Source organism: Pseudomonas sp. 8209 (assembly GCF_028682105.1).
GTDB classification, from domain to species: domain Bacteria; phylum Pseudomonadota; class Gammaproteobacteria; order Pseudomonadales; family Pseudomonadaceae; genus Aquipseudomonas; species Aquipseudomonas palmensis.
Map to the genome: position 1 here is coordinate 57,672 of NZ_JANIAH010000012.1, position 55,179 is coordinate 112,850.

Consider the following 55,179-nt stretch of genomic DNA (forward strand, 5'->3'; position numbering starts at 1 on the left):
TGATCAGGTAGTTCACGGCCAGGCGCGGGGCCAGCGAGCTGCCCGCCAGCCGGGTATCCTCGAACATCGCGCCGCCCTGCACGATCCAGTGCTCGTCGGCACGCCACTCGAGCTGGCCGAACAGGCGCCAGGTGGTGTCGTCGAGGCTGCCATCGTAGTAGGTCTGCGAGTCGGCCCGGTCGTAGCGGTAGGCGATTCCGCTGACCAGGCGCAGGCTGTCGCTCAGGCTCAGGGTGTCCTGCAGCTCCAGGTCCAGGCGGCTTTCGCGGGTGCTCTGGTCGATGTCGCCGCACACCGGGTTGGCACCGCCGTTGTGCCACTGCTGGCGGACCTCGCGGGCCAGTGCCTGCTCCTGGTCGCTGCCGGGAGGAATCGGCGCGTCGATGTTGCGGGCCAGGCGTTCGGTATAGCCCGGGTTGAGCCGCCACAGCTGCGCCAGTTGCGGGCTGAAGGCGATGGCCGCATCGCACGCGCGCCACACCTGCTGGCGATCCCAGTGCAGCGCCGAACCCTGCAGGTACAGGCTGTGCCGCGGGTCCAGGTCGATGTTCCAGCGTACCGAGGCGGCGTAGTCCTTGGCATTCACGTCGGCGTTCGCCCCTGCGCCGCTAACGCCGGGGAACACCGGGGTGTAGGCATAGGGGCGCTGCTCGCTGCCTTCCTTGGCGGAAAACTGCCAGTCCAGGCTCTGCTCGGCGTTCAGCGCATGGCTGGCGCTCAGGCTCAGGCGGGTCAGGCGGCGGCCATCGCGGTAGTGCTGGCCCTGCGCGTTGTGGTCAAAGCCGTCGTCCTGCTGGCCCGACAGCGACAGGCGCAGGTCGCCGCCTTCCCAGCCCAGGCCCTGGCTGGCGTACCAGTCGTCGATGCCGCGCTGGCCGCGGATCACCTTGAGCCGCGTGCCATGGCTGTCGGCCGGGCTGCGGGTGAGGATGTTGACCACCGCCATCAGTGCATTGGCGCCATAGCTGACGGTGTTGGGCCCGCGGAACACCTCGATGCGCTCGATATCCTCCAGTGCCAGCGGGATATCGCCCCAGTCCACCGTCGCCAGCCCCGCGCGGTACACCGAACGGCCATCGACCAGCACCTGCATGCGCCGCGCATCGTTGACGCTGCTGCCGTGGTAGTTGGCCGCCGGCTGGTTGCCCGCGCCGTAGCCGACCATCATGCCGGGCACCAGGCGCAGCAGTTCGGGTACGTTGCGCGCGCCGCTGGCGCGGATCAGCTCACTGTCGAGCACGCTCATGCTGCCGGGCACCGCCGCCGGCGACTGCCTGAGGCGGGTGGCGGTCAGGATCTGCGGCAGCGCCTGGCTGTCGACGAACAGGTCGTCCGCCACCGCCGGACCGCCCAGCAGGGCAGTCAGCAGAACCAGCGGGCGCGAGGGGGGAGGGCCAAGATGCACGGCGCGGCCTTGATGGCGGGTATCGAGCGGGCATGTTAACCGAGTAGCCGGCTTTTTCCAGCGATCAAACCCGCATTGCTGCGGTCCAATCGCACATCTGGCGCTGGCCGTGGCCTTAACGCTCCGTATAATGCGGGGGTCGCCACTTTATTGGTTTTAACGGATTGGATATGACTGAACAGCAGCCTGTTGCAGTTCTTGGAGGCGGGAGCTTTGGTACCGCCGTGGCGAACCTGCTGGCCGAGAATGGTGTCGAGGTACGGCAGTGGATGCGCGACCCCGAGCAAGCCGAGGCCATGCGCAACAACCGCGAAAACCCGCGCTACCTCAAGGGCGTGAAGATCCACCCGGGCGTCGAGCCGGTCAACGACCTGCTGGCCACCCTGCAGGCCTGCGAGCTGATCTTCGTCGCCTTGCCGTCCAGCGCCCTGCGCAGCGTGCTGGCGCCCCATGCCGAGCTGCTGAGCAACAAGCTGCTGGTGAGCCTGACCAAGGGCATCGAGGCGCACACCTTCAAGCTGATGAGCCAGATTCTCGAAGAGATCGCCCCACAGGCGCGCATCGGCGTGCTCTCCGGGCCCAACCTGGCCCGCGAGGTGGCCGAGCACGCGCTGACCGCCACCGTGGTCGCCAGCGAGGACGAGCAGCTGTGCCAGCGGGTCCAGGCCGTGCTGCACGGGCGTACCTTCCGTGTCTATGCCAGCAACGACCGCTTTGGCGTCGAGCTGGGCGGCGCCCTGAAGAACGTCTATGCCATCATCGCCGGCATGGCGGTGGCGCTGGGCATGGGCGAGAACACCAAGAGCATGCTGATCACCCGCGCGCTGGCCGAGATGACTCGCTTCGCCGTCAGCCAGGGCGCCAACCCGATGACGTTCCTGGGCCTGGCCGGTGTCGGCGACCTGATCGTCACCTGCTCTTCGCCCAAGAGCCGCAACTACCAGGTCGGCCATGCCCTGGGCCAGGGGCTGAGCCTGGACGAGGCGGTCAACCGCCTGGGCGAGGTGGCCGAAGGGGTCAACACCCTCAAGGTGCTCAAGGCCAAGGCCGAGCAAGTGCAGGTGTACATGCCGCTGGTAGCCGGCCTGCATGCCATCCTGTTCGAAGGCCGGACCCTGAGCCAGGTGATCGAGCTGCTGATGCGCGGCGAGCCGAAAACCGACGTCGACTTCATTTCCACCAGCGGTTTCAACTGAATTACAGGAGCAGGGCATGAACGAGTCCCCAAAACAGGCGCAGCGCGAATCGATCATCTTGCGTGTGCTGTGGATGCTGGTGTTCCTACTGGTATGGCAACTGGCCGAGCTGCTGCTCGGTGGCCTGGTGGTGGTGCAACTGGTGTACCGGCTGATCTACGGCGCACCCAGTGCCAGCCTGATGAACTTCGGCGACAGCCTGAGCCAGTTTCTGGCCCAGATCGGTCGCTTCGGCAGTTTCCACACCGACCAGAAGCCCTGGCCGTTCGCCGACTGGCCCACCCCGCGCGCACCGGAAGGCGAAGCCGCCCACAGCGTGCCGCCTGCGCCACACCCGGCGCGTGACGAAGAGCCCAAGCTGTGAAGCTGTGGGTACTGCGCCACGGTGAAGCCGAGCCCCGCGCCAACAGCGACGCCGAACGCCGGCTGACCGCCCACGGTCGCGAGCAGGTGCTGCGCAGTGCCGCCCAGTTGCTCGGCTGCGCGCCGCAGGTGATCCTGGCCAGCCCCTATGTACGCGCGCAGCAGACCGCTGCGCTGGTCCACGAGGCGCTGGGTTTGGACAAGCCGGTGCAGACCGTGCCCTGGCTCACCCCCGAAAGCGACCCGCAGCAGGTCATCGCCGAGCTGGACAGGCTGGGGGTGGAGCAGGTGCTGCTGGTCAGCCATCAACCGCTGGTGGGCACGCTGGTGTGCCTGCTCGAGCATGGCCACCGCAAGGACCCCGCACCCATGGGCACCGCCAGCCTGGCCGAACTCGACGGCGACCACCCCCTGGCCGGGCTGATGACACTGCGCAGTCTCACTCCCCCCTGATCGCCAACCACGACAAGGAATGCTGCATGAGCCTCTGGAAAACCCAACCCGATATCGACCAGCTCAACGCCCGCCAGAAAGGCACCATCGGCGAAGTGCTGGATATTCGCTTCGAAGGCTTCACCGACGACTCCCTGAGCGCCAGCATGGTCGTCGACCAGCGCACCCACCAGCCGTTCGGCCTGCTGCACGGCGGCGCCTCGGTGGTGCTGGCCGAGAGCGTCGGCTCCATGGCCAGCTACCTGTGCATCGACACCACGCGCTTCTATTGCGTGGGCCTGGAGATCAACGCCAACCACCTGCGCGGTGTGCGCAGCGGGCGCGTCACGGCCACTGCCCGGCCCGTGCACATTGGCCGAAGCACCCATGTGTGGGACATCCGCCTGAGCACCGAAGACGGCAAGCTCAACTGCATCTCGCGCCTGACCATCGCCGTCATCGCGCTGGGCGACAACCCACCGGCGACCTGATATTTCTACCAGTTGTTGCCCATGCGCTGCCTTGCTAGCGTGCCCCCAGGACCCATCGGGGGCGCGAACAGGAGTTTGGCGATGAACACACCGGATCCGGAAATGGCAGGCTCGGCCTACTTCTACGACATCGTGCGCCAGGTCGAGCGTGCTCAGGCGCTGGATTTTGCCGAGTACAACGTGCTCAAGGACAGCGCCGAGGCCAAGCTCGACGAGTTGATGCGACGCCTGGAGGGGCTGCGCGAGCTCAGGCAATTGCGCGAGACGGGCCGCCTGATGGGGCATCAGTTGCAGGCCACCTGCCTGGCACTGCGCCGGGCCGAACTGAGCCGCGAGCACAAGCGCAAGGCACGTGATGCGCTCGAGTACCAGTTGCTGTACCTGCAGGCCTGCCTGCGCCGTTCGATCGCCAGCTTCGACGCGAATTGACCTGATCGTCGTGCTCCCTGGCCTGTACGGATGTTGCCGGGTGTTGCCGCGGCGGGGAAAATGGCCCGATTCCCCTTCGCGGACAGGCGACCATGACGCAGCAGATCTTCTTCGCCCATGCCAACGGCTTCCCCTCGGCCACCTACGGCAAGCTGTTCGCTGCGCTGGCCCCCGATTATCACGTCACCCACCTGCCGCAGCACGCGCACGACCCGCGCTTTCCGGTCAACGACAACTGGCAGAACCTGGTCGATGAACTGATCCATCACCTGGAGCAGCAGCCCGAGCCGGTGTGGGGGGTAGGGCACTCGCTGGGTGGGGTGCTGCACCTGCACGCGGCGATGCGCTGCCCGCAGTACTACCGTGGGGTGGTGATGCTCGATTCGCCGGTGCTGACCCGAGCCGACGAGTGGCTGATCCAGCTGGCCAAGCGCTTTGGCTTCATTGACCGCATCACCCCGGCCGGCCGCACCCTGGGACGCCGCGAGGCGTTCGCCGACCGCGAGAGCGCCCGGGCCTACTTCACCGGCAAGGCGCTGTTTCGACAGTTCGACCCCGACTGCTTCGAGGCTTATCTGGAACATGGCCTGCAGGACGAGGGCGAGCAGTTGCGCCTGCGCTTCGACCCGGCCACCGAGATCAGCATCTATCGCAGCCTGCCCCACGTAAGCCCCGGCCCGGCCCGCCAGCTGACGCTGCCGCTGGCGATGGTGCGTGGCAGCCAGAGCCGCGTGGTACGCCGCCACCACGCGTATGCCGTGCGCAGCATGCCCAGGGGCGAGTTCCACAGCCTGCCGGGTGGGCACATGTTTCCGCTGGAGCGCCCGCATGACACCGCGAGCCTGATCAAGGGCCTGTTCGATCGCTGGCAGGAAGCGGTGCAATGAGTGGCGTGGAGGAAGTGCGCCTGAACCTGGGGCACATCGAACTGGCAGCGCACCTGTTCGGCCCGCAGCAGGGCATCCCGGTTATCGCCCTGCATGGCTGGCTCGACAACGCCAACACCTTCGCGCGCCTGGCGCCCCGGCTGCATGGGCTGCGCATCGTGGCGCTGGACCTGGCCGGGCATGGCTATTCAGACCATCGGCCGGTGGGCGCCGGCTACGCGCTGTGGGACTACGCCCACGACGTGCTGCGGGTAGCCGAGCAACTGGGCTGGCAACGGTTTGCCCTGCTCGGGCACTCGCTGGGGGCGATCATCTCGGTGATCCTGGCCGGTGCCTTGCCCGAGCGGATCACCCGCCTGGCGCTGATCGACGGGGTGATCCCGCCCGGCGCCGGCCCCCAGGACACGGCCGAGCGCATGGGCATGGCCTTGCAGGCGCAGTTGCGCCAGGGCGGCAAGGGCAAGACCGTCTACCCGACCCTGGAGCTGGCGGTGCAGGCGCGCATGCAGGGCATGGTCGCGGTCACCCGCGAGGCCGCCGAGCTGCTGGCCCAGCGCGGCCTGATGCCGGTGCCGGGTGGCTACACCTGGCGCAGCGACAGCCGCCTGACCCTGCCGTCGCCGCTGCGCATGAGCGAAGAACAGGCGCTGACCTTCGTGCGCCGCATCGCCTGTCCGACCCAATTGGTGGTGGCCGCCGACGGCATGCTGGCGCGCAACACCCCCCTGCTCGAGCAGCTACCCTTCAAGCTGGAACAGCTGCCGGGCGGGCACCACCTGCACCTGAACGACGAGTCGGGCGCCAGCCTTGTTGCAGACTGTTTCAATCGCTTCTTTGCCATTTCTTGACTTGCGGCGGGCAACTGTCGAGGCTTGGCGGGTTGAACAGGGAGACAACCATGACCAAGCGCGACACCGTTGCACCTTTTTTCGCCATCGAGGCCCTTAGCGCCATGGCCCGCCAATGAGTATTTCGCGTCTGATTCGAACAGGCCTTGCCGGCCTGGCCGTGCTTGCCAGCACGCCATTGATGGCCGATCAACTGCCGATTCCGGTGGATGCCAAGGTAGTGGGCCAGACCAGTGCGCAGGAACTGGAGCAGGAACAGGAGCGGGTGTACCCCCTCGGTTCGCTGCGCAAGATCAGCAATGTGGTACGCATGGAGGGCAAGGTCGAGGGCCGCGGCAAGGTCAGCTATGCCACCTACCAGCTGCCGGCCGAGCGCAGTGCCAACGAAGCCTTTACCGCCGCTCGCGAAGCCTTGCAGACCGCAGGTGGCTATCCGCTGTTCTGGTGCCAGGGGCAGGACTGCGGTGAAAGCAGCCTGTGGTCGGCGCAGCTGGCCGGGCGATTCAACCTGACCGGTGCCGACAATCAGCAGGCGTTCATTCTGTTGCGCCGCTCCGGCGCCTCCAGCGACACCCTGGTTGCGCTGTACAGCATCACCAAGGGCAATCGGCGCGCGTACCTGCATGTCGAGGAGTTTGTGGCCAACGCACCGCTGGGCGAGGTGTTGCCCACGCCGGCCACCGTGCAGCGCGAACTGCTGAGCACCGGCAAGCTCGACTATGCCGACCTCAAGGGCGAACCGCAGCCGGCCTGGGTCAACCTGCTGTCGCGCAGCCTCAACCTGAACAGTACCTTGCGTGTGACCCTGACCGGCGCCCAGGCCGAGGCCTGGCGCGAGCAACTGGTCAAGGCCGGGGTGCGCGCAGCACGGCTTGAAGTGGGTACGCAGCCGGCTGCCGGGCTGCATGTCGAACTGATCCGCTGACCGGGGCCGCTATGCTCAACAACGATCGCCTGCTGGTGCAGATCATCCTTATCGGCCTGCTGGGGGCCGGTCTGTGGGTCATGGCCCCGTTCATTTCCGCGCTGCTGTGGGGGGCGATCCTGGCCTATGCCAGCTGGCCGCTGATGCGCCTGCTCACGCGCGTGCTCGGCGGGCGCGAAACCCTCGCGGCGAGCGTACTGACGGGCGTATGGATGCTGCTGGTGGCATTGCCGCTGGTGTGGCTGGGCTTCAACCTGGCCGACCATATTCGTGATGCCACCGCGTTCGTGCGCGACGTGCAGGTCGACGGCCTGCCCGATGCGCCTGCCTGGCTGGGCGGCATACCCTTCGTGGGGGAGCGCCTGGTCGGCTTCTGGGACACCCTCGACCAGCAGGGCGCGGCCATGCTGGCGGCGATCAAGCCACACCTGGGGCAGGTGGGCAACTGGTTGCTGGCCCGCAGTGCGCAGATCGGCGGCGGGATTCTCGAACTGACCCTGAGCCTGGTGTTCGTGTTCTTCTTCTACCGTGACGGGCCGCGGCTGTCGGCCTTCGTGCTGCGCCTGCTGAACCGCCTGATCGGCGAGCGCGCCGAATACTACCTGGACCTGGTGGCTGGCACCGTGCAACGGGTGGTCAACGGCGTGATCGGCACTGCAGCGGCGCAAGCCCTGCTGGCGCTGATCGGCTTCCTGATCGCCGGGGTGCCGGGCGCGCTGGTGCTGGGCCTGGTGACCTTCCTGCTCAGCCTGATCCCCATGGGGCCGCCGCTGGCCTGGGTGCCGGCCACCGCATGGCTGGCGTGGCAGGGCCAGTACGGCATGGCGGTGTTCCTGGGGATCTGGGGCACGTTCATCATCAGTGGCGTGGACAACGTGCTCAAGCCCTACCTGATCAGCCGGGGCGGCAACCTGCCGCTGGTGATCGTGCTGCTGGGGGTGTTTGGCGGGTTGCTGGCGTTCGGCTTCATCGGCCTGTTCATCGGCCCCACGCTGCTGGCAGTGGCCTACAGCCTGCTGCTGGACTGGACCCGCAGCGAGCCGCAGCACCCGCCGCGGGCCTGATCGCACCGGCCTGGCTGGCCGGGCCGCCCTTGCCAGGCGCCGGCCCTGCCGGCCAACGGGGCGTCCCAGCCATGCCGATTCGCTCTCTTTACGCATTCTTTATACCCAACCCTCGCTAGCCCTCTCGCCCCTTTACGCCCCCCCTCCCGACAATCACCGTCAGCGGCACCGTGCCGCGGGACGGAGATTCTTCATGAGCATTCTGGACGGGGTGTCACTGCTGCTGGCAGTGGCGTTGTTTGTGTACCTGATGGCCGCGCTGCTGCGCGCCGATCGCGGTTAGGAGCAGCCATGCACAGTTACGATTACGCATTGCTGCTGGCCTTTTTCGCCCTGGTGCTGCTGCCGGCGCCCTGGCTGGGCCGCTTCTACTACAAGGTGATGGAAGGCCAGCACACCTGGCTGAGCCCGCTGCTGGGGCCGGTGGAGCGAGGCTGCTACCGGCTGGCCGGGGTCGACCCTGCCACCGAGCAGAGCTGGAAGACGTACGCCCTGGCGCTGCTTGCCTTCAACCTTGCAGGCTTCGGGCTGCTGTTTGCCGTATTGCTGCTGCAAGGGCACCTGCCGCTGAACCCGCAGCACCTGCCCGGCCAGGAGTGGTCGCTGGCGTTCAACACCGCCGTCAGCTTCATGACCAACACCAACTGGCAGTCCTACAGCGGCGAAGCCTCGCTCAGCTACCTGAGCCAGATGCTCGGCCTCACCGTGCAGAACTTCGTCAGCGCCGCCACCGGCCTTGCCGTGCTGGTCGCGCTGTGTCGTGGCATTGCTCGACGCTCGGCCAGCACCCTGGGCAACTTCTGGGTCGACATGACCCGCGCCACCCTCTACGGGCTGCTGCCGCTGTGCCTGCTGCTGGCGCTGCTGCTGGTATGGCAGGGCGTGCCGCAGACCTTCACCGATTATGTGCATGCACTGACCCTGCAGGGCGCCGACCAGGTGATCCCGCTGGGCCCGGCTGCCAGCCAGATCGCGATCAAGCAGCTGGGCACCAACGGCGGCGGCTTTTTCGGGGTGAACTCGGCGCACCCGTTCGAGAACCCCAGCGCCTGGAGCAACCTGTTCGAGGTGGCCTCGATCATCCTGATTCCGGTGGCCCTGGTGTTCACCTTCGGCCACTACGTCAAGGACCTGCGCCAGAGCCGCGCGATCATCGCCTGCATGCTTGCGCTGTTCGTGATCGGCGGCGCCACCGCGCTGTGGTCGGAGTACCAGCCCAACCCCACCCTGAACAGCCCGCTGGTGGAACAGACCGCCCCCCTGGAAGGCAAGGAGAGCCGCTTCGGCACCACCGCCAGCGTGCTCTGGAGCGTGACCACCACCGCGGCCTCCAACGGCTCGGTGAACAACATGCACGACAGCCTCAACCCGCTCAGCGGCATGGTCGCGCTGGTCAACATGATGGTCGGCGAGGTGATTTTCGGCGGCGTCGGCGCCGGGCTCTACGGCATGCTGCTCAACGTGCTGATCGCGGTGTTCCTGGCCGGGCTGATGATCGGTCGTACCCCTGAATACCTGGGCAAGAAGCTGCAGGCCCGCGAGGTGCAACTACTGGTCGCCACACTGCTGGTGATGCCGGTGGGCGTGTTGGTGCTCGGCGCGCTGGCCACCAGCCTGCCGGGGCCTGCCGCCGCGGTCAGCAACCCGGGCCCGCACGGCTTCAGCCAGTTGCTGTACGCCTACACCTCGGCCAGTGCCAATAACGGCTCGGCGTTTGCCGGGCTGGGCGCCAACACCACCTTCCACAACCTGATGATCGGCCTGGGCATGTTGATCGGGCGCTTCGGCTACATCCTGCCGGTGCTGGCCCTGGCCGGCAGCCTGGCGCTGAAGAAGAGCGCGCCGGTGGGCCAGAACAGCTTCCCGACCCATGGCCCGCTGTTCGTCACGCTGTTGCTGGTGACCATCCTGCTGATCGGTGGCCTGACCTTCCTGCCGGCCCTGGCCCTGGGCCCGGTTGCTGAATACCTGAGCCTGGGCTTGTGAGGAGCCGACCATGAACCTGCCTGTTTCCGAAGTGAAGGCGGCCCCGTCCGCCACTGCCCGCACCACCTTCGCCGCGCTCTGGCGTCCGGCCCTGGTGCAGGCATTCGTCAAGCTCGACCCGCGCCAGCTCAAGCGCGCCCCGGTGATGCTGGTGGTGGAACTGACCGCTATCTTCACCACCCTGTTGTGCCTGCTGCCCAGCGACGTACCCACCGGCGTATCGGTGCAGATCGCCGTGTGGCTGTGGTTCACCGTGCTGTTCGCCAACTTCGCCGAGGCCCTGGCCGAAGGCCGTGGCAAGGCCCGCGCCGACAGCCTCAAGGCCGGCAGCCAGGGCCTGAACGCGCGGCGGCGCATGGCCTCGGGCGAGTTCGAGGTGGTGCCGGCCAGTGACCTGCGCAAAGGCGATGTGGTGCGTGTGGATGCCGGGGAGATGATCCCCGGTGACGGCGAGGTGATCGAAGGGGTCGCCGCGGTCAACGAGGCGGCAATCACCGGCGAGTCCGCACCGGTGATCCGCGAGTCTGGCGGCGACCGCTCTGCGGTCACCGGCAACACCCGGCTGGTGTCCGACTGGCTGCTGGTGCAGATCACCAGCAACCCGGGCGAGTCGACCCTGGACCGCATGATCGCCCTGGTCGAGGGCGCCAAACGCCAGAAGACGCCCAACGAGGTGGCCCTGGACATCCTGCTGATCGGCCTGACGCTGATCTTCCTGGTGGTAGTGGTCACGCTGCAGCCCTTCGCGCACTTTGCCGGTGGCAGCATCCCGATGGTGTTTCTGGTGGCCTTGCTGGTGACCCTGATCCCCACCACCATCGGCGGCCTGCTGTCGGCCATCGGCATCGCCGGCATGGACCGACTGGTGCGGCTCAACGTGATTGCCCGTTCGGGGCGTGCAGTGGAAGCGGCCGGCGACGTGCACGTGCTGCTGCTGGACAAGACCGGCACCATCACCTTCGGCAACCGCCGTTGCAGTGCGGTGCACGCCGCCCCCGGCATCACTGCCCGCGAGCTGGGCGAGGGCGCCTTGCTGGCCTCGCTGGCCGACGACACCGCCGAAGGCAAGTCGATCGTCGACTACCTGCGCCAGTTGCATGACTTCACCCCACCCGACGCTGAACACCTGGTGCCGGTGGCCTTCAGCGCCGAAACCCGCCTGTCGGGCGTCGACTTCGGCGCCCAGCGCTACCGCAAGGGCGCGGTGGATTCGGTGCTGGCGTTCGTCGGCATGCAGCGCCTGGACCTGCCGGCCGCCCTGGCCCGTGAAGTCGACCGCATTGCCCAGAGTGGCGGTACCCCGTTGCTGGTGTGCGTGGACAAGCGCCTGCTGGGCGTTATCCACCTCAAGGACGTGGTCAAGCCCGGCATTCGCGAGCGCTTCGCCGAGCTGCGCAAACTGGGCATTCGCACCGTGATGGTGACCGGCGACAACCCGCTGACCGCCGCGGCGATTGCCGCCGAGGCCGGGGTCGACGACGTGCTGGCCGAGGCCACGCCGGAGAAGAAGCTGGCACGCATTCGCCAGGAACAGAACGACGGGCGCCTGGTAGCCATGTGCGGCGACGGCGCCAACGACGCCCCGGCGCTGGCCCAGGCGGATGTCGGCATGGCCATGAATGACGGCACCCAGGCGGCCCGCGAGGCGGCCAACATGGTCGACCTGGACAGCGACCCGACCAAGTTGCTGGATGTGGTACAGGTGGGCAAGGAGCTGCTGGTGACCCGTGGCGCGCTCACCACCTTTTCCATTGCCAACGACGTGGCCAAGTACTTCGCCATCCTGCCGGCGCTGTTCGCTGCGATCTACCCGCAGCTGGGCGTGCTCAACCTGATGCAACTGGCCAGCCCGCAGAGCGCCATCGTCTCGGCGATCGTGTTCAACGCGCTGATCATCGTGGTGCTGATCCCGCTGGCGCTGCGCGGGGTACGGGTGCAGGCCGCCAGCGCTGCCCACCTGCTGCGGCGCAACCTGCTGATCTACGGTCTGGGCGGGCTGCTGGTGCCGTTCGTGGGGATCAAGCTGATCGATCTGGCGCTCAATGCGCTGCACCTTGTGTGAACTGGGAGATGAACATGACGACGCTAGTACGCCCGGCCCTGAGCCTGATTGTGCTGATGACCCTGATCACCGGCGCGGTGTACCCGCTGGTGGTCACCGGAGTCGCCCAGGTGGCGTTCCCCGAGCAGGCCAACGGCAGCCTGCTGCGCGACGACAGTGGCCAGGTGCGCGGCTCGCGCCTGCTGGCCCAGCCGTTCAGTGGCGCGGGCTGGTTCCAGCCGCGGCCCTCGGCGGCCGACTATGCCACGGTGTCCAGCGGTGCCAGCAACCTGGCGCCGAGCAACCCGGCGTTGGCCAAACGCGTGGGCGAGCAGGCCCAGGCGCTGTATGTGCCGGCACAAGGCCCGGTGCCGCTGGCGCTGCTGACCACCTCCGGCAGCGGCCTGGACCCGCACCTGCCGCCAGCAGCCGTGGCCTATCAGCTGGCGCGGGTGGCAGCGGCGCGGCAATTGCCGCTGCCCACCTTGCAAGCCCTGGTGGAGCAGTCCACCCTGCACCCACTGGTGGGGCCGCCGGTGGTCAATATCCTGGCCCTGAATGCGGCCCTCGACCAGCTCGCACCTGCTTCGAAATAAGGACGTGTGTCGACCATGAGTGATTCTGAACGCGCCGATGCGTTGTTGGCCGAGTTGCCGCGCGAGGGGCGCGGCCGGCTCAAGGTGTTCCTGGGCGCAGCGCCCGGCGTAGGCAAGACCTACGCCATGCTGCAGGCCGCCCATGCGCAGTTGCGCCAGGGGGTGAGGGTGCTGGCGGGCATCGTCGAAACCCATGGGCGCAGCGAAACCGAGGCGCTGCTGGGCGGTTTGCCGCAACAGCCGCTGGTGCGCTCCGAGTACCGTGGCGTGCAGTTGGAGGAAATGGACCTGGACGGCCTGCTCAAGGCCGCCCCGCAACTGGCGCTGGTGGACGAGCTGGCCCACAGCAACGCACCCGGCAGCCGCCACGCCAAGCGTTGGCAGGACGTGCAGGAGCTGCTGTCGGCCGGTATCGACGTGTACACCACGGTCAACGTGCAGCACCTGGAAAGCCTCAATGACCATGTGCGCGGCATCACCGGCGTGCAGGTGCGCGAAACGCTGCCCGACTGGGTGCTGCAGGAAGCCTTCGAACTGGTGCTGATCGACCTGCCGCCGCGCGAGCTGCTCGAACGCCTGCGCGACGGCAAGGTGTACGTGCCGGAGCAGGCGCGGGCGGCGATCGATGCGTTCTTCACCCAGACCAACCTGACGGCCCTGCGCGAGCTGGCGATGCAGACCGCCGCCGCCCAGGTCGATGCCGACCTCGCCCACGGCTACCGCAGCCTGGGCCAGGATGCGCCGGCGCTGCGTGGGCGCCTGCTGGTGGGGGTGGATGGCGATGCCCAGGCCGAGCGCCTGGTACGTCATGCCAGCCGCGTGGCACAGCGCCGCCACCTGCCCTGGAGCCTGGTGCACGTGGACAACGGCCGCCTGCGCGACGAAACCGCACGCCAGCGCCTGCAGGCCGCCCAGCAGCTGGCCGAGCGGCTGGGCGGCGAAGTGGTGGTGCTGCGCGCCGGCGAGGTGGCCAACACCTTGATCCAGCATGCGCTGGAGCGGCGTGCGAGCCTGGTGCTGGTGGGCCAGTCGCGTGATCGGCTGCGTCGGCGCTGGTTCGGTGCCGGTGTGGCGGCGCGCCTGTTGCGCGAGGCCCACGGGCTGGAAATCAACGTGCTCGACCGCGACGCACAGCCAGAACCGGTCAGCGCTCCGGTGGCGCGAGCCTGGGCCTGGCGCCACTACCTGCTGGCGCTGCTTGCCACCGTGCTGGCCAGTGCACTGGCCTGGGGCGTGGCCGGTGTGCTGGCGCTGCCCAACATCTCGCTGGTGTTTCTGGCAGCGGTGCTGCTGGTGGCGGTGCGCAGCAGCTTGGGCCCGGCGCTGGTGTGCGCCGCGCTGTCGTTTCTGGCCTACGACTTTCTGTTCATACCGCCGAATTTCTCGCTGAGCATCCAGCGCGAGGAGGACGTGCTGACCCTGGTGTTCTTTCTGCTGATGGCCGCCCTGACCGGCAACCTGGCGGCGCGCCAGCGGCGTCAGTTGCAGGCGCTGCGCGAAACCCAGGAGCAGACCGGCCAATTGCTGGACCTGACCCGCCGGCTGACCGCAGCTACCGACCGCCAGGCGGTGTTCAATGCCGCCAGCCACCACCTGGAGGGCTGGACGGACGTGCAGATGTGCCTGCTCGAACGCGATGCCGAAGGTCGCCTGCAGGTGGCCAGCGGCGGTGCCTTGCAGTTCAATGACACCGAGCGGGCGGCCGCCGACTGGGCCTGGCAGCATGACCAGGCCGCCGGCCTTGGCAGCGACACCTTGCCCAACGGGCGCTGGTGGTGGTGGCCGCTGTCGGTGGAGGAAGGCCCGCTGGCCCTGCTGGGGGTACGCCCGCGCGAGGGCCAGGTGCTGACGGCCCAGCGCCGGCGCCTGCTCAAGGCCCTCAGCCAGCCATTGGCCCAGGCCCTGGCCCGGGCGCGGCTGGCCGATCAGCTGGAGGCGGCGCGCCTGCACGGCGAAACCGAGCAGTTGCGCAGTGCCTTGCTGGCCTCGGTGTCCCACGACCTGCGCACCCCGTTGACTGCCATGCGCGGCAGCATCGACAGCCTGCTGGCACTGGGTGAGGCAATCAGTCAGCACGACCGTCGCGAGCTGCTCGAAGGCACCCGCGACGAGGCCGAGCGCCTGGACCGTTACATCCAGAACCTGCTCGACATGACCCGCCTGGGGCATGGCGGGCTCAAGCTCGCGCGCGACTGGGTGGCGCCGACCGACATCGTCGGCAGCGCCCTGAGCCGCCTGCGCGTGGTGCTGGCCCCGTTGCAGTTGCGCACCGAGGTGCCGGCAGAGCTGCCGCTGCTGTTCGTGCATGCCGCACTGATCGAGCAGGCCCTGATCAATGTGCTGGAGAACGCGGCGCGCTTCTCGCCGGCCCACGGGCGCCTCGAACTGCGGGTGAGTGTGGAAGGCGAGCAGCTGTGCCTGGCCGTCGCCGACGAGGGCCCGGGGATTGCGCCGCAGGACCGGGCGCGCATCTTCGACATGTTCTACACCGCTGCGCGCGGGGACCGGGGCGGGCAGGGCACGGGGCTGGGGCTGGCGATCTGCCAGGGAATGATCGGCGCCCATGGCGGGCAGATCCGCGTAGAGGACGGCATCGATGGCCGTGGCACCTGCATCACACTATGCTTGCCGCTTCCGGCCCAACCTGAACTGGACAGCGAGACCCCATGAGCCAGACCGCGACCGTGCTGGTCATCGACGACGAACCGCAGATCCGCAAGTTCCTGCGCATCAGCCTTGGCTCGCAGGGCTACAAGGTGCTGGAGGCGGGCACCGGTGCCGAGGGCCTGAGCCAGGCGGCGCTGGGTCGGCCGGAGCTGGTGGTGCTCGACCTGGGGTTGCCCGACATGGACGGGCAGCAGGTGCTGCGCGAACTGCGCGAATGGAGCCAGGTGCCGGTGCTGGTGTTGTCGGTGCGGGCCAGCGAAGTGCAGAAGGTCGAGGCGCTGGACGGCGGGGCCAATGACTACGTGACCAAGCCGTTCGGCATCCAGGAGTTTCTGGCGCGGGTGCGCGCATTGCTGCGCCAGGTGCCCCAGGCGGTGGCCGAAGAGTCGGCGCCGCGCTTCGGCCCGTTGACCGTGGACCTTGCCTACCGGCGCGTGACCCTGGCGGGCGAGGAGGTGGCGCTGACCCGCAAGGAGTATGCGTTGCTGGCGCAACTGGCGCGTCACCCGGGGCGGGTGATCACCCAGCAGCAGTTGCTCAAGGATATCTGGGGCCCCACCCATGTGGAGGACAGCCACTACCTGCGCATCGTGGTGGCGCATGTGCGGCAGAAACTGGGGGACGACCCGACGGCGCCGCGGTTCATCGTGACCGAGCCGGGGGTGGGGTATCGGTTGATCGGGCCGGAGCAGGCATGAGGGCCTCTTCGCCGGCCTAGCGCCTCTCGGCCTCATAGTTGTCCAGCGTATCGCGTGCAATCTCGCGCCCCAGCGCGATCAGCTCCGGCGCCTTGTAGAACTCGAAGAACCGGCACACCCGCTTGGGCACGTTGATCAGTACATCCGGCGGGTAGCCGGCGATCTTGTACTGCGCCAGCGACGTCTGCATCACCTCGAAGCTCTGGTTGATCAGGTCCAGCAGCGAAGCCGGGCCCACGTTGTCGACAATGAACGAGCCGGCCGCCGATTTCGGCGCGCCGTCAGTCTCGGGCGCCGCCGAGGGCTGCTGCGCCTCGGGCTCGGCCGCATCGCTGAGCCACGGGTTGGGCGCCGCCTGCTCGATGCGGATCAGCCCTTCGGCGGCCTTGCGCCGGAACGGCAGGTGCGAGCCCAGCGAGTTGATCAGGTTGTCGAAGCGCAACTTGAACGCCGCCGGCCGCTCGATCACCGGCAACTGGTAATGCTTCTGGTTGGTGGAGTTGAGGTTCACCGCCACGATCAGGTCGCAGTGGCTGGACACCACCGGGATGATCGGCAACGGGTTGAGGATGCCGCCATCGACCAGCATGCGGTTGCCCTGCACCACCGGGGTGAACAGGCTGGGGATCGCCGCCGAGGCGCGCATGGCCTGGTGCAGGCAGCCTTCCTGGAACCAGATCTCCTGCTGGTTGGTGAGGTCGGCCGCCACTGCGGTGTAGGGGATGCGCAGGTTCTCGATGTTGACCTCGCCGACGATCTTGCGGATCTGCCCGAACACCTTCTCGCCGCGAATCGCGCCCAGCCTGAAACTCACGTCCACCAGGCGCAGCACATCCAGGTAATCCAGGCTCTCGATCCAGCGTCGGTAGTCGTCGAGCTTGCCGGCGGCGTAGATGCCGCCGATCACCGCGCCCATCGAACACCCGGCAATGCAGGCGATGTCGTAGCCGCGCCGCTCCAGCTCCTCGATCACGCCGATGTGTGCATACCCTCGGGCGCCCCCCGACCCCAGCACCAGTGCTACGCGTTTGCTCATGGTCGTTCCTTGCGGCTGTTCTGCTCGTGGGCCTAACAATGCACCCATTCAGGGCTGTGCTTCAATCGTGACAAGCGCTGGGCTACGCTGAGCAGGGCACTTTTCAGCGTGCGTGCCGTCGAAGTGCCACCCCGAACATTTTCCTTTTGAGGTAACACCGATGAAAGCCTGGATCTGCCTGCCCCTGATTGCCCTGGTACTGAGCGGCTGCGCCGGCAAGACGGCGTACCGGGACAGCTGCGCCAATCAGCTGGATTCGGCCTGGAAGGAGCTGGACCTGGCCAAGGCCGAGGGCTTCGCCGGCACGGTCAGCTATTCCAAGGCCCTGTCGCTGCTGACCGGCGCCAAGACCCAGCAGCAGTTCGAAGCTTTCGAAGGCTGCAGCAACAAGGCCGAGAAGGCACGCTTTTACATCCGTGAATCGCGCGCCGGGCGCTGAGGGAGGACCAGGCCATGTCGGCAATGCTCGACCATGTGATCGCCCAGGTGCTGACCCTGCACGTGCGCCTGCTGGCCTGCCAGGCGCGCCTGGCGGCCAATACCGACAGTGAGGCGCTGCATGACCTGCGTACCAGCGTGCGTCGCCTGCGCAGCCTGCTGCGGCCCCTGCGCGGGCTGCCGGGGGTGGACAAGCTGGAGGATGCTGCCGCCGAGCTGGGGCGCCTGACCACGCCGCTGCGCGATCGCGAGGTGCTGGCCGCGCAGTTGCTCGAACGCGGGCTGCCCGAGGTGGCCCGCCAGCAGCTTGGCGACCCGGCCCGCACCTTTGCCCGGGTGGCGGCCAGCGCCGAGCTTGCGCGGCTGCTGGCGATCATCGATGCCTTCCCGATGTTCCTGCGCGCGGCTCAGCGCCAGGGCCTGGTACGCCGCCTGGAGGCGCGGGTGGGCAAGCGCCTGCACAAGCAGTGGCGCAACCTGCAGGCTGCCATGAACGACCCGGCGCACGACCGCCACCGCCTGCGCCTGCTGATCAAGCGGGTGCGTTATGGCGCCGAGGCCTATCCACAGCTCGAACGCCTGCGCCCGGCCCTGCGCCGCGGGCTCAAGCGCGCCCAGGGCGATCTGGGCGACTGGCACGACCTGTTGCAGTGGCTGTTGCAGGCCGAGCAGCAGCCTGGCCTGGCGCCCTGCGTGGCGCACTGGCAGGCGCAACAGGCGGCGGCCGAGCAACGTGCCGACCGCACGCTGGAGACACTGCTGAGCGAAATCCAACGTCGATAAGTCGCGTGTTTGGCGCAAATGCGGCCTGTGCGCGGCGCGGCGGCTGGTTAACATCGCCACATTTGCCCACTGGTCGAGGTCCCGATGAATTTTTCCCAACTGCTCACCGCCGTGCGCCTGCAGCCCCAGGCGGTGACCATCCCGGCCGAATGGGCCCAGGGGCGTGCCTGTTTCGGCGGGCTGATGGCGGCGCTGGTGTACGAGGCCATGCACGCCAAGGTCGCCCCGGACCGTCCGGTGCGCTCGCTGGCCATCACCTTCGTAGGGCCGGCCGAGCCTGGGGTGCCGATCAGTTTCGAGGTGGAGCTGTTGCGTGACGGCAAGGCGGTCAGCTCGCTGCTGGGGCGCGCGGTACAGAATGGCCAGGTGGTGACCCTGGTACAGGGCAGTTTCGGTGCCGGGCGCGATTCGGTGGTGCAGGTGTCAGGGCTGGCGCCGGTGCCGATGAAAAGCCTTGCCGAGTCCAGCCCCGAGTTGCCCTTCATCAAGGGCGTGACCCCCGAGTTCATTCGCCACCTGGCCATGCGCTGGGGCATTGGCGGCTTGCCGTTCAGCGGTAGCCGGTCACGCGAAATGGGCGGCTGGGTGCGCCTGCGCGGTGAGGATGTGGTCGAGGAGCCGGTGACCGAAGCCCACCTGCTGGCGCTGGTCGATGCCTGGCCACCGGCGTTGATGCCGCACCTGAGCAAGCCCGCTGCCGGCAGCACCCTGACCTGGACCATCGAGTTCGTGCAGCCGGTGGCCAGCCTGACCACCCTGGACTGGTGCCAGTACTGCGCCCAGATCGACTACGCACGTGACGGCTACGGCCATGTGGCGGCCGCCTTGTGGAACGGAGCCGGTGATTTGCTTGCCATCAGCCGCCAGACGGTGACCGTGTTCGCCTGAATCACTGGCGCTGGCGCTCCACCGCCACACCGGCCAGCAGGCCGATGACGCCGACGGCCAGGGTGCCCAGGTCGGCGTCGAGCGCGCCGCTCAATACCAGCAGCGCGCCGATGGCCAGCAGCGGCAGTGCAATCAGCTGCAGCGCGATGTTGGTGGGGGTACGAGGGGCGTGATGCCAGTGGGGCAGGTGAAACAGGTGCTTGTTCATCACGGTTTTCCTCAAGGTGCAAAACGGATAACCCAAGCGTAGTTTGGCCCCCGCCAGGGGGCCAATTGCGCGCGGCTATCGCGTTTATAGCTTGAGTTGACCGATGGCCTTGTTCAGCTCGCCGGCCAGGGTGGCCAGTTCGCTGCTGGTGGTGGCCGAGTCGACGGTCTGCTGCACGGTCTCTTCGGTCACGTCGCGGATGCTCACCACTGCGCGGTTCATCTCTTCGGCCACCTGGCTCTGCTGTTCGGCCGCCACGGCGATCTGGGTATTGCTCTCGCGCATCTGCGCCACCGCGCCGGTGATCTCCGCCAGGGCCTCGCCGGCTTCCTGGGCCTGCTTGACGCAGTCGTCGGCCTTGAACGAGCTCTCGGTCATGAACTCCACCGCATCGCGGGTGCCGGCCTGCAGGGCAGAGACCATGGTGGTGATTTCATCGGTGGAGCTCTGCACGCGCTTGGCCAGGTTGCGCACCTCGTCCGCCACCACCGCGAAACCGCGGCCCAGGTCGCCGGCACGGGCCGCCTCGATCGCCGCGTTGAGGGCCAGCAGGTTGGTCTGTTCGGCGATGCTGTGAATCACCCCGACCACGCTGTTGATCTTCTGGCTGTCCTCGGCCAGTTGACGGATCATCTCGGCCGTCTGCTGCACGCCGGTGGAGAGCCCCGAGATCGACGACTGCACGCGGCTGACCACGTCCTTGCCGCTGCCGGCCAGGGTGTCGGCGCTTTGCGACAGGTCGCGTGTGGCGCCGGCATGCTGGGCGATGTGGTAGACGGTGGCGGTCATTTCGTTGATGGCGGTGGCGGCCTGGTCGGTTTCGCTCTGCTGGCCGAGCATGCCGTGGCGCACCTCGTTCATGCTGGCGGCCAGGCGCGCGGCGCCGGCATCCAGCTGCGCGGCGGTTCGCGCCACGGTGTTGACCACGCGGTGGTAGGTGGTCTGCATGGCGTTGAAGGCGCTGGCCATCTGGCCGATCTCGTCGCCGCAGGACAGCGGCACCCGTGCCGACAGGTCACCGGTCTTCTCGACGTGCAGCATCACGTCCTTGAGGATGTTGAGCTGGCTGAGCAGGAAGCGGATCAGCAACTGCGAGGCGCACAGCATGGCCAGCATCAGGATCAGTACGCACACCGCATAGTTGACGAAGCGGTCGGTGAACACCTGCGCCATGCTCGGGGCCTGGGCCAGTACCGCGATCTGCTGGCCATCGCGCTGGATGACCTGCGCGCCGATCAGCGGGTCGCTGCCCAGCAGCGGCATGCCGTTCAGCTCGACCCAGCCCTGGGCAGTGGCCAGGGCCGGCAACGCCTGGCCATCGAAGGTGGGCGCCTGCCCGGGTGTGAAGCTGACCCAGGTGGCGTTCTGCGGCAAGGCCTGGCCGGCGGGCCAGGCGGCCAGCAGGCGGGCTTCGGATTGCACCCGGGCCTGGGCCGTCTCGGCCCTGGCGCGGGTTTCCAGGTGCACCGCATACAGCACCACGAACAGGGTTGTGACGAAGGCGACTGCGTTCACCGCCCAGAACTTGTACTTCAGTGAGATATTGCTGAGCCAGGCACCCATGGATAGGTCTTCTCTGATTGAGCGGAAACAATTTGGCAAGGTGCCATCAGTGTGCCAGCCAATTCAAAGACAAATCTTGATATGCGTCAAACTATGTCGGGGAGCCCGAAGAAGCGCCGGGCGCAGTCGCTGGTGTGCGCAGCCACTTGCTCGGGTGTCTCGCCCCGGTGCAGGGCCACTTCGCGCAGCACTTCGGGCAGGTAGGCCGGTTCGTTGCGACCGCTTTTGGGTTTGGGGCGCAGGGTCCGGGGCAGCAGGTAGGGGGCGTCGCTCTCCAGCATCAGGCGGCCAGTGGGGATGCTGGCAACCAGCGGGTGCAGGTGGGTACCGCGACGTTCGTCGCAGATCCAGCCGGTGATGCCGATGTGCAGGTCCAGGTCCAGGTAGCTGAACAGGGCGCTGCGCTCGCCGGTAAAGCAGTGCACCACGGCGGCTGGCAGGCGGTCGCGGTAGTCCTTGAGAATCTGCAACAGGCGTTCGTTGGCATCACGCTCGTGCAGAAACACCGGCATCTGCAGCTGCACCGCCAGCGCCAGTTGTTCTTCCAGGGCCTTTTCCTGTTGCGGGCGCGGCGAGAAGTCGCGGTTGAAGTCCAGCCCGCATTCACCCACCGCGTGCACCCGTGGCTGTTCGAGCAGCGCGCGCAGATGGCGCGCGGTGTCGCTGTTCCAGCTGCTGGCATCGTGGGGGTGTACACCGGCCGTGCTGAACAGGCGCCGGGCCTGCGGGTCGAGTTGCTCGCACAGGTGTAGCGCGGCTTCGCTGCCGGCCAGGCTGGTACCGGTCACCAGCATCTGATGCACCCCGGCGGCCTCGGCACGCTGCAAGATGGCCTCGTGCTTGCCGTCGAAACTTGGGTTGGTCAGATTGACGCCGATGTCGATGAGTTGCATGGTGCTACCTCAGGTTGTGCGGCAAAAGCGCTTGGCAGCGCCGAAAAATACCAATAACGCCAAGAACTTCAAGAAGTTGTCGCGGTCTTTTGCGGTCAATTGTCACGGACCGACCGCTCATTATGGCGTCAAATACTCAATCGCGGCCCTTTGCCGGAGACCGGATGACGCGATCACTTTGGCTTTTTTTGCTGTGTGTGGGCCTGCTGTGCGCCGGCCCGGCCCACGCACGCCTGCCCGGCCCGCAGCAGGCGGTGCCTGCGGCCAAGGTGCGCGACCTGGCGCAGATCCGTGAAAGCCGGGTGTTGCGCGTGCTGGTCAACCAGAGCCGCAACAGCTCCGGCGAGGTCAAGGGCCAGCCGGTGGGCATCGAATACCATCGGTTGATCGCCTTCGAGCACTATCTCAACGGGCGTGCCCGTGACGGTCAGCAGATCCGCCTGAAGATCATCCCCAAGGCCAAGGACCAGTTGATTGGCGCATTGCAGCGTGGCGAGGGCGATCTGGTGGCGCCCGGCGAGCTGATCGATTTGAGTTCCACCCGCGGGGTGATGGCCAGCGACCCCGTGCTGGAGAATGTGCCGCTGGTGCTGGTGGGGCGCAAGGGCGAACGGACCTACCAGCGCGTCGAGCAGCTTGCCGGCCGCACCGTGACCCTGACCAGTTCGAGTGCGGCAGGCGATACCCTCCACGAAATCAACCAGCGCCTGGCCCTGCGCAAGCTGGCGCCGCTCAAGGTGGAATGGGCGGACCCCAGCCTTGCGGTGGAGGATGTGCTGGAAATGGTGCAGGCCGGCATCTTCCACCTGACCGTGGTCGAACAGCCGATTGCCCGGCGCTGGGCGCAGGTGATGCCCAAGCTGCTGGTGCAGCGCAAGGTGCAGCTGGCCCAGCCCGAGGCGATGCATTGGTACGTGCGCCGCGACGCGGCGATGCTGCACGCCAGTGTCGATCGCTTCCTCAAGGGGTATCACGCCCCGGCCGATCAGGATGTGGCGTTCGAGCGTATCTACCGGCGCCTGTACAAGGTGCATTACCCGCTGGCCCAGGCCAACCGCCAGCGCCTGGAAAAACTGCGGCCGGTGCTGCAGCGTCACGCCCAGGCCCAGAACCTGGACTGGCTGAACCTGGCGGCACTGGCGTTCAAGGAGTCGGCCCTCGACCCGGCGGCCAGGGGCGCAGGTGGCGCCCATGGGCTGATGCAGATCACCCCCGATGCGGCGCAGCGGGTGGGGATCAGCGATATCGCCAATGTCGATGGCAATGTACAGGCCAGCGCGCGCTACCTGGCACTGATCCGGCGCAAGTTCTTTTCCAGCAACCAGCTCAACGAACGCGAGCGCATGGCGTTCGTGCTGGCCGGCTACAACCTGGGGCCGGAGCGGGTTCAGGCCATGCGGGCCGAGGCGCGGCGACGCGGCCTGAACCCCAACCAGTGGTTCTTTCAGGTAGAGCGTGTGGCGCTCGAGCAGGTGGGAATGGGGCCGGTCAGCTATGTTAATAGCGTCAACAAGTACTTTCTGGCATTCGACCGCGAACGCGACGCGCTGGAAGCCCGGGGACGAAAAGTGGCCTCACGCAAGTAATCGAAAATTACGATTTGTATGTGCAGATAATCGCGATTTTAACATTTGAAAATATGATTAAGATGGCGACCTCTACCACACACCTGCATCGCTTAAGGAAGACAGCATGAACGCCATCAACTCCGTATTGTTCACCCGCGCCGGCTGGGGCATTACCGTACTGCGCATCTTCATCGGCATCATCTTCATGGCCCATGGCTCGCAGAAGCTGTTCGGCCTGTTTGGTGGCGGCGGGCTGGCAGGCACCGCGCAGTACATGGAAAGCCTGGGGCTGACCCCGCCGACACTGATGGCGGCGCTGTCCGGTGGTGCCGAGTTCTTCGGCGGGCTGGCACTGGTCATCGGCCTGCTGGCACGCCCGGCGGCCCTGGCGCTGGTGGGGTTGCTGCTGGTGGCGATTTTCTCGGTGCACATCGGCAACGGTCTGTTCATGGCCAACAACGGCTATGAGTTCGCCCTGGCGCTGCTGGGTGGCGCGATTGCGGTACTGGTGGAAGGGGCGGGCAGGGCGTCGGTGGACCGCATGATCGCCAAGTGAGCCTTGGCGTTGTGGCACAAAAAGGGCCTGCATTGCAGGCCCTTTTTTGTGCCCGACCCGGCTGCTTGCTTCTGCGGCAACGCAGGCGCCTTCAGGGGCGCCGGCAAGTGCAGGAACCGGCGTCGCCGTCGAATGCGAGAAACTCGCTTGTTTTTCCGGCGTCCGGGTCGTTTATCAGACGATGGCATTGTTGACAGCCGGGCCGGCGCTTCTCTAGGATGCTGGCTTGCGCCGATTTAAACAGCTACTTGCGGGGCGCAGGAAGACCACCAGCAGGTCGTCCGAATACCGCTAAAGCGCTGGTTCGGTGACGCCTCGCACCGCAGCCCAGCGGGATCTGCGAGGCACAGAGAAGTACACCATGAGTTGCCCACGTACCAGCGTTTGCCTCACCCCTCTCCCTACCAGCCAGGCGGCTCGCACGCCGCGCATTCTGCTGAGCGGCAAACACCAGCCGACCCTGCTGCGCTACCTCGATGGCTGGCCCCGCCCCAAAGGCCGCGCCACGGCGTTCCTGATCCAGTTCGCCGACTCCTGCGAAACCCTCGCCCGGTTCGGCAACGACCGTTTCGACCTGGCCGTGGTGCAGGCGCCCTCGAGGGCCGATGCCGCCGAAGTGATCCACCACCTGACCCGCGTCGCCCGCCAGGGCTTGATCACCCGCGCCTGATCGCTCAGGGGTACTCGATCTCGACGATGTACACCGTCTGTTCGCCAGTCGGTGTCTGCACCCGCACTTCAGCGTCCAGCGCCTTGCCGATCAGGGCGCGGGCCAGGGGCGAATCGATGCTGATCAGGCCCAGTTTCAAGTCCAGCTCGTCGGGCCCGACAATGCGGTAGCGCGATTGTTCGCCGTCTTCGTTCTCGACCGTGACCCAGGCCCCGAAGTACACCTTGTTCGGGTCGCTGGGCCGTTCGCTCACCACTTTCAGGTTTTCCAGGCGCTTGGTCAGGAAGCGCACGCGGCTGTCGATTTCGCGCAGCATCTTCTTGCCGTAGGTGTATTCGGCGTTTTCCGAACGGTCACCTTGCGCTGCTGCCTCACTGACCGACTGGGTCACCTGGGGCCTGCGCACATGCCACAGTTCATGCAGCTCGGCGCGCATGCGCGCCTCGCCCTGTGGGGTGATCAGTGCGGTGCCGGCAGTGCGGGGCGGGCGGTATCGGCTCATGGGCTTCCAGGCTCGGGTAGGTAGCCGCCGAGTCTATCAGCCCTCGCGAAGCACTGTCAGCGGGCTGGCATTGAGCGCCCGGCGCGTGCCGAATACCCCCGCACCCCCCACCAGCAACGCACCGATCACCGGCAACAGCAGCAGCCACGGGTGCGGGCTCCAGTGCAGGTCGAATGCGTAGCGGTACAGCAGCAGGCTGATCAGTTCGGTGCCCAGCGCCGCGAGCAGGCCGCTGGCAGCGCCCAGCAGGCCGAACTCGATGCGCCGGGCCTTGACCAGCAGGCTGCGGCTGGCGCCCAGTGCCCGCAGCAGCGCACCCTGGTGGATGCGCTCGTCCAGGGTGGCCTGCAGCCCGGCGAACAACACGGCCAGGCCCGCCGCCAGCACGAACAGCAGCACATACTGTACCGCCAGGGTCACCTGGGCCAGGATGCTGCGCAACTGCTCCAGCAGCGCATCGACCTGCAGGATGGTGGCTGCCGGGAACGCTCGCGACAGGGCCACCACCTGCTGGTCGTGGCCTGGGGCCAGGTAGAAGCTGGTGAGATAGGTGGTCGGCAGGTCCTGCAGGGTGCCGGGCTGGAAGATCATGTAGAAGTTGGGCTGGAAACTGTCCCAGTTGACCGTGCGCAGGCTGCTGACCTGTACCTGGCGCTCCAGGCCACCGATGCTGAAGGTCAGGGTGTCGCCCAGCTTGAGCTTGAGGCTCTCGGCCAGCTGCGCCTCCACCGACACGCCGGGCAAGGCATCGGCCGTTGGCTGTGCCTGCCACCACTGGCCGGCGCTCAAGGTGTTGCCCTGGGGCAGGTCGGCGGCCCAGGTCAGGCTCAGGTCGCGCTGGACGGCGCGGTCACCGGTGGATTCCTTGCTGACGATCTCGCGCACCGGCTCGCCATTGATGAGCGTCAGGCGCCCGGGAATCACCGGGAACAACGGCGCGGCATGGACCGAGAATTCATTCAGGCGCTGGGCGAAGGTGTCCTTGTCGTCCGGCAGGATGTTGAGCACGAAATAGTTGGGAGCATCCTTGGGCAGCTGGTTCTGCCAGGTGTCGAGCAGCTCGGTGCGCAGCAGGGCGATCAGGGCCATGGCCAGCAGGATCATGCCGAAGGCCAGCGACTGGCCTGCCGCCGCCAGCGGATGCTTGAGCAGTTGCCCCAGGCCCAGGCGCCAGGCCAGCGGGGCGCCGGCCAGCAGCCGGCGCAGGCTGCGCAAGCCGAGCAGCAGCAGACCGCCCAGCACTAGCGCGGCCACCAGACCGCCGCCGAGCAGGGCGAAGGTCAGCAGCAGGTCCAGGCTCAGGCGCCACATGATGAGGCCCAGGGCCAACAGTGCTGCGCCATACACCAGCCAGCTGCTTGCCGGCACCGGCAGCAGGTCGCGGCGCAGTACCCGCAGCGGCGGCACCCGGCCCAGCGCTGCCAATGGCGGCAGGGCGAAGCCGGCCAGCGCCACCAGCCCGGTGGCGATCCCGGCCAGGGCCGGGGCGATGCCACCTGGCGGCACCTGCGAAGGCAGCAGGCCCTGCAGCAGGGCGAACAGACCCAGTTGCGCCAGCCAGCCGAGCAGTGCGCCCCCCAGGGCTGCCACGCTACCCAAAATCGCCAGTTGCAGGCAGAACAGGCTCAGCGCCTGGCGCCGGGACAGGCCCAGGCAGCGCAGCAGGGCGCTGGCATCGAAGCGGCGCATGGCAAAACGGCTGGCCGACAGCGCCACGGCCACGCCGGCCAGCAGCACCGCCACCAGGCTGGCCATGTTCAGGTAGCGTTCGGCCTTGCCAAGTGCACCGCCGATCTGCTGGTTGCCGTCACGCGAGTCGCGCAGTTGCTGGTGGGCGGCAAGCCCCGCCTTGGTAGCCTGGGTGTAGCTTGCCAGGGCCTGGGGCTCGCCGCGCCACAGGTCGCGGTAGGTGACCCGGCTGCCGGGCTGCACCACGCCGGTGGCATCCAGGTCAGCCAGGTTCATCAGCACCCGCGGAGTGAGGCTGTAGAAGTTGCCGGCGCGGTCCGGCTCATAGGTCAGCACGCGGCTCAGGCGCAGGGTCTTCATGCCCACGTCGACGCTGTCACCGATCTTGAGGTTCAGCGCCGCCAGCAGGCGCGACTCGACCCAGGCTTCGCCCGGCGCCGGACCACCGCCGGCCACCTCCGGCCCGTAGGCCTCGGCGGCACTGCGCAGCTCCCCGCGCAGCGGGTAACCCGTGCCGGCAGCCTTGACACTGGAAAGCTGGATACCGTTGTCGGTGGCGATCACGCTGGAGAACTCGACCACTTTCGCATGGGCCAGGCCCAGCTGCTCGCCGTTGCGGATCTGTTCCGGGGTGGCCGGGGCGCTGCCCTGCAGCACCAGGTCGGCGCCAAGGAACTCGGTGGCACGCAGCAGCATGGCGCCGTTCAGGCGGGCGCCGAAGTAGCCGATGGCGGTGCTGGCGGCCACGGCCACCAGCAGGGCGAAGAACAGCACGCGCAGTTCGCCGGCGCGTGCATCGCGCATCAGTTGACGCAACGCCAGGCGCGGCAGGCGCAGAAACGACAGGTGTGCCATCTAGGGCTCCAGCGGGGTGACCAGGTGGCCGGCTTCCAGGCGAATCAGCCGGCCGCAGCGGTGCGCCAGGCGTTCATCGTGGGTGACCAGGACGAGGGTGGTGCCGCGTTCCTTGTTCAGTTCGAACAGCAGGTCGCTGATGCGTTCACCGGTGTGGCTGTCGAGGTTGCCGGTGGGCTCGTCGGCGAACAGCACCGCAGGCTCGGCGGCAAAGGCGCGGGCAATTGCCACCCGCTGCTGCTCGCCGCCGGACAACTGGCGTGGCGAATGGCTCAGGCGCTGGCCCAGGCCGACCCGTTCGAGCAGGCTGCGGGCGTGTTCGCGGGCATCGCGGCGTCCGTCCAGCTCCAGCGGCAGCATCACGTTCTCAAGGGCATTGAGGCTGTCGAGCAGCTGGAACGACTGGAACACGAAGCCGACATGCTCGGCGCGGACCTGGGCGCGCTGGTCTTCGTCGAGCGGGCCCAGGTCGTGCCCGGCCAGTGTCACCGAGCCTGCACTGGGCAGGTCGAGGCCGGCCAGCAGGCCGAGCAGGGTGGACTTGCCCGAGCCGGAGGCGCCGACAATGGCCAGGCTGTCGCCCTGTTTCAATTCCAGGCTCAGTTCGTGCAGGATGGTCAGGTCGCCTTCCGCGCTGGGGACCACTTTGCTAAGGTTGCGCGCAGTCAAGATGCTGGGGCCCATGGAGAATCCAATGCGAGTGTGGTTATTGAGTGCAGGCCTGGCCTTGCTGTGCATGGCCCAGGGCGCATCGGCAGGAACGGTATTGATCGTTGGGGATAGTATCAGTGCCGCTTTTGGCCTGGATACCCGTCAGGGGTGGGTTGCCCTGCTCGAACAGCGGCTCAAGGCCGAGGGTTTCGATGACAAGGTGGTCAATGCCTCGATCAGTGGCGACACCAGTGCCGGGGGCCAGGCGCGGCTGCCTGCGCTGCTTGCAGAGCACAAGCCCAGCCTGGTGGTGGTGGAGCTGGGCGGCAATGACGGGCTGCGCGGGCAGGCACCGGCGCAATTGCAACAAAATCTTGCCTCGATGATCGATCGCTCCCGTGATGCCGGTGCCAGGGTGCTGCTGCTGGGTATGCGCCTGCCACCCAACTATGGCAAGCGCTACACCGATGCGTTCGCACAGGTGTATGCCGATCTTGGCAAGGAAAAGGACGTGCCGCTGGTGCCGTTCTTTCTCGAAGGGGTAGGTGGCGTGCCCGAGCTGATGCAGGCCGATGGCATCCATCCGGGGCAGGGCGCCCAGGCGCAGTTGCTGGAAAATGCCTGGCCATCAATAAAACCGCTGCTTTGACGCTTTTATACTGATCGGCTTTCGGCTAATGTTGCGCCCCCGATTTGGAGCCCCCGATGCCGCGTCCCGCCTGGTCCCTGTATGCCTATCAATTGATCGAGCCTGACGAACAGCTTGACCTGTTCGCCTGCCAGGAGAGTCGCGTCCACCTGATCGCCCGCCAACTCGAACTGGGCGGCTCCGTCGACCGTACCCTGTGTGGCACCCTGCTGCCGGCGCAACCGCGCTGGTCGGGTGTGGAGCGCAGCATCTACCGTGACCAGCGCCTGTGCCGCCTGTGCCGGGCGATCCTCGAGGCGCAGCGGCGCGGCACGCGTCCGGTATGGCCCGAGCTGCAGGCCTGACGTCGGATCTTTTACGTTTGGCAAGGGTTCTGTGCCCGGATGCCTCCCGATCCCGCAGGGGGCGGTGTACAATTGCCCGCTTGACCCACCTGAATTAGCGAAGGATTTCCCGGATGTTGCCGCGCTTTCCCGCCGTCACCCGTTGCCTGTCCCTGGCCGCCCTGCTGGCGGCGGGCCCTGTTGCCGCTCTGGAGTTCCCCCTGCCGCCGCCGGGCGAGGATGTCATCGGCCAGGTCCAGGTGATCAAGGCCAAGTATGAGGACACCTTCGCCGACATCGGTACCGCCAACGACCTGGGCTACCTGGAAATGGTCGCGGCCAACCCGGGCGTGGACCCCTGGTTGCCAGGCGCCGGCACCGAGATCGTGCTGCCGACCCGTTTCATCCTGCCGCCGGGCCCGCGCGAAGGCATCGTGATCAACCTTGCCGAGTACCGCCTGTACTACTACCCCAAAGGCGAGAACGTGGTGCACACCTTCCCGCTGGGCATCGGCCGCGAAGGCTGGGGTTCGCCTATTGCCAACACCAAGGTCACGGCCAAGACGCCGAACCCGACCTGGACCCCACCGGCCTCGATCAAGGCCGAGCACGCCGCCGACGGTGATCCGTTGCCCAACGTGGTGCCGGCCGGCCCGGACAACCCGCTGGGCCCGTTCAAGTTCACCCTGGGCGTACCGGGCTACCTGATCCACGGTTCCAACAAGAAGTTCGGCATCGGCATGCGTACCAGCCATGGCTGTTTCCGCATGCTCAACAACAACGTGCTGCAACTGGCGAGCATGGCACCGGTGGGGACTTCGGTGCGTATCATCAACGAGCCGTACAAGTTCGGCCTCAGTGGTGGCAAGGTCTACCTCGAGGCGCATACCCCGCTGGATGACAAGGGCGACCCGTCGGTGGTCGACAAGCACACGGCAGTGATCAATGCCCTGCTCAAGCGCGAAGACCTGGCCAACAACCTGCGCATGAACTGGGACATGGTGCGTGACGTGGTGGCGGCCGAAGATGGTATCCCGGTAGAGATCGCGGTGCCGGGTGACGCCGGTGCGCCGATGGTATCGAGCGTTCCGCTCGAAATGCAGTAACCCGCCTGTGTTTGCACGAGGCCCGCTTCATGCGGGCCTCGTCGTTTGCGCAGGACGGTTCTGCAGGCAATAAAAAAGCCGACCCACAGGTGGGTCGGCTTTTTAACAATCCCGAGGGATTATTACTTGCGGCTGGCTTTTTCCAGCATACGCAGAGCGCGCTCGTTAGCTTCGTCAGCAGTTTGCTGAGCTTTCTGAGCGGCGGCCAGAGCGTCATCAGCCTTGCGGTAGGCTTCATCGGCACGAGCTTGTGCACGGGCTGCTGCGTCTTCGGTTGCAGTCAGACGGGCTTCGGTTTCTTTGGAGACGCTGCTGCAACCGGTGGCCAGTACTGCGGCCAGAGCCAGAGCAGAGAATTTCAGAACGTTGTTCATCGTGTTCCCCTTCAAGGACTTTCTATTAAAGAGCCATCTCTCAACAAAGAGAAACTGGCCGGCGTACATAGTACCCATTACTTGTAGTAAGTAAACTGACCGAGCGCAAGAACCGGAAAAAAATTGCGCGGTTGCGCAGGCCGCCCCGGCGGGGGCGTGAAAAGAATGCAGGCGCTTTTGTAGCGGCGCTGAAACACCGCTGTAAATGCGTCTTTGTAGTGAACTAAAAGTGACTCCAAGTGTCATTGTTCGTCTTACCACTACATCATCCGGCTACTGTTGGCAGTGTGGCTCGCTGCCGTGTTCGCATGCTGCAAGTGCAGGTTTTTTACGATCAAGTACCTTGAGCATCTGTGCACTGGGCGCCTACTATTTGTAGGTGCTCAGTTGCCAGAGAACAACCAGGCTGTTCTCGCTGTCCAAACGGGCACGGGGTGGCGTAGAGGTTCCTTCGCCGGACAAACATCGGTAAGGTAAGGGTCTGACGAGAAGACCCGCGAGGAGTAGTGATGAGCGAGGCGTTGTCCATCCACCATGACCAGGCTGGTCATCAGTTCGAGACCAATGTGGACGGTCATCGTGCCTACCTGACCTACATGGACCTGGGTAAGCAGACATTGGATATCTACCGCACGTTCGTGCCCAATGCGCTGCGTGGGCGAGGCATCGCTGCGGCGCTGACCGAAAAGGCCCTCGCCTATGCCGAGGACATGGGCTACACCGTGATCCCCTCGTGCTCCTATGTCGAGCGCTACATGGAACGTCATCAAAAGCATTCCAACAAGGCCTGAGCCTGCTGACACCCTGTTGAAAACGAAAACGCCGGGCATTGCCCGGCGTTTTCGTTGATGGCTTTCAGCCGCGGTTGCGCTTGGGCAACACGTCCTTGAGCTTGGCGCGCATGCTGCGCACGGACTTCTCGGTGGCTTCCCAGTCGATGCAGGCATCGGTGATCGACACGCCGTACTGCAGTTCGGCAAGGTCCTTGGGGATGGCCTGGCAGCCCCAGTTGAGGTGGCTTTCGACCATCAGGCCGATGATCGACTCGTTGCCTTCGAGGATCTGGTTGGCCACGTTGTCCATCACCAGCGGTTGCAGGGCCGGGTCCTTGTTGGAATTGGCGTGGCTGCAGTCGACCATGATGTTCGGCTTGATCCTGGCCTTGGCCAGGGCCTGCTCGCACAGGGCGACGCTGACCGAATCATAGTTGGGCTTGCCGTTGCCGCCGCGCAGCACCACGTGACCGTAGGCGTTGCCCTTGGTGGTGACGATGGATACGCCACCTTCCTGGTTGATGCCCAGGAAACGGTGCGGGCTGGAAACCGATTGCAGTGCGTTGATCGCCACGGTCAGGCCGCCGTCCGTACCGTTCTTGAAGCCGACGGCCGACGACAGGCCCGAGGCCATCTCGCGGTGGGTCTGGGATTCGGTGGTGCGCGCGCCGATCGCCGACCAACTGATCAGGTCCTGCAGGTACTGCGGGGAGATCGGGTCGAGGGCTTCGGTGGCGGTGGGTAGGCCCATTTCCGCCAGATCCAGCAGCAGTTGGCGACCGATGTGCAGGCCGTCCTGGATCTTGAACGAGTCATCCAGGTACGGGTCGTTGATCAGGCCCTTCCAGCCCACCGTGGTGCGCGGCTTCTCGAAATACACGCGCATCACCAGGTACAGGGTGTCGGCGACTTCGGCCGCCAGCACCTTCAGGCGCTCGGCGTATTCGTGTGCGGCCTTGAGGTCATGGATCGAGCAGGGGCCGATCACCACGAACAGGCGGTGGTCCTTGCCGTCGAGGATATTGCGTACCACTTCGCGGCCCGCGGTCACGGTCTGCAGGGCGGTGGCGCTGAGTGGAATGTCCTTCTTGAGCTGATCGGGGGTGATCAAGGTCTCGTTGGAGGCAACGTTAAGGTCGTCGATCGGTAAATCAGCCATCGTGTTACTCGTCAGGTCACGGGTGCCGGCCGCCAGCTACCCGCGCGGCGGAGCAGCATGATTGAACGCGGCGGGGTGCCGAACCTTAGCGCGTTACACCGTGATTCGACAATGGGCAGGGCCCGCTTTCCTGCCGCTTTGGCCCATTGGTATGGGCTTTTCTGATCAAAAGTGCCGTCACCCGACACGCTCGCAGGTTGCGGGCGGCAGCGCCCGGGCTGATAGTGTGTCGATTGTTTGACCTTATGGCGCCCGATGCAGGGCAGTGCGGAGCAGAGCGGCGATGAGCAAAGGCCTTGGCGACAAACTGGTGGTAGCCATTTCATCACGGGCACTGTTCGACCTCAGCGAGAGCCATCGACTGTTCCTGGCCGAGGGTGTCGAAGCCTACCGCCAGTACCAGATCGAGCACGAAGACGAATACCTGCAACCGGGTGATGCGTTCCCGTTGGTGGAAAAGCTGCTGGGCCTCAATGCCAGCCTCGGCCAGGCCCGGGTCGAGGTGGTGCTGGTGTCACGCAACAGCGCCGACACCGGGCTGCGGGTGTTCAATTCCATCGAGCATTATGGTCTGGGTATCTCGCGGGCAGCCTTCGTTGGCGGGCGCAGTCCGTATCCGTACCTGGCCGCCTTTGGTTGCCACCTGTTTCTGTCCACCGATGCAGAAGATGTGCGCCGCGCACTGGACGCCGGCTTTGCCGCTGCCACCATCCTTTCCGGCGGGGCACGGCGTGCGGCCAGCGCGGAGCTGCGTATCGCCTTCGATGGCGATGCAGTGGTGTTTTCCGACGAGTCCGAGCGCGTCTATCAGCTAGGCGGCCTGGAGGCGTTCCAGGCCAGCGAGCGCGAGTCGGCCCGCGAGCCGCTGCGCGGCGGGCCGTTCAAGGCCTTCCTGGCGGCGCTCAACGTGCTGCAGAAAGAGTTCCCCAGTGGCGCCTGTCCGATTCGCACCGCACTGGTGACGGCGCGCTCGGCGCCGGCCCACGAGCGGGTCATCCGCACCTTGCGCGAATGGGACATTCGCCTGGACGAGTCGCTGTTTCTCGGCGGCCTGGACAAGTCGGCGTTTCTCGAGGCGTTCGCGGCCGATGTGTTCTTCGACGACCAGGCAGGGCACTGCGAACGCGCCAGTGCAGTGGTCGCCACCGGCCATGTGCCCCACGGCATCAGCAACGAACGTACCCCCGGCTAGGCCGTCTGGCAGGGCGCCGGACGGCTCTGCGCGTCGTTTCGGCGCTGCTAAGCTGAACCTTGCCCTGCCGTATCGGCAGCTAGGAGGTCAAATGATCCGTTCGATGCTGTGTGCCACCGACCTCGGTTGTTACTCCCCTTATGTCATGCAACACGCGCTGGCGCTGGCACGCAGCTTCAGCGCCGAACTGTACGTGGTCCATGCCGTGGAACCGATGGGCCAGTTCGCCGAATCGCTGCTGGAAAGCTACCTTGATGAACATACCCTGTCCCATATGCGCGGTCGGGCGCTCAATACCGTGATGGCGAACATCGAACAGCGGGTGCTGGAGAACTTTCAGGATGAACTGGGCGAGAAGGAGGACCTGGCACTGATTCGCGCGGTGCGGGTACGCCAGGGCGACCCGGCCGACGTGATCCTGGAGCAGGCCCAGCGCCTGAGCGTCGACCTGCTGATCGTCGGCAGCCACAGCCAGGGCGCCGGTAGCGAGATCCCCTTGGGGCGCACGGCGGTTCGCGTCCTGCAGCTGTCGCCCGTGCCTGTGTACATGGTGCCCCTGGCGCAGTACCTGGGGCGGCGCAAGTCATAGGGGAGGCGGTGTAGGACGTTGTAAGAAAGCTGAAGAAATAGTTCTAGATTTATTCTTCAAACCACTAATATAGTTATAACTCGTCGCTGCTGCCGGTGACGCCCAGTTGATTTGAGGGATACCTATGAAGCTTCAACAATTGCGCTACATCTGGGAAGTGGCGCACCACGACCTCAACGTCTCCGCGACAGCGCAGAGCCTGTATACCTCCCAGCCGGGGATCAGCAAGCAGATTCGCCTGTTGGAAGACGAGCTGGGTGTGGAAGTGTTCGCCCGCAGCGGCAAGCACCTGACCCGCGTGACCCCGGCAGGTGAGCGCATCATCACCACCGCCGGCGAGATTCTGCGCAAGGTCGAGAGCATCAAGCAGATCGCCCAGGAATTCTCCAACGAGAAAAAGGGCACCCTGTCGATCGCCACCACCCACACCCAGGCACGCTACGCCCTGCCGCCGGTGATCAGTTCGTTCATCAAGCAATACCCTGAAGTGGCGCTGCACATGCACCAGGGCTCGCCGATGCAGATCGCCGAGATGGCGGCTGACGGTACCGTCGACTTCGCCATCGCCACCGAGGCCCTGGAGCTGTTCGGTGATCTGGTGATGATGCCGTGCTACCGCTGGAATCGTTGCGTGGTGGTGCCGCAGGGTCACCCCCTGACCAAGCTGCCCAAGCTCACCCTGGAGGCGTTGGCCGAATACCCGATCGTGACCTATGTGTTCGGCTTCACTGGCCGCTCCAAGCTCGACGAAGCCTTCAGCCATCGCGGCCTGACCCCCAAGGTGGTGTTCACCGCGGCCGATGCCGACGTGATCAAGACTTACGTGCGCCTGGGCCTGGGCGTGGGCATCGTGGCCAAGATGGCGGTGGACACCAAGCTCGACAACGACCTGGTGGTGCTCGATGCTAGTGAGCTGTTCGAGTCCAGCATCACCAAGATCGGTTTCCGTCGTGGCACCTTCCTGCGTGGTTTCATGTGCGACTTCATCGAGAAGTTCGCGCCTCACCTGACCCGCGAAGTCATGGCCAAGGCCATCCAGTGCCACAACAAGCAGGAACTCGAAGAGCTGTTCGCTGGCGTCGAATTGCCAGTGCATTAAGCCCTTGCAGTGCCTTCAGGCCGCCAGCACGGTGGCCTGAAGGCGCTCCTGCAGATAGCCCCGCGAGCAGGTAGCCCAGCCACTGGCCACGATGCCCTTACTGCTGACGCAATGTCTGGCAGGTGGGGCCAGGTGCTGCGCTCAGGGTGTGCATGTTCAGCCCTTGGTAATCAGGTTGCCGGCGTGCAGCCCGCATTCCTTCTGAGTCGACTCCTCCCACCACCAGCGGCCTTCGCGCTCGTGCTGGTTGGGCAGTACCGGGCGCGTGCAGGGTTCGCAGCCGATGCTGATGAAGCCGCGTTCATGCAGGCTGTTGTAGGGCAGCTCGAGCATGCGGATATAGCCCCACACCTCTTCGCTGCTCATCTGCGCCAACGGGTTGAACTTGTACAGGGTGCGCTCGGGGGTGGAGAAGGCGCTGTCGATTTCCAGCGCGGCCACCTGGCTGCGGGTGCCCGGGCTCTGGTCGCGGCGCTGGCCGGTGGCCCAGGCGCTGACGGTGCTCAGCTTGCGGCGCAGCGGCTCGATCTTGCGGATGCCGCAGCATTCGCCGTGGCCGTCCTTGTAGAAGCTGAACAGGCCCTTTTCCTTCACGAAGGGGTCGAGTGCACTGCGATCGGGGGAAAGGATCTCGATCGGCAGCTTGTACTGCTCGCGCACCTGGTCGATGAACCGGTAGGTTTCCGGATGCAGGCGGCCGGTGTCGAGGCTGAACACCTTGACGTTCTTGTTCAGCTTCCAGGCCATGTCCACCAGCACCACGTCTTCGGCGCCACTGAAGGAGATCCACAGGTCGTCGCCGAAGTGTTCGAAGGCGAGCTTGAGGATGTCCTGCGGGGACTTGTTGGCATAGGTCGCGGCGAGGGCGGCGACGTCGAAGGGTTGGCTCATCAGGCGGCTTCCGGTCATTGAATGGCGCTTGGCGCTCGTAATGGGCGAATGTTAACAAAAATTGCCGGGTTAGACGGCGCGCCTGTAGAGTGCGCCTTCCATTTTTAGCGTTGTTCGAGGAGTGAGCTGTGGAAATTGCCTGTCTCGACCTGGAAGGTGTACTGGTCCCGGAGATCTGGATCGCCTTTGCGGAAAAAACCGGAATCGAATCGTTGCGGGCCACCACCCGCGACATTCCCGATTACGACGTGCTGATGAAGCAGCGCCTGCGCATCCTGGATGAGCATGGCCTGAAGCTTTCCGACATCCAGGCAGTGATTGCCACGCTCAAGCCGCTGGACGGCGCCATCGAGTTCGTGGACTGGTTGCGCGAGCGTTTCCAGGTGGTGATCCTGTCCGACACCTTCTACGAATTCTCGCAGCCGCTGATGCGCCAGCTGGGTTTCCCGACCTTGCTGTGCCACCGCCTGATCACTGACCAGAGCGATCGTGTGACCGGCTACCAACTGCGCCAGAAAGACCCCAAGCGCCAGTCGGTGCTGGCATTCAAGAGCCTGTACTACCGGGTGATCGCGGCGGGTGACTCGTACAACGACACCACCATGCTGGGCGAGGCGGATGCAGGCATCCTGTTCCATGCGCCGGAAAACGTGATTCGCGAGTTCCCGCAGTTCCCGGCGGTGCATGATTTCGAGGCGCTGAAGAAAGAGTTCATCAAGGCCTCGAACAGGTCGTTGAGCCTGTAATACCCCCTTCGCCGGCAAGGCCGGCTCCTGCACGCTGTAGGAGCCGGCCTTGCCGGTGAAGCGTTCTAGAGGCCCTGCAGGGTCTGGAGCAACACCCTGACCTTGGTGATCGACTCCTCGTACTCCGCCTCCCACTGCGAGTCCGCCACCACCGCACCGCCTCCCCAGCAGCACACCTGGCCGTCCTTCACCAGCAGGCTGCGGATGGCGATCGAGCTGTCCATCTCCCCGCGCACGTCCACATACAGCAGCGAGCCGCAATACAGTGCACGTCGGCTCGGCTCCAGTTCGTCGATGATCTGCATCGCCCGAATCTTCGGCGCCCCGGTGATCGAGCCGCCGGGGAAGCTGCCGGCTATCAGGTCCAGCGCATCCTTGCCCGGTGCCAGGCGTCCGGTCACGCTGCTGACCATGTGGTGCACGTTGGGGTAGCTCTCCAGGCTGAACAGCTCCGGCACCTGCACCGAGCCGGTAGCGCAGCTGCGCCCCAGGTCGTTGCGCAGCAGGTCCACGATCATCAGGTTCTCGGCGCGGTCCTTGGTGCTGGCCAGCAGCTCGGCAGCATTGGCGGCATCCTGCACGGGGTCGCTGCTGCGCGCACGGGTGCCCTTGATCGGGCGGGTTTCGACCTCGCCCTGGCTGACCCTGATGAAGCGCTCGGGCGAGAAGCTCAGCAGCGCGCTGCCATCGGCCAGTACCTGATAGCCGGAGAAGGGCGTAGGGCAGGCAGCCCGCAGCGCCTGGTAGGCCGCCCACGGGTCGCCCTGGCAGGGTGCGCGAAAGCGTTGGGTAAGGTTGATCTGGTAGCAGTCGCCGGCATGGATGTACTGCTGCACCCGCTCGAACGCCTGACGGTAATCCTCGGCTGCGAGGTCGCCGCACATTGGCGCAGCAAGCCTGAATGCGCCGGCTGCCGTCGGGGCGTCGTGCTCGAACAGTGCCACCAGGCGCTCGCGTTCGGTGGCGGGCAGCGCCGGATGAAACACCAGCTGGCTGCGCTGCAGCTGATGGTCGCTGATCAGTGCCCAGGCATACAGCCCCAGGCTTGCGTCACCCAGCCCCAGGTCGTCGCAGGCAATGGCGGGCAGGCGCTCCAGGCGCCGGCCGAAGTCGTAGCTCAGGTAGCCGATCAGGCCGCCGGCGAACGGCAGCTCGACACCTGCCGGCAAGTGCGCGCGCCCAAGCCCGGCCAGTTGCTCGCGCAGGCGCTGCAGGTAGTGCTGGCCGTCTTCTTCGGCGTCCGGCGTCAGCGTGCACAGTGGCCAGGCGCTGAGCAGGTCGAAGCGCCCACGCACGGCGCCAGGCCGTGCGCTGTCGAGCAGCACGGCGCCAGGTGCCTGGCGGATACGGGCAAAGTAGGCGGCCGGGTCGGCCTGGTAGGGCAGGGGGTGAAGTGTGCAGGTCGGCATTCGGGTGAACAGCTGTCGAGGCGGGGCGAGCATTGTAGCCCTGTGCAGGCGATGCTCCTAGCGGATCGGCGACCGCCCTGTGCGCGGCTGCGCCAGGGCGGTGGCAGATTACTGCGCCGGGATGTGGCCGAACAGTTCCTGGGCGAAGCGCACGCGCTCTTCGACGCTTTCCTTGATGCCATTGCTGGCCAGTTCCTCAAGGTGCGCCTCGACGGCGTGGGTGCGCAGGGTCAGGCCGCAATCGTTGGCGATCTGGATGTTCAGGCCGGGGCGGGCGTTGAGTTCCAGGATCAGCGGGCCCTTGTCCTGGTCCAGCACCATGTCCACGCCGATGTAGCCCAGGCCGCACAGTTCATAGCAGCCGGCGGCCAGCTTCATGAAGCCGTCCCAGTTGGGCAGTTGCACGCCGTCCACCGCATTGGTGGTGTCGGGGTGCTTGCTGATGATGTTGTTCAGCCAGGTACCGCGCAGGGTCAGGCCGGTCGCCAGGTCCACACCCACGCCGATGGCGCCCTGGTGCAGGTTGGCCTTGCCGCCGGACTGGCGCGTGGGCAGGCGCAGCATGGCCATGACCGGGTAGCCCATGAGCACGATGATGCGGATGTCCGGCACGCCTTCGTAGCTGATGCTCTTGAAGATCTGGTCCGGGGTTACCCGGTACTCGATCAGCGCGCGGTCGCGATGGCCACCCAGCGAATACAGCCCGGTGAGGATGCTCGACACCTGGTGCTCGATTTCCTCGTGGGTGATGATCTTGCCGGACACCGTGCGGTAGCGGTTCTCGAAGCGGTCGGCGATCACCAGGATGCCGTCACCACCGGCGCCCTGCGCCGGCTTGATGACGAAATCGCTGCGCCCGCCGATGATCTCGTCGAGCTTGTCGATGTCCTTTTCGGTGGAGATCACCCCGTACATTTCCGGCACGTGGATGCCGGCCTTGATCGCCCGCTCCTTGGTGATGATCTTGTCGTCGACGATCGGGTACAGGTTGCGCTTGTTGTACTTGAGCACGTAGTCCGCGTTGCGCCGGTTGATACCCATGATGCCCCGGGCTTCCAGGGCCTTCCAGGTTTTCCATAGGCCGAACATCAGGCGTCAGCCTTCACGAAGGCCTTGAAGCGCACCAGCTCCGTCAGGCGGTAGCCGCGGTAGCGGCCCATCGCCAGCATGAAGCCCACCAGAATCAGCAGCACCGCCGGGAAGGTGAACACGAAGTACACCAGTTCGGGCACGCTCATCAGCAGGTGCGCGACCGAGGCGGCGAACAGGGTGCCGATGGCGACTTTCATGGCATGGCCGCCGCCGCGTTCCTCCCAGGTGATCGACAGGCGCTCGATGGTCATGGTCAGAATCACCATCGGGAACAGTGCCACCGACAGCCCGCGCTCCAGGCCCAGCTTGTGGCTGAACAGGCTGATGGCCGCGATCAGCACCACCACGAAGGTCAGTACCACCGACAGGCGCGGCAGCATCTGCAGCTTCAGGTGTTCGAGGTAGGAACGCAGGGTCAGGCCCAGCGCGGTGATCACCGTGAACAGGGCGATACCGAAGCCCAGCTGGGTCTCACGGAAGGCCAGGGCGATCAGCACCGGGGTGAAGGTACCCAGGGTCTGCAGGCCGATCAGGTTGCGCAGTACCAGGATCACCAGCACGCCGATCGGGATCATCACCATGATCATGAAGGTCTGCTGGGTCTGCAGCGGCAGGCCGTACAGCGAGTATTCGAGGAAGTCGGCGTCGGTGTTCTCGTCGGTCAGCTTGGCCAGGCGGATGGCGTTCATCTCGCTGTTGTTCAGGCTGAAGCTGACGTTGACCTTCTTGCCGCCATCGACGGTGATCAGCGGATCATCGCCGGTCCACCACAGCAGGCGGTCGGCCGGCAGGCCCTGCTCGCCGGTGTCCGGGTTGAAGTACAGCCAGTCGTTGCCGTTGAAGCTGCGCAGCCACAGTTCCGGGCTCTGCGGCTGGTCGGCCAGCAGGCGGATGGTGTGCACCTTCTCCACCGGTACGTGGGCGATCGACAGCAGCAGGTCGATGACCTTGGCCTTGTTCAGCGAAGAGGCATCGCCGGCCAGCAGCAGCTTGACGTTGTCGTCGTTGGGGTTGTTGACCCGCTTGATGGTCTCGCTGACGAAGGTCTCGACGTCGGCCGAGTGCTGGCGGATAGGTGCCATCAACGCTTCGGCGGCGATCTTCTCCGGCCCTTCGACCGGCTGGCTGTCACGGAAGGTCGGGCCCTTGATCTTGACCTTTTCGCTGCTGTAGCGCTTGGTCAGTACCAGGCGGTAGTAGAGGGTCTGGTTGCCCTTGGCGCGCCGCGCCGACCAGGTCACCTTGCGGTTGCCATCGACACGGTTGACGCTCACGCCGTAGTTGTTGGAGATGAAGCTCTCATTGAGGCTGACGTAGTCGTTGCTCAATGGCGGCACGAACATCTGGATCTTGATCGGGTCCTTGGGGCTGGCGACGAACTCGACCTTGGCATCGATGTTCCACAGGTCGTCGGTTTCGTCTTCGGTCACCGGGATGCCGAGCATGAAGATCTGGTACGCCGTGATCGACACACCCAGCAACACCAGGAGGGTGATCAGGACTTTCAGATGAAGGGTAAGAGAGCGCATCGAAATTACTCTGCGGTATGAGCGTCAGTGGCGCAGGCAGGTTTGCCGGCAGCGTATTTAAGGCTTGGGTCGACCAGCGCGTCGAAGTGCTTGAGCGCCTCGGAGCCGATCAGTAGCGGGTACTGGAAGGCACTGCGGTCGGTCAGGTTCACTTCGATGCTGCGCAAGGCCGTACCCATGCAGATATTCAGCGCGATCACCGGGCGGGAGGTATAGGCCTTGCCTTCGTCCGGGTTGTAGTCACCGGCGCGTCGCTTGATCTTGCTGACACGAGCCAGTGGTCGTTCTATCGGATGCGAATGGGCTGCGTCAATTGCCAGATAGAAGCGCACCCACGATTCGCCGTTGCGCTTGAAGCGCTTGATATCGCGCGCGCTCAGCGAGGCGGTCTTGGCCCCGGTGTCGAGCTTGGCCGCAACCTCGAGGTCGATATCGACAAGGCGGGCATATTCATTGAGGCCATAGACAGTCTTGTCTGCCGCCTGGCTCAGGGCAGGCAGCCCACAGAGGCTGAGTAACAGTAGAAAGGGTGTGAGTCTCATAAATCCTGACGCGATGCTGTGGGGGTTTGCCCCCTCAGAGGCGGCGGCATTCTACCACGCTGGTGTGTCGATGCCAGCGGCTGGAGTCAGACAACACCGACAGACACGAAGTTCGTTCTTAGACAATTGTCGACAATATTGAATTTGTCTTTGACTGGGGTGGCTTAATTAGCTAGTTTTGGCCCTACAGATTTTCAAGGTGTCGACAATATGCTGGATGCAGCCCAAGCCTCCGCCCCCCTTCAGGAAGATTCGGAGACGCTTTCCGAAAACGTCTTCCGGCGCATCCAGGCCGCGATCGTCAAGGGCGAGATCGCCCCCGGCAGCAAGATCTCCGAGCCGGAGCTGGCGCGTACCTACGGCATCAGCCGCGGCCCGCTGCGCGAGGCCATCCACCGCCTGGAAGGCCAGCGCCTGCTGGTGCGGGTGCCGCACGTAGGGGCGCGGGTGGTGTCGCTGAGCCATGCCGAGCTGATCGAGCTGTACGAGATTCGCGAGTCCCTCGAGGGCATGGCTTGCCGCCTGGCTGCCCAACGCATGAGCGTAGCCGAGATCGACGAGTTGCGCCGGGTGCTCGACACCCATGAGCGTGATGCCGCGTTCCAGGCCGGGGTGGGCTACTACCAGCAGGAGGGCGACTTCGACTTCCACTACCGCATCATCCAGGGCAGCGGCAACCGCACCCTGGTGCAGATGCTGTGCGGCGAGCTGTACCAGCTGGTGCGCATGTACCGCATCCAGTTCTCCGCCACGCCCAACCGCCCGCACCAGGCGTTCGCCGAACACCACCGGATTCTCGATGCCATCGCCGACCGTGACGGCGAGCTGGCCGAATTACTGATGCGCCGCCACATCGGCGCATCCAAGCGCAATATCGAGCGTCATTACAAAGACGCCACCGCCCCTAGCCCACGAGGTGAGTCATGAGTCAGAAAAGCAGTCCCGGCCAGCGTTTTCGCGATGCAGTCGCCGCCGAGCACCCGCTGCAGGTCGTCGGCGCCATCAATGCCAACCATGCGCTGCTGGCCAAGCGCGCCGGGTTCAAGGCCATCTACCTCTCCGGTGGCGGTGTGGCGGCAGGCTCGCTGGGCCTGCCCGACCTGGGCATCACTGGCCTGGATGACGTGCTGACCGACGTGCGCCGCATCACCGACGTGTGCGACCTGCCGCTGCTGGTGGACGTGGACACCGGGTTCGGTTCGTCGGCGTTCAACGTGGCGCGCACGGTCCGCTCGATGATCAAGTTCGGCGCCGCCGCCATTCATATCGAGGACCAGGTGGGCGCCAAGCGCTGCGGCCATCGTCCGAACAAGGAAATCGTCTCGCAACAGGAGATGGTCGACCGCATCAAGGCGGCCGTGGACGCGCGTACCGACGACAGCTTCGTGATCATGGCGCGTACCGACGCCCTGGCGGTCGAAGGCCTGGAGGCCGCGCTGGATCGCGCTGCGGCGTGCATCGAGGCCGGTGCCGACATGATCTTCCCCGAGGCCATCACCGAGCTGTCGATGTACAAGACCTTCGCCAACCGCGTGAAGGCGCCGATCCTGGCCAACATCACCGAATTCGGCGCCACGCCGCTGTACACCACCGAAGAGCTGGCCTCGGCCGACGTGTCGCTGGCGCTGTATCCGCTGTCGGCGTTCCGCGCCATGAACAAGGCGGCCGAGAACGTCTACACCGCGCTGCGCCGCGACGGCACGCAGAAAAACGTCATCGACACCATGCAGACTCGCATGGAGCTTTACGATGCCATCGACTACCACGTGTTCGAGCAGAAGCTCGACGCACTGTTCGCTCAGAAGAAGAGCTGAACCGCAGCACACCGCAATTAGCCGATTCCCATAACAAATTCAAAAGTGGAGAAAACCAATGGCCGAAGCAAAAGTACTCAGTGGTGCCGGCCTGCGTGGTCAGGTGGCCGGGCAAACCGCACTGTCGACCGTGGGCCAGGCCGGCGCCGGCCTGACCTACCGTGGCTATGACGTTCGCGACCTGGCCGAGCACGCGCTGTTCGAAGAGGTCGCCTACCTGCTGCTGTACGGCGAGCTGCCGACCCAGGCCGAGCTGAGCGAGTACCAGCACCAGCTCAAGGCGCTGCGCGACCTGCCCCAGGCGCTCAAGGAAGTGCTCGAGCGCATTCCGGTCACCGCCCACCCGATGGACGTGATGCGTACCGCCTCCTCGGTGCTCGGCACCCTGGAGCCGGAGCTCAACTTCGGCCTGCAGCACGAGAAGACCGACCGCCTGCTGGCGCTGTTCCCGGCGGCCATGTGCTACTGGTACCGCTTCAGCCACCATGGCGTGCGCATCGACTGCACCAGCGACGAAGACACCCTGGGCGGGCACTTCCTGCACCTGTTGCACGGCAAGAAGCCGAGCGAGCTGCACGTTAAGGTGATGAACGTTTCGCTGATCCTGTACGCCGAGCACGAATTCAACGCCTCGACCTTCACTGCCCGGGTGTGTGCCTCGACCCTGTCGGACCTGTACTCGTGCGTGACGGCGGCCATCGGCTCGCTGCGCGGGCCGCTGCACGGCGGTGCCAACGAGGCCGCGATGGAAATGATCGAGCGCTTCAAGACCCCGCAGGAAGCCGTTGCCGGCACCCTCGGCATGCTCGAGCGCAAGGACAAGATCATGGGCTTCGGGCATGCCATCTACAAGGAGTCCGACCCGCGCAACGAAGTGATCAAGGGCTGGGCGAAGAAGCTCGCCGACGAGGTGGGCGACACCGTGCTGTACCCGGTGTCCGAAGCCATCGACAAGACCATGTGGGAACAGAAGAAACTGTTCCCCAATGCCGACTTCTACCATGCCTCGGCCTACCACTTCATGGGTATCCCGACCAAGCTGTTCACCCCGATCTTCGTCTGCTCGCGCCTGACCGGCTGGGCGGCGCATGTGTTCGAGCAGCGTGCCAACAACCGCATCATCCGCCCGAGCGCCGAATACACCGGCGTCGAACAGCGCAAGTTCGTGCCAATCGAACAACGCTGAGACTGGCGTGCAGTACCGATGAAGGCGCTGGCCTTGCCTTTGGAGAGGCCGGCGTTGCTGTTGTAGGAGCCGGCCTTGCCGGCGAAGGAAGCACCGCGGTGTCAGTTCTACCGTTCGCCGGCAAGGCCGGCTCCTACAGGTTTCCCATCGTTGCTGCGCACCGCCGACTTATCCGTGATTGAGTCCCGCGTCCATGAATACTGAATTTCGCAAGCACCTGCCGGGCACCACGCTCGACTACTTCGACGCCCGCGCCGCCATCGACGCCATCAGCCCCGGCGCCTACGACAAGCTGCCCTATACCTCCCGCGTACTGGCCGAAAACCTGGTGCGCCGCTGCGACCCGGCAACCCTCGATGCCTCGCTCAGCCAACTGATCGAGCGCAAGCGCGACCTCGACTTCCCCTGGTACCCGGCCCGCGTGGTGTGCCATGACATCCTTGGCCAGACCGCACTGGTTGACCTTGCCGGCCTGCGTGACGCCATCGCCGACAAGGGCGGCGACCCGGCCCAGGTCAACCCGGTGGTGCCGGTGCAACTGATCGTCGACCACTCGCTGGCCGTGGAGTGCGGCGGCTTCGACCCGCAGGCGTTCGAGAAGAACCGCGCCATCGAAGACCGTCGCAACGAAGACCGCTTCCACTTCATCAACTGGACCAAGAAGGCGTTCAAGAACGTCGATGTGATCCAGCCCGGCAACGGCATCATGCACCAGATCAACCTGGAGAAGATGTCGCCGGTGATCCACGCCGAGCAGGGCGTGGCCTATCCCGATACCTGCGTCGGTACCGACAGCCACACCCCCCACGTGGATGCCCTGGGCGTGATCGCCATCGGCGTCGGCGGCCTGGAGGCCGAGAACGTGATGCTGGGTCGTGCGTCCTGGATGCGCCTGCCGGAAATCGTCGGCGTGCAGCTCACCGGCAAGCCGCAGCCAGGCATCACCGCCACCGACGTGGTGCTGGCGCTCACCGAGTTCCTGCGCAAGGCCAAGGTGGTCGGCGCCTACCTCGAGTTCTACGGCGAGGGCGCTCGTGCGTTGACCCTGGGCGATCGCGCGACCATCTCCAACATGGCCCCCGAATACGGCGCGACGGCGGCGATGTTCTCCATCGACCAGCAGACCATCGATTACCTCAAGCTCACCGGTCGTGAAGACGCCCAGGTCAAGCTGGTGGAAACCTACGCCAAGGTCGCCGGCCTGTGGTCCGACAGCCTGGTCAATGCCGAATACGAGCGTGGCCTGCAGTTCGACCTGTCGAGCGTGGTACGCAACATGGCCGGCCCGTCCAACCCGCATGCCCGGGTGGCCACCAGCGAGCTGGCTGCCAGGGGCATTGCCGGGCAATGGGAAGAGGTGCCGGGGCAGATGCCTGACGGCGCGGTGATCATCGCTGCCATCACCAGCTGCACCAACACCAGCAACCCGCGCAACGTGATCGCTGCCGGGCTGCTGGCGCGCAATGCCAACAGGCTGGGGCTGACGCGCAAGCCGTGGGTCAAGTCGTCGCTGGCGCCAGGCTCCAAGACCGTGGCCCTGTACCTCAAAGAGGCGGGCCTGGAGGATGAGCTGGAGCAGCTGGGTTTTGGCATCGTGGCGTTTGCCTGCACCACCTGCAACGGCATGTCCGGCGCTCTGGACCCGGTGATCCAGCAGGAAATCATCGACCGCGACCTGTACGCCACCGCCGTGCTGTCGGGCAACCGCAACTTCGACGGGCGTATCCATCCGTACGCCAAGCAGGCCTTCCTGGCCTCGCCGCCGCTGGTGGTGGCCTACGCCATTGCCGGCACCATCCGTTTCGATATCGAGAAGGACGTGCTGGCCGTGGTGGAGGGCAAGGAAATCCGCCTCAAGGACATCTGGCCCAGCGACGAAGAGATCGATGCAGTGGTCAAGGCTGCGGTCAAGCCGGAGCAGTTCCGCCAGGTGTACATCCCGATGTTCGCCGTGCACGAAGACACCGGGCCCAAGGTCGACCCGCTGTACGACTGGCGCGCCATGAGCACCTACATCCGTCGCCCGCCGTACTGGGAAGGCGCGCTGGCAGGCGAGCGCTCGCTCAAGGGCATGCGCCCGCTGGCGGTGCTGCCGGACAACATCACCACCGACCACCTGTCGCCGTCCAACGCGATCATGCTCGACAGCGCCGCAGGCGAGTACCTGGCGAAGATGGGCCTGCCCGAAGAGGACTTCAACTCCTACGCCACCCACCGTGGCGACCACCTGACCGCGCAGCGCGCGACCTTCGCCAACCCCAAGCTGTTCAACGAGATGGTGCAGGAGAACGGCAAGGTCAAGCAGGGTTCGCTGGCGCGTATCGAGCCGGAGGGCAAGGTGACGCGCATGTGGGAGGCCATCGAGACCTACATGCAGCGCAAGCAGCCGCTGATCATCGTGGCCGGTGCCGACTATGGCCAGGGCTCGTCACGCGACTGGGCGGCCAAGGGTGTGCGCCTGGCCGGTGTCGAGGCCATCGTGGCCGAGGGCTTCGAGCGTATCCACCGTACCAACCTGGTGGGCATGGGCGTGTTGCCGCTGGAGTTCAAGCCGGGCACCGACCGCAAGACCCTGGGTATCGATGGCAGCGAGACCTATGACGTGGTGGGGCAGCGGACACCGCGGGCCACCTTGACCCTGGTGATCACGCGGCGTGACGGCGAGCGCCTGGAGGTGCCGGTGACCTGCCGTCTGGACACGGCGGAAGAGGTGTCGATCTACGAGGCGGGCGGTGTACTGCAGCGCTTTGCCCAGGACTTTCTCGAGTCGTCGGTGGCATAAAAGACTCAGCTTGCCTCGCCCTTGTGGGAGCGGGCTTGACCCGCGATGCAGGCGACGCGGTACTGGCTGTAACCGCATCGCTTGCATCGCGGGTCGAGCCCGCTCCCACAGAGCAGGTGGCTCGATCACATTACAGGACAAGATTTCCATGCCACACGTACCCCAGATCAGAATCCCCGCCACCTACATCCGTGGCGGCACCAGCAAAGGCGTGTTCTTCAACCTCGAAGACCTGCCCGAAGCCGCCCAGCTCCCCGGCGCCGCGCGCGATGCGCTGCTGCTGCGGGTTATCGGCAGCCCCGACCCCTACGGCAAGCAGATCGACGGCATGGGCGGGGCCACCTCCAGCACCAGCAAGACAGTCATCCTGTCGCGCAGCATCAAGCCCGGGCACGACGTCGACTACCTGTTCGGCCAGGTCGCCATCGACAAGGCCTTCGTCGACTGGAGCGGCAACTGTGGCAACCTCTCGGCGGCAGTCGGCTCGTTCGCCATCAGCGCCGGCCTGGTCGACGCCAGTCGCATCCCGCGCAATGGTGTGGCTGTGGTGCGCATCTGGCAGGCCAACATCGGCAAGACCATCATCGCCCACGTACCGATCACCGAAGGCGAAGTGCAGGAAACCGGCGACTTCGAACTCGACGGCGTGACCTTTCCCGCCGCCGAGGTGCAGCTCGAATTCCTCGACCCGGCCGCCGACGAAGACGGCGCGGGGGGCTCGATGTTCCCCACCGGCAACCTGGTCGACGACCTGGTGGTGCCCGGTGTCGGCACCTTCAAGGCAACCCTGATCAACGCCGGCATCCCGACCATCTTCATCGACGCCCAGGCCCTGGGCTACACCGGCACCGAGCTGCAGGACGCAATCAACGGCGACCCCGAGGCCCTGGCGCGTTTCGAAACCATCCGTGCCCACGGCGCCGTGCACATGGGCCTGATCGAGCACGTCGAGCAGGCCGCGCAGCGCCAGCACACGCCCAAGGTGGCGTTCGTGGCACCGCCGGCCGCCTATCAGTCCTCCAGCGGCAAGACCGTGGCAGCGAGCGATATCGACCTGCTGGTGCGTGCGTTGTCGATGGGCAAGCTGCACCACGCCATGATGGGTACGGCAGCGGTGGCCATCGGCACCGCGGCGGCCATCCCCGGCACCCTGGTCAACCTTGCTGCCGGTGGCGGCGAGCGCAGCGCCGTGCGCTTCGGTCACCCCTCGGGCACCTTGCGCGTGGGCGCCGAGGCGCGCCAGGTGAATGGCGACTGGACCGTTACCAAAGCAATCATGAGCCGCAGCGCTCGCGTGCTGATGGAGGGTTGGGTACGCGTACCTGGCGATACCTTCTAGAGGCAGCGGTGCTCGGCTCTCCTTTCACCCCATGTGAACAGAGAGACGACAATGAGTGCCAATGTTGACCTGAACGACCGTCCCGACTACGACCGGGTCCTGCAGGACATTGCCGACTATGTCCTGCACTTCAGGGCCGAGCCGGGGGAGGCGCTGGACACGGCGCGCAACTGCCTGATGGACACCCTGGGTTGCGGCCTGCTGGCGCTGCGCTTTCCCGAGTGCACCAAGCACCTGGGGCCGCTGGTGGAGGGTACCGTGGTGCCCCATGGCGCGCGGGTGCCCGGCACCGCGTACCGCCTCGACCCGGTCAAGGCGGCCTGGGACATCGGCTGCATCGTGCGCTGGCTGGACTACAACGATACCTGGCTGGCCGCAGAATGGGGTCATCCCTCCGACAACCTCGGCGGCATCCTCGCGGTGGCCGACCACCTCTCGCAAAAGCGCGTGGCCAACGGCGGCGCGCCGCTGACCCTGCACACGGTGCTCGAGGCCATGATCATGGCCCACGAGATCCAGGGCGTGCTCGCGCTGGAAAACGCTTTCAACCGGGTGGGCCTGGACCACGTGCTGCTGGTCAAGGTCGCATCCACGGCGGTGTGCGCCCGGCTCATGGGCGCCAATCGCGAGCAGTTGCTGGCGGCCCTGTCCCAGGCCTTTGTCGATGGCCAGGCGCTGCGCACCTACCGCCATGCCCCCAATGCCGGCTCGCGCAAGTCGTGGGCGGCCGGTGATGCGTCGAGTCGCGGGGTGCGCCTGGCGGACATCGCCCTGCGCGGCGAGATGGGCATCCCCGGCGTGCTCACCGCGCCGCAGTGGGGCTTCTATGACGTGCTGTTCAGCCATACCAACAAGGACCTGGCGCTCAAGCCCGAGGGCAAGCGCGAGTTCAGCCTGTCGCAGCCGTTCGGCAGCTACGTGATGGAGAACATACTGTTCAAGATCAGCTTTCCGGCCGAGTTCCATGCGCAGACCGCCTGCGAGGCGGCGGTGACCCTGCATCCGCAGGTGCGCAATCGCCTGCATGAAATCGAGCGCATCGTGATCACCACCCATGAGTCGGCGATTCGCATCATTTCCAAGGTCGGCACGCTGGCCAACGCGGCGGACCGGGACCACTGCCTGCAGTACATGACGGCGGTGCCGCTGATCTTCGGCAACCTGGTGGCCGAGCATTACGAAGATGATTTCCATGCGGCGCACCCGACCATCGACCGCTTGCGCGAGAAGATGGTGATCGTCGAAGACCCGCGTTTCAGTCGCGAGTACCTGGAGGCCGACAAGCGCTCGATCGCCAACGCGGTGCAGGTGTTCTTCACCGACGGCTCGAGCACCGAACAGGTGGTGGTGGAGTACCCCATCGGGCACCGGCGCCGGCGCGCCCAGGGCATCCCGCTGCTGGAGGACAAGTTCAAGGCCAACCTGGCGACGCGGTTTACTGCGCAGCGTTCGGCCGAAATTCTTGCGCTGTGCAAGGATCAGGCGAGGCTTGAGGCGACGGCGGTGCATCGGTTCATGGATCTGTTCGTGATCTGAGGGGCGAAGCTTTTCAGAAGGCAACAAAAAGCCCCGCCAATTGGCGGGGCTTCTTTTCACGCTAAGTCAGCTTACGCTTGAACGACCGGGATATTGGCGTTCGCAGCGGCTTCACGGAACTCGGCGATCTGGTCGAAGCTCAGGTAGCGGTAGATGTCGGCAGCCATGCTGTCGATATTCGCCGCGTACTCCATGTACTCCTCGACGGTTGGCAGCTTGCCCAGGATCGAGGCAACGGCAGCCAGTTCGGCGGAGGCCAGGAACACGTTGGCACCATCGCCCAGACGGTTCGGGAAGTTACGGGTCGACGTCGACACAACGGTCGAGTTCGGCTCTACGCGTGCCTGGTTACCCATGCACAGCGAGCAGCCCGGCATTTCCATGCGCGCGCCAGCCTTGCCGTAGATGCCGTAGTAGCCTTCCTCGGTCAGCTGGTGAGCGTCCATCTTGGTCGGCGGCGACAGCCACAGACGGGTTGGCAGCTGACCCTTGACCTTGTCCAGCAGCTTGCCGGCAGCGCGGAAGTGACCGATGTTGGTCATGCACGAACCGATGAACACTTCGTCGATCTTCTGGCCCTGGACGCTGGACAGCAGGCGAGCGTCGTCCGGGTCGTTAGGAGCGCAGAGAACCGGCTCCTTGATATCGGCCAGGTCGATCTCGATGACTTCGGCGTACTCGGCATCGGCGTCGGCCGACAGCAGCTCGGGCTTGGCCAGCCAGGCTTCCATCGCCTGTGCACGGCGCTCCATGGTGCGCGCATCGCCGTAGCCTTCGCTGATCATCCAGCGCAGCAGGGTGATGTTCGACTTCAGGTACTCGGCAATGGCTTTTTCAGGCAGCTTGATGGTGCAACCGGCAGCCGAACGTTCGGCCGAGGCGTCGGACAGTTCGAATGCCTGTTCCACGGTCAGGTCGTCCAGGCCTTCGATTTCCAGGATGCGGCCGGAGAAGGCGTTGATCTTGCCTTTCTTCTCGACGGTCAGCAGGCCTTTCTGGATGCCGTAGTAAGGGATGGCGTGAACCAGGTCACGCAGGGTGATGCCTGGGTTCAGCTTGCCCTTGAAGCGCACCAGTACCGACTCCGGCATGTCCAGTGGCATCACGCCAGTGGCAGCGGCGAAGGCGACCAGGCCGGAACCGGCCGGGAACGAGATGCCGATCGGGAAGCGGGTGTGCGAGTCACCACCGGTACCGACGGTGTCCGGCAGCAGCATGCGGTTCAGCCAGCTGTGGATGATGCCGTCGCCTGGACGCAGGGACACGCCGCCACGGGTGCGGATGAAATCCGGCAGGGTGTGGTGGGTGGTCACGTCGATCGGCTTCGGATAGGCCGCGGTGTGGCAGAACGACTGCATGACCAGGTCGGCCGAGAAGCCCAGGCACGCCAGGTCTTTCAGTTCGTCACGGGTCATCGGACCGGTGGTGTCCTGGGAGCCGACGGTGGTCATCTTCGGTTCGCAGTAGGTGCCAGGACGAACGCCCTTGCCCACTGGCAGGCCGCAGGCCTTGCCGACCATCTTCTGGGCCAGGGTGTAGCCCTTGCCGGTGTCGACAGGTGCTTCAGGCAGCTTGAACAGGTCGGTCGGGCCCAGGCCCAGCTCGGCGCGCGCCTTCTCGGTCAGGCCACGGCCGACGATCAGCGGGATACGACCACCGGCGCGGACTTCGTCCAGCAGCACGGGGGTTTTCATCTCGAAGGTGGTGATGACTTCGTCGGTACCGTGCTTGCACACCTTGCCGGCGTGCGGGTACAGGTCGATCACGTCGCCCATGTGGATGTTCGACACGTCGAATTCGATCGGCAGGGCGCCGGCGTCTTCCATGGTGTTGTAGAAGATCGGGGCGATCTTGGAGCCGAAGCAGAAACCGCCAGCGCGCTTGTTCGGCACGTAAGGGATGTCGTCGCCGAAGAACCACAGCACCGAGTTGGTCGCCGATTTACGCGAGGAACCGGTACCGACCACGTCACCGACGTAGGCGATCGGGAAGCCTTCGTTGCGCATCTGCTCGATCTGCTTCATCGGGCCGATGGCGCCTTGCACGTCCGGCACGATGCCGTCGCGGGCCATTTTCAGCATGGCCAGGGCGTGCAGCGGGATGTCAGGGCGCGACCAGGCGTCCGGGGCAGGGGACAGGTCGTCGGTGTTGGTTTCGCCGGTGACCTTGAAGACGCGCAGGCTGATCTTGTCGGCCAGGGTCGGACGCTTCTTGAACCACTCGCCGTCAGCCCAGGACTGCAGTACCGCCTTGGCGTGAACGTTGCCGTTCTTGGCTTTTTCGGCCACGTCGTGGAAGGCGTCGAACATCAGCAGGGTGTGCTTGAGCTGTTCGGCGGCAACGGCGGCCAGTTCGGCGTCGTCCAGCAGCTCGACCAGGGTGGCGATGTTGTAGCCGCCCTGCATGGTGCCCAGCAGTTCAACGGCGCGCTGCTTGCTGATCAGCGGGGAGGTGGCTTCGCCCTTGGCGACCGCCGACAGGAAACCGGCCTTGACGTAGGCGGCTTCGTCCACTCCTGGTGGTACGCGGTTGGTGATCAGGTCGACGAGGACGGCTTCTTCGCCAGCGGGGGGATTCTTCAGCAGCTCGACCAGGCCTGCGGTTTGTTCGGCGTTAAGCGGCTGGGGCACGATACCCTGGGCGGCACGCTCTTCGATGTGTTTGCGGTAGGCTTCAAGCACAGTTATTACCCTCATCAGTGGTCCCAAATGGGTGTCCGGGACGCTCATCCAGAATGGCCGGCACCCATGCGCAATACGGCTTTTTGAGCCGCGTAGCCAGGGTTGCAGGACATCCTTACAGAAGCTGCTTTCAAAGTTTTACGCCTGTAGAACGGAGGCTGATGAGGGCTGGCGCGGTGCATTCGATGGTCGAATACCCCGAGCCAACGCCGTTCTACCGGATCAACTGTGCTCGTGACGCTTTGAAAACAGCTTCTAACGGACATTGCTGCCTTAAAAAGGCCGGGTGATTCTACGGTAAAAACGCGCCAAAGGTAAGGCGATTGCAACGACTTTACGGCGTGACCCCCGTTAGACAAAGGGCTAACATGGCCGTCTGTTCCATCGCCATGCCGTTGAATCTTTCATGTCCAATCAGTCAATAAAAACGCCTTGTGTCGGCCTGTGTTCCACGGTTTACGGGGACCTGGTGTGTCGCGGGTGCAAGCGTTTTCACCATGAGGTGATCCACTGGAACGGCTACAACGACGATGAAAAGCGTGCGGTGTGGCTGCGCCTGGAACACCTGCTGGTGCAGGTGATGGCGGCCAAGCTGGAGGTGTTCGACGCCGACAAGCTGCGCGGCCAGCTGGAGCTGCGCAAGATTCGATTCGTGCCGCATCAGTCCGAGTATTGCTGGGCTTATCAGCTGATTGCGCGGGGCGCGCGGGTGATCCGCGAGCTGGAAGCGTACGGGATGGTGCTGCTGCCGGAGTTTCGCGACTGGGAGCTGCCCGAGCTGCGCGATGCCATCGATCGGGAATTCTTTCTGTTGTCCGAGGCGCACTATCAGCGCTACATCGCGCCGGGCTTTCTCAAGGATGCGCTGGGTTAAGCGGTGTTCCCATCGCGGGTCAAGCCCGCTCCCACTGGATCACCGCTTACGCTGTGGGAGCGGGCGTGACCCGCGATGGGGTCTTCAGCCTCTGGCCAGCTCGTCCAGGTGCTTCACCTGGTCCTCGGTCTTGAGCACCAGCACATCGCATTCCAGCGAATCGAGCACCACCTCGGCGGTGTTGCCGATCAGTGCACCGGTAATCCCGCTACGCCCCACCGTACCCATCACCGTCACCACGGCTTCGTACTTTTTAGCCGTGTGCGGAATCAGCACGTCCGCCGGGCCTTCGGCCACATGCAGGCGATCGTCGGCGATATCGAATTCGGCCTGGAACGCAGCGCATTCGTCGCGGTACTTCTTCTCGATGGTGTCCTTGAGCTGGTACACCGGGTCCGCCGCCGAGAGCATGGGCGAGGGGTGGGCGCTGATCACGTGCAGGTTGCCCTTGGCCACGCTGGCAATGGCATAGCCGTGGTCGATGATGCTGGCGTGCAGCTTGCGATGCTCCTGATCGTCGTTGCCCACGTCCACCGCCGCCAGAATCACGCCACCGGTCCAGGGGCGCTCGGTCTTGACCATCAGCACCGCGCACGGGCACTGGCGCAGCAGTTTCCAGTCCGAAGGCGTCAGCAGGAACTTCTTCAGCGCGTTTTCCGGTCGGTGTTCCTTGATCACCAGCTCACAGCCTTCGGCTTTCTGCACGTCGATGATCGACTCGTGCAGGGTGTCGTGCCAGGCCTGCTCATAGGTGACATTGTCGTAGCCATCGTCGTGCAACTGGCTGGCGAGCAGGCTGAGCAGGGCACTGTGGTCCTGCTTCTTGTCGCACATCAGCAGGTGCAGGCGTGCCTTGGTGACGCCGGCGATCAGCTTGGCGCGGGTCAGGGCCTTGCTGTGGGCGTGGTCGGGGTCGAGCACCACCAGGATGCTGCGAACTTCTAAAAGCATGAGGGAGAACTCCTTCGACAATGGCATGCGATGCCTGACTATAGTCGGCGCCCCGGATGCGGTGGATGTTGATATGCATCAAGCATAGTCACTGGTGATCGCCACTGCCGCCGGTATAATCGCCGGTCTTGTCGACACCCCATGCCCGTTTGTGAGCCTATGTCCCTTATTCCCGAAATCGAAGCCTTCCTCGCCTGCCGCACCCCGGATGCCTG

General features: G+C 65.5%; 54 protein-coding genes (2 of these 54 running past the window's edge). 37 read left to right on the forward strand and 17 right to left on the reverse strand.

Features of this window, described 5'->3' with window-relative positions:
• Positions 1-1,405, reverse strand: partial view of a TonB-dependent receptor plug domain-containing protein gene (locus tag NP552_RS23145; protein WP_100634698.1) — the 5' portion only. The gene continues 707 nt to the left of window position 1, outside the view; only the first 1,405 of its 2,112 coding nucleotides appear in the window; it begins with the start codon at positions 1,403-1,405; the stop codon falls past the left edge of the window.
• Between the two features lie 170 nt (positions 1,406-1,575).
• On the opposite strand from NP552_RS23145, the gene NP552_RS23150 reads away from it, so the two are divergent.
• The 15 genes from NP552_RS23150 to NP552_RS23220 all read left to right on the forward strand — a co-directional run bounded on the left by NP552_RS23150 (position 1,576) and on the right by NP552_RS23220 (position 16,028).
• The gene (locus tag NP552_RS23150; protein WP_043863116.1) at positions 1,576-2,601 is read left to right on the forward strand and encodes an NAD(P)H-dependent glycerol-3-phosphate dehydrogenase; all 1,026 of its coding nucleotides are present in this window, start codon (positions 1,576-1,578) and stop codon (positions 2,599-2,601) included.
• A 16-nt stretch (positions 2,602-2,617) separates the two neighbouring features.
• On the forward strand, positions 2,618-2,965 hold the full coding sequence (locus NP552_RS23155) for a DUF4389 domain-containing protein (RefSeq protein ID WP_043863115.1): 348 nt from the start codon (positions 2,618-2,620) through the stop codon (positions 2,963-2,965).
• Positions 2,962-3,417 (forward strand): phosphohistidine phosphatase SixA, encoded by a 456-nt coding sequence (gene sixA, locus NP552_RS23160; RefSeq protein ID WP_100634700.1) that lies wholly within the window; start codon positions 2,962-2,964, stop codon positions 3,415-3,417. Before NP552_RS23155 ends, sixA begins: the two co-directional genes overlap by 4 nt.
• A 26-nt stretch (positions 3,418-3,443) precedes the next feature.
• Complete coding sequence (locus tag NP552_RS23165) at positions 3,444-3,887, forward strand: hotdog fold thioesterase (RefSeq protein ID WP_043863113.1); 444 nt, start codon at positions 3,444-3,446, stop codon at positions 3,885-3,887.
• Between the two features lie 81 nt (positions 3,888-3,968).
• A complete protein-coding gene (locus NP552_RS23170; RefSeq protein WP_043863112.1) occupies positions 3,969-4,316 on the forward strand; it encodes a hypothetical protein in 348 nt (115 codons plus the stop codon).
• A gap of 92 nt (positions 4,317-4,408) precedes the next feature.
• Positions 4,409-5,203 carry an alpha/beta fold hydrolase gene (locus NP552_RS23175; RefSeq protein ID WP_054915681.1) on the forward strand — a complete coding sequence of 265 codons (795 nt, stop codon included), beginning with the start codon at positions 4,409-4,411 and terminating at the stop codon, positions 5,201-5,203.
• Entirely contained in the window at positions 5,200-6,051 is an 852-nt protein-coding gene (locus tag NP552_RS23180) for an alpha/beta hydrolase (RefSeq protein WP_054915682.1), read from the forward strand. Before NP552_RS23175 ends, NP552_RS23180 begins: the two co-directional genes overlap by 4 nt.
• 115 nt (positions 6,052-6,166) lie before the next feature.
• On the forward strand, positions 6,167-6,976 hold the full coding sequence (locus NP552_RS23185) for a DUF4892 domain-containing protein (RefSeq protein WP_043863109.1): 810 nt from the start codon (positions 6,167-6,169) through the stop codon (positions 6,974-6,976).
• Positions 6,977-6,987: 11 nt separating this feature from the next.
• A complete protein-coding gene (locus tag NP552_RS23190) occupies positions 6,988-8,040 on the forward strand; it encodes an AI-2E family transporter (RefSeq protein ID WP_043863108.1) in 1,053 nt (350 codons plus the stop codon).
• Between the two features lie 193 nt (positions 8,041-8,233).
• Positions 8,234-8,323, forward strand: a complete 90-nt coding sequence (gene kdpF / locus NP552_RS23195; RefSeq protein WP_043863107.1) for a K(+)-transporting ATPase subunit F — start codon at positions 8,234-8,236, stop codon at positions 8,321-8,323.
• Positions 8,324-8,331: 8 nt separating this feature from the next.
• Positions 8,332-10,026, forward strand: a complete 1,695-nt coding sequence (kdpA, locus tag NP552_RS23200; protein WP_100634706.1) for a potassium-transporting ATPase subunit KdpA — start codon at positions 8,332-8,334, stop codon at positions 10,024-10,026.
• 10 nt (positions 10,027-10,036) lie between these two features.
• Positions 10,037-12,088 (forward strand): potassium-transporting ATPase subunit KdpB, encoded by a 2,052-nt coding sequence (gene kdpB, locus NP552_RS23205; protein ID WP_274097197.1) that lies wholly within the window; start codon positions 10,037-10,039, stop codon positions 12,086-12,088.
• A 14-nt stretch (positions 12,089-12,102) separates the two neighbouring features.
• On the forward strand, positions 12,103-12,663 hold the full coding sequence (kdpC, locus tag NP552_RS23210; RefSeq protein ID WP_054915735.1) for a potassium-transporting ATPase subunit KdpC: 561 nt from the start codon (positions 12,103-12,105) through the stop codon (positions 12,661-12,663).
• Positions 12,664-12,678: 15 nt separating this feature from the next.
• On the forward strand, positions 12,679-15,333 hold the full coding sequence (locus tag NP552_RS23215; RefSeq protein WP_043863104.1) for a sensor histidine kinase: 2,655 nt from the start codon (positions 12,679-12,681) through the stop codon (positions 15,331-15,333).
• Positions 15,330-16,028 (forward strand): response regulator, encoded by a 699-nt coding sequence (locus NP552_RS23220; protein ID WP_043863103.1) that lies wholly within the window; start codon positions 15,330-15,332, stop codon positions 16,026-16,028. Before NP552_RS23215 ends, NP552_RS23220 begins: the two co-directional genes overlap by 4 nt.
• A gap of 16 nt (positions 16,029-16,044) precedes the next feature.
• Here NP552_RS23220 and NP552_RS23225 read toward each other — a convergent pair whose 3' ends face one another.
• Positions 16,045-17,064 (reverse strand): patatin-like phospholipase family protein, encoded by a 1,020-nt coding sequence (locus NP552_RS23225; RefSeq protein ID WP_078480475.1) that lies wholly within the window; start codon positions 17,062-17,064, stop codon positions 16,045-16,047.
• A 160-nt stretch (positions 17,065-17,224) separates the two neighbouring features.
• Between NP552_RS23225 and NP552_RS23230 the strand changes: the two genes are divergently transcribed.
• The 3 genes from NP552_RS23230 to NP552_RS23240 all read left to right on the forward strand — a co-directional run bounded on the left by NP552_RS23230 (position 17,225) and on the right by NP552_RS23240 (position 19,173).
• Positions 17,225-17,503 carry a hypothetical protein gene (locus NP552_RS23230; protein WP_043863101.1) on the forward strand — a complete coding sequence of 93 codons (279 nt, stop codon included), beginning with the start codon at positions 17,225-17,227 and terminating at the stop codon, positions 17,501-17,503.
• Between the two features lie 14 nt (positions 17,504-17,517).
• Entirely contained in the window at positions 17,518-18,285 is a 768-nt protein-coding gene (locus NP552_RS23235) for a CHAD domain-containing protein (protein ID WP_043863100.1), read from the forward strand.
• Positions 18,286-18,369: 84 nt separating this feature from the next.
• Positions 18,370-19,173, forward strand: coding sequence for an acyl-CoA thioesterase (locus NP552_RS23240; RefSeq protein WP_043863099.1), 804 nt, complete (start codon positions 18,370-18,372; stop codon positions 19,171-19,173).
• 1 nt (position 19,174) lies between these two features.
• Here NP552_RS23240 and NP552_RS23245 read toward each other — a convergent pair whose 3' ends face one another.
• The 3 genes from NP552_RS23245 to NP552_RS23255 form a co-directional block, all read right to left on the reverse strand.
• Entirely contained in the window at positions 19,175-19,381 is a 207-nt protein-coding gene (locus NP552_RS23245; protein WP_052504289.1) for a hypothetical protein, read from the reverse strand.
• Positions 19,382-19,465: 84 nt separating this feature from the next.
• Positions 19,466-20,944: a methyl-accepting chemotaxis protein gene (locus tag NP552_RS23250; protein WP_054915686.1), complete on the reverse strand. Its 1,479-nt coding sequence runs from the start codon at positions 20,942-20,944 to the stop codon at positions 19,466-19,468.
• An 86-nt stretch (positions 20,945-21,030) separates the two neighbouring features.
• Positions 21,031-21,837, reverse strand: a complete 807-nt coding sequence (locus NP552_RS23255) for a TatD family hydrolase (protein WP_043863097.1) — start codon at positions 21,835-21,837, stop codon at positions 21,031-21,033.
• 164 nt (positions 21,838-22,001) lie between these two features.
• On the opposite strand from NP552_RS23255, the gene NP552_RS23260 reads away from it, so the two are divergent.
• The 3 genes from NP552_RS23260 (at position 22,002) to NP552_RS23270 (ending at position 24,631) form a co-directional block, all read left to right on the forward strand.
• Positions 22,002-23,423: a transglycosylase SLT domain-containing protein gene (locus tag NP552_RS23260; RefSeq protein WP_274097198.1), complete on the forward strand. Its 1,422-nt coding sequence runs from the start codon at positions 22,002-22,004 to the stop codon at positions 23,421-23,423.
• A gap of 106 nt (positions 23,424-23,529) precedes the next feature.
• Positions 23,530-23,961 (forward strand): DoxX family protein, encoded by a 432-nt coding sequence (locus NP552_RS23265; RefSeq protein ID WP_043863095.1) that lies wholly within the window; start codon positions 23,530-23,532, stop codon positions 23,959-23,961.
• 361 nt (positions 23,962-24,322) lie between these two features.
• Positions 24,323-24,631 (forward strand): hypothetical protein, encoded by a 309-nt coding sequence (locus NP552_RS23270; protein WP_054915688.1) that lies wholly within the window; start codon positions 24,323-24,325, stop codon positions 24,629-24,631.
• Positions 24,632-24,635: 4 nt separating this feature from the next.
• Here NP552_RS23270 and greB read toward each other — a convergent pair whose 3' ends face one another.
• The 3 genes from greB to NP552_RS23285 are packed head-to-tail and all read right to left on the reverse strand — an operon-like array spanning position 24,636 to position 28,361.
• Positions 24,636-25,133, reverse strand: a complete 498-nt coding sequence (gene greB / locus NP552_RS23275) for a transcription elongation factor GreB (RefSeq protein WP_043863093.1) — start codon at positions 25,131-25,133, stop codon at positions 24,636-24,638.
• A gap of 36 nt (positions 25,134-25,169) precedes the next feature.
• Entirely contained in the window at positions 25,170-27,677 is a 2,508-nt protein-coding gene (locus NP552_RS23280; protein ID WP_054915689.1) for an ABC transporter permease, read from the reverse strand.
• A complete protein-coding gene (locus NP552_RS23285; protein WP_043863091.1) occupies positions 27,678-28,361 on the reverse strand; it encodes an ABC transporter ATP-binding protein in 684 nt (227 codons plus the stop codon). It abuts the gene before it with no gap.
• 10 nt (positions 28,362-28,371) lie between these two features.
• Between NP552_RS23285 and NP552_RS23290 the strand changes: the two genes are divergently transcribed.
• From NP552_RS23290 to NP552_RS23300, 3 genes are all read left to right on the forward strand, one after another.
• On the forward strand, positions 28,372-28,977 hold the full coding sequence (locus tag NP552_RS23290) for an arylesterase (protein ID WP_043863090.1): 606 nt from the start codon (positions 28,372-28,374) through the stop codon (positions 28,975-28,977).
• Positions 28,978-29,033: 56 nt separating this feature from the next.
• On the forward strand, positions 29,034-29,321 hold the full coding sequence (locus NP552_RS23295; protein WP_043863089.1) for a hypothetical protein: 288 nt from the start codon (positions 29,034-29,036) through the stop codon (positions 29,319-29,321).
• Positions 29,322-29,434: 113 nt separating this feature from the next.
• Positions 29,435-30,406 carry a L,D-transpeptidase family protein gene (locus NP552_RS23300; protein ID WP_210014521.1) on the forward strand — a complete coding sequence of 324 codons (972 nt, stop codon included), beginning with the start codon at positions 29,435-29,437 and terminating at the stop codon, positions 30,404-30,406.
• Positions 30,407-30,528: 122 nt separating this feature from the next.
• Here the strand turns inward: NP552_RS23300 and oprI are convergent, their stop codons facing one another.
• Complete coding sequence (gene oprI / locus NP552_RS23305; RefSeq protein WP_037058464.1) at positions 30,529-30,780, reverse strand: outer membrane lipoprotei OprI; 252 nt, start codon at positions 30,778-30,780, stop codon at positions 30,529-30,531.
• A gap of 509 nt (positions 30,781-31,289) precedes the next feature.
• Between oprI and NP552_RS23310 the strand changes: the two genes are divergently transcribed.
• Positions 31,290-31,571 carry a GNAT family N-acetyltransferase gene (locus tag NP552_RS23310; RefSeq protein ID WP_043863087.1) on the forward strand — a complete coding sequence of 94 codons (282 nt, stop codon included), beginning with the start codon at positions 31,290-31,292 and terminating at the stop codon, positions 31,569-31,571.
• A 64-nt stretch (positions 31,572-31,635) separates the two neighbouring features.
• On the opposite strand, the gene NP552_RS23315 is transcribed toward NP552_RS23310, so the two are convergent.
• Positions 31,636-32,712: a 3-deoxy-7-phosphoheptulonate synthase gene (locus NP552_RS23315; protein WP_043863086.1), complete on the reverse strand. Its 1,077-nt coding sequence runs from the start codon at positions 32,710-32,712 to the stop codon at positions 31,636-31,638.
• A 283-nt stretch (positions 32,713-32,995) separates the two neighbouring features.
• Here NP552_RS23315 and NP552_RS23320 point away from each other — a divergent pair, with 283 nt between their 5' ends.
• From NP552_RS23320 to cysB, 3 genes are all read left to right on the forward strand, one after another.
• Complete coding sequence (locus tag NP552_RS23320) at positions 32,996-33,904, forward strand: 5'-nucleotidase (protein WP_043863085.1); 909 nt, start codon at positions 32,996-32,998, stop codon at positions 33,902-33,904.
• Positions 33,905-33,995: 91 nt separating this feature from the next.
• On the forward strand, positions 33,996-34,493 hold the full coding sequence (locus tag NP552_RS23325; RefSeq protein ID WP_043863084.1) for a universal stress protein: 498 nt from the start codon (positions 33,996-33,998) through the stop codon (positions 34,491-34,493).
• A gap of 124 nt (positions 34,494-34,617) precedes the next feature.
• Positions 34,618-35,592 carry an HTH-type transcriptional regulator CysB gene (gene cysB, locus NP552_RS23330; RefSeq protein WP_043863083.1) on the forward strand — a complete coding sequence of 325 codons (975 nt, stop codon included), beginning with the start codon at positions 34,618-34,620 and terminating at the stop codon, positions 35,590-35,592.
• Positions 35,593-35,748: 156 nt separating this feature from the next.
• Here cysB and NP552_RS23335 read toward each other — a convergent pair whose 3' ends face one another.
• Positions 35,749-36,483, reverse strand: a complete 735-nt coding sequence (locus tag NP552_RS23335; protein ID WP_054915690.1) for a phosphoadenylyl-sulfate reductase — start codon at positions 36,481-36,483, stop codon at positions 35,749-35,751.
• A 128-nt stretch (positions 36,484-36,611) separates the two neighbouring features.
• On the opposite strand from NP552_RS23335, the gene thrH reads away from it, so the two are divergent.
• Complete coding sequence (thrH, locus tag NP552_RS23340; RefSeq protein ID WP_043863081.1) at positions 36,612-37,229, forward strand: bifunctional phosphoserine phosphatase/homoserine phosphotransferase ThrH; 618 nt, start codon at positions 36,612-36,614, stop codon at positions 37,227-37,229.
• 65 nt (positions 37,230-37,294) lie between these two features.
• On the opposite strand, the gene pabB is transcribed toward thrH, so the two are convergent.
• The 4 genes from pabB to rloA form a co-directional block, all read right to left on the reverse strand.
• Entirely contained in the window at positions 37,295-38,638 is a 1,344-nt protein-coding gene (gene pabB / locus NP552_RS23345) for an aminodeoxychorismate synthase component I (RefSeq protein WP_274097199.1), read from the reverse strand.
• A gap of 108 nt (positions 38,639-38,746) precedes the next feature.
• Entirely contained in the window at positions 38,747-39,727 is a 981-nt protein-coding gene (locus tag NP552_RS23350) for an alpha-L-glutamate ligase-like protein (protein WP_043863079.1), read from the reverse strand.
• On the reverse strand, positions 39,727-41,259 hold the full coding sequence (rloB, locus tag NP552_RS23355) for an osmotic stress tolerance membrane protein RloB (RefSeq protein WP_043863078.1): 1,533 nt from the start codon (positions 41,257-41,259) through the stop codon (positions 39,727-39,729). Before rloB ends, NP552_RS23350 begins: the two co-directional genes overlap by 1 nt.
• 5 nt (positions 41,260-41,264) lie before the next feature.
• Entirely contained in the window at positions 41,265-41,801 is a 537-nt protein-coding gene (gene rloA / locus NP552_RS23360) for a retropepsin-like aspartic peptidase RloA (protein ID WP_043863077.1), read from the reverse strand.
• A gap of 210 nt (positions 41,802-42,011) precedes the next feature.
• On the opposite strand from rloA, the gene NP552_RS23365 reads away from it, so the two are divergent.
• The 6 genes from NP552_RS23365 (at position 42,012) to prpD (ending at position 50,458) form a co-directional block, all read left to right on the forward strand.
• Positions 42,012-42,728 carry a GntR family transcriptional regulator gene (locus tag NP552_RS23365; protein ID WP_043863076.1) on the forward strand — a complete coding sequence of 239 codons (717 nt, stop codon included), beginning with the start codon at positions 42,012-42,014 and terminating at the stop codon, positions 42,726-42,728.
• Complete coding sequence (prpB, locus tag NP552_RS23370; RefSeq protein ID WP_043863075.1) at positions 42,725-43,615, forward strand: methylisocitrate lyase; 891 nt, start codon at positions 42,725-42,727, stop codon at positions 43,613-43,615. Before NP552_RS23365 ends, prpB begins: the two co-directional genes overlap by 4 nt.
• Before the next feature lie 58 nt (positions 43,616-43,673).
• Entirely contained in the window at positions 43,674-44,801 is a 1,128-nt protein-coding gene (gene prpC, locus NP552_RS23375; protein ID WP_043863074.1) for a bifunctional 2-methylcitrate synthase/citrate synthase, read from the forward strand.
• A gap of 193 nt (positions 44,802-44,994) precedes the next feature.
• Positions 44,995-47,583, forward strand: coding sequence for a Fe/S-dependent 2-methylisocitrate dehydratase AcnD (gene acnD / locus NP552_RS23380; protein WP_274097200.1), 2,589 nt, complete (start codon positions 44,995-44,997; stop codon positions 47,581-47,583).
• Positions 47,584-47,731: 148 nt separating this feature from the next.
• Positions 47,732-48,922 carry a 2-methylaconitate cis-trans isomerase PrpF gene (prpF, locus tag NP552_RS23385; RefSeq protein ID WP_058541879.1) on the forward strand — a complete coding sequence of 397 codons (1,191 nt, stop codon included), beginning with the start codon at positions 47,732-47,734 and terminating at the stop codon, positions 48,920-48,922.
• Positions 48,923-48,973: 51 nt separating this feature from the next.
• Positions 48,974-50,458, forward strand: a complete 1,485-nt coding sequence (gene prpD / locus NP552_RS23390; RefSeq protein ID WP_274097201.1) for a 2-methylcitrate dehydratase — start codon at positions 48,974-48,976, stop codon at positions 50,456-50,458.
• A 71-nt stretch (positions 50,459-50,529) separates the two neighbouring features.
• Here the strand turns inward: prpD and acnB are convergent, their stop codons facing one another.
• Positions 50,530-53,139, reverse strand: a complete 2,610-nt coding sequence (gene acnB / locus NP552_RS23395) for a bifunctional aconitate hydratase 2/2-methylisocitrate dehydratase (protein WP_054915695.1) — start codon at positions 53,137-53,139, stop codon at positions 50,530-50,532.
• Positions 53,140-53,545: 406 nt separating this feature from the next.
• Here acnB and NP552_RS23400 point away from each other — a divergent pair, with 406 nt between their 5' ends.
• Positions 53,546-54,013: a DUF1289 domain-containing protein gene (locus NP552_RS23400; RefSeq protein ID WP_043863069.1), complete on the forward strand. Its 468-nt coding sequence runs from the start codon at positions 53,546-53,548 to the stop codon at positions 54,011-54,013.
• Positions 54,014-54,097: 84 nt separating this feature from the next.
• Here the strand turns inward: NP552_RS23400 and NP552_RS23405 are convergent, their stop codons facing one another.
• Positions 54,098-54,964: a universal stress protein gene (locus tag NP552_RS23405; protein WP_043863068.1), complete on the reverse strand. Its 867-nt coding sequence runs from the start codon at positions 54,962-54,964 to the stop codon at positions 54,098-54,100.
• Between the two features lie 159 nt (positions 54,965-55,123).
• Between NP552_RS23405 and NP552_RS23410 the strand changes: the two genes are divergently transcribed.
• On the forward strand, positions 55,124-55,179 hold the beginning of the coding sequence (locus NP552_RS23410) for a tRNA-(ms[2]io[6]A)-hydroxylase (protein WP_043863067.1). 550 nt of this gene lie beyond the right edge of the window; only the first 56 of its 606 coding nucleotides appear in the window; its start codon is at positions 55,124-55,126; its stop codon lies off the right edge, out of view.

Bases quoted from the DNA above. Each gene is read 5' to 3' on its own strand.
- NP552_RS23150 (WP_043863116.1), top strand. From the start codon at position 1,576: ATGACTGAACAGCAGCCTGTTGCAGTTCTTGGAGGCGGGAGCTTTGGT.
- NP552_RS23155 (WP_043863115.1), top strand. From the start codon at position 2,618: ATGAACGAGTCCCCAAAACAGGCGCAGCGCGAATCGATCATCTTGCGT.
- NP552_RS23165 (WP_043863113.1), top strand. From the start codon at position 3,444: ATGAGCCTCTGGAAAACCCAACCCGATATCGACCAGCTCAACGCCCGC.
- NP552_RS23170 (WP_043863112.1), top strand. From the start codon at position 3,969: ATGAACACACCGGATCCGGAAATGGCAGGCTCGGCCTACTTCTACGAC.
- NP552_RS23175 (WP_054915681.1), top strand. From the start codon at position 4,409: ATGACGCAGCAGATCTTCTTCGCCCATGCCAACGGCTTCCCCTCGGCC.
- NP552_RS23180 (WP_054915682.1), top strand. From the start codon at position 5,200: ATGAGTGGCGTGGAGGAAGTGCGCCTGAACCTGGGGCACATCGAACTG.
- NP552_RS23185 (WP_043863109.1), top strand. From the start codon at position 6,167: ATGAGTATTTCGCGTCTGATTCGAACAGGCCTTGCCGGCCTGGCCGTG.
- NP552_RS23190 (WP_043863108.1), top strand. From the start codon at position 6,988: ATGCTCAACAACGATCGCCTGCTGGTGCAGATCATCCTTATCGGCCTG.
- kdpF (WP_043863107.1), top strand. From the start codon at position 8,234: ATGAGCATTCTGGACGGGGTGTCACTGCTGCTGGCAGTGGCGTTGTTT.
- kdpA (WP_100634706.1), top strand. From the start codon at position 8,332: ATGCACAGTTACGATTACGCATTGCTGCTGGCCTTTTTCGCCCTGGTG.
- kdpB (WP_274097197.1), top strand. From the start codon at position 10,037: ATGAACCTGCCTGTTTCCGAAGTGAAGGCGGCCCCGTCCGCCACTGCC.
- kdpC (WP_054915735.1), top strand. From the start codon at position 12,103: ATGACGACGCTAGTACGCCCGGCCCTGAGCCTGATTGTGCTGATGACC.
- NP552_RS23215 (WP_043863104.1), top strand. From the start codon at position 12,679: ATGAGTGATTCTGAACGCGCCGATGCGTTGTTGGCCGAGTTGCCGCGC.
- NP552_RS23220 (WP_043863103.1), top strand. From the start codon at position 15,330: ATGAGCCAGACCGCGACCGTGCTGGTCATCGACGACGAACCGCAGATC.
- NP552_RS23225 (WP_078480475.1), bottom strand. From the start codon at position 17,064: ATGAGCAAACGCGTAGCACTGGTGCTGGGGTCGGGGGGCGCCCGAGGG.
- NP552_RS23230 (WP_043863101.1), top strand. From the start codon at position 17,225: ATGAAAGCCTGGATCTGCCTGCCCCTGATTGCCCTGGTACTGAGCGGC.
- NP552_RS23235 (WP_043863100.1), top strand. From the start codon at position 17,518: ATGTCGGCAATGCTCGACCATGTGATCGCCCAGGTGCTGACCCTGCAC.
- NP552_RS23240 (WP_043863099.1), top strand. From the start codon at position 18,370: ATGAATTTTTCCCAACTGCTCACCGCCGTGCGCCTGCAGCCCCAGGCG.
- NP552_RS23245 (WP_052504289.1), bottom strand. From the start codon at position 19,381: ATGAACAAGCACCTGTTTCACCTGCCCCACTGGCATCACGCCCCTCGT.
- NP552_RS23250 (WP_054915686.1), bottom strand. From the start codon at position 20,944: ATGGGTGCCTGGCTCAGCAATATCTCACTGAAGTACAAGTTCTGGGCG.
- NP552_RS23255 (WP_043863097.1), bottom strand. From the start codon at position 21,837: ATGCAACTCATCGACATCGGCGTCAATCTGACCAACCCAAGTTTCGAC.
- NP552_RS23260 (WP_274097198.1), top strand. From the start codon at position 22,002: ATGACGCGATCACTTTGGCTTTTTTTGCTGTGTGTGGGCCTGCTGTGC.
- NP552_RS23265 (WP_043863095.1), top strand. From the start codon at position 23,530: ATGAACGCCATCAACTCCGTATTGTTCACCCGCGCCGGCTGGGGCATT.
- NP552_RS23270 (WP_054915688.1), top strand. From the start codon at position 24,323: ATGAGTTGCCCACGTACCAGCGTTTGCCTCACCCCTCTCCCTACCAGC.
- greB (WP_043863093.1), bottom strand. From the start codon at position 25,133: ATGAGCCGATACCGCCCGCCCCGCACTGCCGGCACCGCACTGATCACC.
- NP552_RS23280 (WP_054915689.1), bottom strand. From the start codon at position 27,677: ATGGCACACCTGTCGTTTCTGCGCCTGCCGCGCCTGGCGTTGCGTCAA.
- NP552_RS23285 (WP_043863091.1), bottom strand. From the start codon at position 28,361: ATGGGCCCCAGCATCTTGACTGCGCGCAACCTTAGCAAAGTGGTCCCC.
- NP552_RS23290 (WP_043863090.1), top strand. From the start codon at position 28,372: ATGCGAGTGTGGTTATTGAGTGCAGGCCTGGCCTTGCTGTGCATGGCC.
- NP552_RS23295 (WP_043863089.1), top strand. From the start codon at position 29,034: ATGCCGCGTCCCGCCTGGTCCCTGTATGCCTATCAATTGATCGAGCCT.
- NP552_RS23300 (WP_210014521.1), top strand. From the start codon at position 29,435: ATGTTGCCGCGCTTTCCCGCCGTCACCCGTTGCCTGTCCCTGGCCGCC.
- oprI (WP_037058464.1), bottom strand. From the start codon at position 30,780: ATGAACAACGTTCTGAAATTCTCTGCTCTGGCTCTGGCCGCAGTACTG.
- NP552_RS23310 (WP_043863087.1), top strand. From the start codon at position 31,290: ATGAGCGAGGCGTTGTCCATCCACCATGACCAGGCTGGTCATCAGTTC.
- NP552_RS23315 (WP_043863086.1), bottom strand. From the start codon at position 32,712: ATGGCTGATTTACCGATCGACGACCTTAACGTTGCCTCCAACGAGACC.
- NP552_RS23320 (WP_043863085.1), top strand. From the start codon at position 32,996: ATGAGCAAAGGCCTTGGCGACAAACTGGTGGTAGCCATTTCATCACGG.
- NP552_RS23325 (WP_043863084.1), top strand. From the start codon at position 33,996: ATGATCCGTTCGATGCTGTGTGCCACCGACCTCGGTTGTTACTCCCCT.
- cysB (WP_043863083.1), top strand. From the start codon at position 34,618: ATGAAGCTTCAACAATTGCGCTACATCTGGGAAGTGGCGCACCACGAC.
- NP552_RS23335 (WP_054915690.1), bottom strand. From the start codon at position 36,483: ATGAGCCAACCCTTCGACGTCGCCGCCCTCGCCGCGACCTATGCCAAC.
- pabB (WP_274097199.1), bottom strand. From the start codon at position 38,638: ATGCCGACCTGCACACTTCACCCCCTGCCCTACCAGGCCGACCCGGCC.
- NP552_RS23350 (WP_043863079.1), bottom strand. From the start codon at position 39,727: ATGTTCGGCCTATGGAAAACCTGGAAGGCCCTGGAAGCCCGGGGCATC.
- rloB (WP_043863078.1), bottom strand. From the start codon at position 41,259: ATGCGCTCTCTTACCCTTCATCTGAAAGTCCTGATCACCCTCCTGGTG.
- rloA (WP_043863077.1), bottom strand. From the start codon at position 41,801: ATGAGACTCACACCCTTTCTACTGTTACTCAGCCTCTGTGGGCTGCCT.
- NP552_RS23365 (WP_043863076.1), top strand. From the start codon at position 42,012: ATGCTGGATGCAGCCCAAGCCTCCGCCCCCCTTCAGGAAGATTCGGAG.
- prpB (WP_043863075.1), top strand. From the start codon at position 42,725: ATGAGTCAGAAAAGCAGTCCCGGCCAGCGTTTTCGCGATGCAGTCGCC.
- prpC (WP_043863074.1), top strand. From the start codon at position 43,674: ATGGCCGAAGCAAAAGTACTCAGTGGTGCCGGCCTGCGTGGTCAGGTG.
- acnD (WP_274097200.1), top strand. From the start codon at position 44,995: ATGAATACTGAATTTCGCAAGCACCTGCCGGGCACCACGCTCGACTAC.
- prpF (WP_058541879.1), top strand. From the start codon at position 47,732: ATGCCACACGTACCCCAGATCAGAATCCCCGCCACCTACATCCGTGGC.
- prpD (WP_274097201.1), top strand. From the start codon at position 48,974: ATGAGTGCCAATGTTGACCTGAACGACCGTCCCGACTACGACCGGGTC.
- NP552_RS23400 (WP_043863069.1), top strand. From the start codon at position 53,546: ATGTCCAATCAGTCAATAAAAACGCCTTGTGTCGGCCTGTGTTCCACG.
- NP552_RS23405 (WP_043863068.1), bottom strand. From the start codon at position 54,964: ATGCTTTTAGAAGTTCGCAGCATCCTGGTGGTGCTCGACCCCGACCAC.